Raw genomic sequence first — 57671 nt, 5'->3', positions numbered from 1 at the left:
TAAATCTCCCAACAAGCGTCGATAATTAGCATCACCTTTGACAATCATTAAATTCGACTTCCCTAACTCATCTTTGAGTGATTTGGGTATTTCCCAAAATGCTAATGGTGAAGTCCAAAAATAATCTTCAGTTAAAACCAATCTACCTGAAGCCAGATTTTCTGTTAATCTCTGTCCCAAAGATTGAACTTGAATATTGCTACTTTGGATCAAAAAATTCTTAGTATAATGCACATCCTTAATCATTGCATCAGATACAAAAGTTGGATGCGGTTTTAAATGCAGATAAACCTGACTTGCAAAACCACTACCCAATAAAAAATCAACTAAACATAAATCACAAATTAACTCAAATCCAGCATTATCAACAACCAAATCAATGCAGTTGTCTTGCGATTTTGTTAATAACTTAGTAATAGCAAATGTATCATCTACCAAGATATTACTTAATTGAGTATGAATATTAAAACGACTCCTATCATCTTCAAAAGCTGACCATAAACTTAAATCAACACGATTTCCCCACAATGCAAAATACAACAATGCAATGAGAGAAGATTTACTAGGTTTATCTTCTTGCTGTGATTCATTCAACCATTCTTGTGTTTGAGTACACAGAGAAATAATCGAATCAATTGATGTTTCTAAACCTTGAATTTTTTGTAACCCAAATGGATCAACATTTTGCCATTCTCCTGGTTGGAAGTAATTAGTTATATTGAGAATAAGACGATAAAAATAAGTTTCTGCAACAAACCAAGGGATATCTACCCAACGCTGATCTTTATATGGTTCTATATATTTATTCCAATCATTAAAATCTACACCAGTGTCATCTATTAAAGATGATAAATAACCGCTTGGTAATTCCGCTGCTAGTTTTTCTAAGCTTTGATTTATTTCCGTAGGGAATTTATTTTCTGTAATCACACGACGAGCAATATCCGGCATCCTTTGAGTAACTGTATACTCAGTAAAAGATCCAGATTCAGAACCTACGAGTGACGCTGGTAGTGGTAAATTGGGAATTTGAGGTTTATTCACTAAAAACTACTATCTCCCATTAATTTTTAGTTATTCTAACCTGATTTTATTACTTATGCTAAGTTGCTAGTTAGAGAAATTGCCTGATAGCGTAGCGTTGTGCAAGCCATATCATGATTTACAGGATTTGAGGATTTACAGGATTGTGATTTGTAAGTTGTTGGTGGGATGCTGAAATTTTAATTGTCTGAATCAGGATGTCCAGGATTTGAAGATTTACAGGATTATGATTGATGATTTTTCCGTGAATATTGAAAGATAAAAAATGATAATTACAATCACAGTATATTATCTGTAATCCAAAAATCGCCCTTTTTCCTAAACAATAAAAAATCACATCCTGTACATCTTCTAATCCTGGGTATCCTGATTCAGACAGATTATGATTGATGATTTTTCCGTGAATATTGAAAGATAAAAAATGATAATTACAATCACAGTATATTATCTGTAATCCAAAAATCGCCCTTTTTCCTAAACAATAAAAAATCACATCCTGTACATCTTCTAATCCTGGGTATCCTGATTCAGACAGATTATGATTGATGATTTTTCTGTGAATATTGAAAGATAAAAAATGATAATTACAATCACAATATATTATCTATCATCCAAAAATCGCCCTTTTTCCTAAACAATAAAAAATTACATCCTGTACATCCTATAATCCTGATTCTGACAAGATTATGGTATTTATCGCCTTGAATAAATTATAATAAAGATAAACATCATCAAAGGTATATATAATTATGAATACGTTAGAAAAATTAGAATTGCTGAGTGAAAACTGTACCGATAACACAGAATTAGAGCGAATTATTGGGCAACTTCTAAATGTAATTTTGACTCGTCATCATCAAAAACTCGCTATCTATAACTTGGATATAGATAAATTTGAGAATAAATATAATCTTTCTTCTGAACAATTTGAGCAACAATTTAATTTGGGAAATTTAGGAGATGAAATGGATTTTTTTGAGTGGTTTAGCTTGTGTGAACTACGCAAGGATATTTTACAAAAAATAAAGAAATTAGAACAAGCTTTATGAAAAATGCCGATGACTATTTGGCATGGGTAAAATCTGTGATTGCACTTTGTCCAGAAGTAGTAATTTTAAAGATTATTCGAGAAGAATCACAACTGGATAAAGGACTATGGCGTTATCGTCTGACATTAAAAGATGGCAGCTTTTTAGAAATGTTTGAATTTTTTAAAATATCATCAGGACAAATAGAAATAATTAAATATAGTTTCCATTGGCAAACTGAGAATGGACAACTAATAAAACGTTGGGATAACGCACCCCATCATCCTGAAATTTCAACCTATCCTCATCACATACATGATGGTTCTGAAGACTCAGTTTTTCCCTATTTACCTGTTGATATTGAAGAGATTTTAAAAAAAGTTTCTGAACAAATCAAATCTGAATCAAGTTAAATTTTGAAACTTATCGCTGAAAATGATCTAAAATTTGACTAACAAATGTTTCTACATGAAATAGGTGTGTATGTTCAGAAATATAAATTGATGCTGCAATTTCTTCTCGCGCTTCCTTAACCCATCAAGGTTTATAGATATTATTTTAGCTCACAACTTAAGGATTTTTGTAGCTTAACCAACAAGGATTGTCTCGCTACCTACCTCTTCAAAAACTTCTGCCGCATCTTCACCACAAAACTATTCACTTCAGGTATTCTCAACCAAGCAGCAACAACTGCAAATACCCCAATTCCCACCAAACCAGAAATAGACAACTCCACTAATAAAATAACTAAACCCTTATTCCCCAAAACCTGCTGACAAGCAACTAAAGTCCCATAACTTGCAACCCCAGCGACAAAGCCACCCGCAGTTAAACCCAGAATTGGTAAACTCCATTCCCGCAAAGGTAAACCGTTTAATTTACGATTTAATAACCACAATAACATTAATATTGAACTACAATTTACCCCAACTGTAGCTAACACTAAACCAGGCGCACCAAAAGGTTTAACCAAAACAAAATCTAAACCAGCATTGAGTAAAATGTTAAAAATGCTAATTCTAAAAGGTGTTTGTCCATCACCTAAAGCATAAAATACTCTGACTAAAACATCACGTCCTAAATAGACAAACATCCCAATTCCATAGGCAATTAATAAAGAAGATACTAACTCAGTTGCTTCTTGTTTAAATGCTCCTCGTTGATAAATTACCTGCACAATTGGCTCAGATAAAGCTATCATTAATGCGCCCAAAGGTAGCATCGTTACAGCAGTTAATAAAAGTCCTTGACGAATGCGTAATTTTAAATCTGGCCAGTTTTCTGGTTCTGCTAATTTGGCAAATATGGGTAATAAAGGCAGTAAAATAATATTAGAAATAATTCCTAACGGAGTTTGTACTAATAAATTGGCATAGTTAAAACCTGCTGCTGCTCCTTTTATCGGACTGGCAAAATATAAATCTGTGGCAACATTAATCGGCATCATTCCTGAAGAAATTGTTGCCGGAGTCATGATTTTAATTACTTCTTGAACTGCGGGAGATTTAAAATCAAATCTCAGTTTTAATGTTCCTAAACCTAACCGCCATTGCACAATTAACTGGACTAGCCATTGGAGAATCGCACCTGCTAATGTTCCCCAAGCTAAGACCATGCCACCGATTAAAGCAAATTCTGGCTTGATGATATCTTTGCCATATTGCAAAGTTAAAATACCAATGCCTGCAATTACGGTAATACTCGATAATAAAGGACTTATGGAAAGTAACCAATATTGATTTGCGGCGTTGAGAGTACCAAACCCAATCCCTATTAACCCGGAAAATAAGGCCATGGGAGCCATTATTTGCAGTTGACGAATTGCGATCGCTCTCGTGGTAGGCTCTAACCCATAACCAACTATATCTATGATTGGTTCTGCCAAGAAAATCTGAGCAACTGTCACCACCAACAACAACCCACCAACTATGGTTGTGACTGTTTCTACTAGAGGTGCAGCTTCTTCTCGTTTGCGCTTGGCTAAAACGCTCACAATGGCACTATGTAGAGGCCCATTGACACCACCTAGTAAAATTAATAAAAAACCGGGGATAATGTAGGCATAACTGTAAGCAGTAGCAGCAGCACCAACACCAAAAGCAGCCGCTATGGCTTGTTGTCTGACTAAACCAAAGATTTTACTAATTAACGTCGCTGCGGCAACAATACCAGCAATGCCAGCGAAAGAACGAGCAGGTTTTTGTTCTGATTGTGTCACAAATATTAATTATCAGTTAATCTAAAATGCAGCTAATTTACATATTTAGGCGGGCAGGGATACCCACCCCACAAGAGTTAGACTTATTTAGGTTATGCAGTTTAAATATGGAGAAGATCATCAGTTATTACAGTCTCCTGTCTCCTATCCCCTATTCCCTACACCCTAAACTATCGCGTGTTGAAACACCTGTTACAGAGTTAACACCATCTGCCCGTTCACACAATAGCGACACCTGATATCGGTCAATCAAAGCATCTGTAAAATCAGCACCAGTAATATCTGCATCATAAAAACGGCTACGGGTTAAAGTTGCTTCTGTGAAAATGGCGTTTTTTAGATTAGCACCATCTAAGGTCACTCTATCAACTAAAGCGGCTGTTAAATTTGCATCTTCCAAATTTGCTTTTAACAAAACACCTTTAGTTAAAATGGCATTGCTTAAATTTGCCCCTTGAAAATTTGCCCCCCGCATTTCTGCTGCTACAAAAGTCCCACCTACTAAATCAGTGTGAGAAAAGTCACGATTTTCTAAAGAGGCATTGTTATAGTTAATTGTGTTGACTTGAGCAAAAGCTGGTTTAGGATTGATAATTACCCAGAAAAAAGCCGAAATTAAAATCAATATTAAAGTAAAAAATCTCAACAAAATATTTTTCATAAACTTAATTAGTTATCAATTTTTATTAATCAATGGTCAATAGTCAGTTGTTTTTTTTCACTAATGACCAATGACCAATGACTAATTACTATTTCCAATCTTTCCCAATCCGAATGGTGAGATCAGATTCTAAATCTCCATTTGCAGAAACCTCGATTTGACCCAAGCCTAAAACTTCTTGTAGGTCAACTCCTGGTTGTGGATTTCCTTTCTGGACGATTATCTGTGTTTGGCGTTGGGTATCAGGCCAATCAGGAACTGTGTAAATATTTGTAAAACCTTTTGATTTGAGATAGGTAATAACTTTTTCAGTTAATTGAGGTTGATTGGAAGCATTTTGAATAGCAATTTTGCGGCGAGAAACTGGACGATCATCAGATTTCAAACCAGGTACATTCACCCCAACATAATCATTCAATAAGCTTTGTTGTCCAGTCATATTCAACCAATAACTATTGGGGTCTTTGCTGAATTTACTGAACGTACCAGGCAACATGGCCATTTGGAAATTATCCCGTTCTACATTCACGGAAAAATTCGCCAATGCCATCATTTCTTCCATTTTTAGGTTGGTGTCAAAATACTTTCGCATTATGCGAGTTAGTTGGGGCAACCTGGGTAAAACTGTAGGACTATTGAGGCGTTGCAGCAAAGCTGTGATTAGTGCTTGTTGCCGCTGTACTCTTGGTATATCCCCGGCATTTGAGTCACGGAAACGAGCAAAATGTTCTGCTTGTTCACCATTGAGACTTTGCCAACCACTGGCTAAATTCACGGATAAACCACCAGATTTATCTTGATAATTCATCGCTTCGGGTACGAATACATCTACTCCGCCCAGCTGTTCAACTAATTGCCGCAAGCCACTGGTAGAAATGCGAATATAGCGATCTATGGGGGCATTGCTTAAAGTCCGGCTTACCACCCTTGCCGCTAGTACTGGCCCACCTTTGGCATTAGCTTCAGATACTTTAGTTAATCCCTGTTCTGGGATTGAGATCATTGTTCCTCTCGGAATCGAAAGTACTCGAATAGATTTATCGCTAGGATTGAGACGAATCAGCAACATGGTATCGCTGCTACCAGCAAAACTTTCTGGCGAACCATCAACAGTACCCTTAACTGGTTCAATTCCCATCACTAAAATATTCATGGGTTTTGATAGCTGGTACTGGGAAAGTTTTCTCCATAAATCCCCAGGTACTTTTACCTGATCTTTATTCGTAGTAGATCCAAAATCATCATCTTTGGCTTGATCTAAATTGCTCCACAGAGGAGTCCACAGTGCCAGAGTTGATACTAGTAACCCAGATAAAATGATGCCAACAACAAAAGTGAGTATCCACAATAGCCAGCGTGGCATTGTCAACCCTAAGCGATCATAGAGTTCATGGGGGATAGCGCCCACTGAATCGACGACGTTAACGGGATTGACTGGCTGTTTTGGTCTGACCTCTTGCCCTGCGCTGCCGGGTATTGGGTCAGGTATCTGAGGTTCAGTTCTTTGAAATTGTTGATGTCTTACCTCTTGACCTGAAGCTGGTACTTGCTGAGGTATGACCTGATTGTCTGACCATTGAACTTGTTTAATCACAATTCTCTCCCCACTCAACCACTCCCTAAAGGTATGTTAATGCAAGTTGCAAATCTTGCCAGAGTAGAAGCTCACTGTACACTTGTATTGTTCTGCAATAAGTGTATATAACCACATGAATAATTCACTGATTCCTGTAATCCTTGCTGGCGGTAAAGGTGAGCGTTTTTGGCCTCTCAGTCGCCAAGACAGACCCAAGCAATTTTTAAGTCTCGATGGTAGTTCTAGAAGTCTACTGCAAGCAACTGCTGATAGATTGCTAACACTCGCAGGTGGTTGGAATAACCTGTGGGTGATAACTTCTGGTCAAATAGCTGAAGGAGTACGACAACAATTACCCGATCTGCCTGAGCAAAATTTGCTGATCGAATTAGAAGGAAGAGACACCGCCGCCGCAGTTGCTTGGACAAGTTTGGAAATTAAAAAGCGTTACGGTGAAGACGCTGTAATTGGCTTTTTCCCGGCAGACCACTGGATTGCTGATCAAGAAGTGTTTGCACACACCTTAAATGCTGCGACCCAACTGGCGACTAGCACAGCAGCGATTGTCACTTTGGGGATCAAGCCTACTTTCCCGTCAACTGGTTACGGCTACATTGAACAAGGTGAAAAGATTGGTAGCTTTAATGATTTGCCAGCTTATCACGTCAACCGCTTTACTGAAAAGCCCAACCGGGAAACGGCGGAGACTTTTTTATCTACGGGACGCTTTAGCTGGAATAGCGGTATGTTCGTGTTTCGGGCTGGGGTGGTTCTAGAAGAACTGCGTACCCATGCTCCAGAAATTCTCGAACCTTTAGAACAACAAGGACCTGATATTTATCCCCAGTTGCCTAAAAAAAGTATAGATTATGCGCTGATGGAAAAAACAAGTCTAGCATATGTTTTACCGGTGGACTTTGGTTGGGATGATTTGGGCGACTGGAATGCGATCGCTCGCTTACATCAAAAAGCAGATAATCCTAATGTGGAACTAGCTACCCATGTTGGGCTAGATACCCAAGGGGCAATTATTTATGCCTCCAATCCAGATGATGTAGTTGTTACTATTGGCCTAGAGGATGTGGTGATTGTGCGCGATCGCAATGTTACCCTGATAGTTAAGAAGGAACGCACTCAAGATATCAAGCAGATTCTCAAAACCCTACAAAGCGATCCCCGATTTACTGACCTACTATGATGTAAAAGTTAGAACCCTTGGTAGAGGCTCAAAAGTTTTATTTTCAATTATAACTAGACTGTCCATTGTATTCTGTGGCATTTAAGTTAATCAACCCTTTTGAGCCTTTATTCCAGGGGATCATCATGAAATTTTTGTTTTATTTAACAAAAAAATATATATGGCAGGAGTTCGGAGTTCGGAGTTCGGAGTTCGGAGTCAGGAGTTCGGAGTTCGGAGTTCGGAGTTCGGAGTTCGGAGTTCGGAGTTTAGGAGTTCGGAGTCAGGAGTTCGGAGTTCAGGAGTCAGGAGTCAGGAGTCAGGAGTTCGGAGTTCGGAGTTCGGAGTTCGGAGTTCAGGAGTCAGGAGTCGGGAGTTCAGGAGAAGAAAGAATTAATCACCCATTACCAATTACCAATTACCAATTACCAATTACCAATTACCAATTACCAATTACCAATCACCCATTACCAATCCCTAAAAAATGTTTTTAACCCAAACTGTACCCCGACAACGAGAAATTATTGAAGTAGTCCTCCGCAACGGCTGGGACTATATGCGAAGTTTGCTAACTGGTGGCAAAACGGATGAACCCCAACTACCTACACCTGCGGTATTAAAAAATATTTTGGTGGATTTGGGGCCAGTTTATGTCAAACTCGGTCAGCTGCTTTCTACCCGTCCAGATTTACTCAGCGCTGCCTACATCGAAGAACTGTCAACTCTACAAGATGAAGTACCACCAGTTCCTTGGTCAGAAGTAGAAATAGTTATCCGCAAACAACTCAAACGTCCACTAGAAGAAACTTTCCGCATAATTAATCATTTTCCTGTAGCTGCGGGATCAATTGCCCAAACCCATCGCGCCACTTTAGCAGATGGTAAAGAGGTAGCTCTGAAGGTGCAAAGACCGGGGATAGATATCACAATTGCCCAAGATATTGCCTTAATTCAAGGTATCGCGGATTTGGTAGCTCGAACTGATTTTGGGCAAAATTACGATATCAAATCTATTGCGGAAGAATTTACTAAAGCTCTAGAAGCCGAGTTAGATTTTAAACGAGAAGCAGGTTTTACAGATCAACTGCGGCGTAACTTATCCGCAAGTCGTTGGTATGATCCCACACAAATAGTAGTTGCGGAAATTAACTGGCATTTAACCACAGAAAAGTTACTGGTGATGGAATGGCTAGATGGTGTTCCCATACTATCGGCTGATTTAAGCATCAATCACAAAGAGGAAGACTTAATTCCTGCCAGGAAAGCGATCACTACTTTACTGTTTCGGGTATTTTTTCAACAAATATATATTGATGGTTTCTTTCATGCTGATCCCCATCCAGGTAACTTGTTTTATCTCATGGATGGACGTGTTGCACTCTTAGACTGTGGCATGGTGGGCAGACTTGATCCCCGCACTCAGCAGATTTTAACAGAAATGTTGTTAGCGATTGTAGATTTAGATGCTCAGAGGTGCGCTCAGTTAACTTTGCAACTATCAGATTCTGCTCAACCGGTAATTTTGGCGAAGTTAGAAAATGACTATGACCGAATGTTGCGGAAGTATTACAATGCCAGCTTGACTGATATAAATTTCAGTCGGGTGATTTATGAAATTTTGCAAATTGCTCGCAATAATAAAATTCGCTTACCCAGCAATATGGGTTTATATGCAAAAACCTTAGCTAATTTAGAAGGGGTAGCGCGTACCTTCAACCCAGAAGTGAACTTGTTTGATGAAATCAAGCCATTAATCACAGATTTGTTTAGTCGTCAGTTATTAGGAGAGAGTCCAGTGCGATCGCTTTTACGCACCGCTTTAGACATCAAAAGTCTCTCCCTGCAATCTCCCAGACAAATTGAACTCTTATTAGATCGTGTCACATCAGAAACCCTACAGTGGAACTTATCACTACAAGGGCTAGATGGTGTACGTCGGACAATGGACGACGCGGCTAACCGTCTTTCTTTTAGCATTTTAGTCGGTTCCCTGATCATGGGTGCAGCTATGATTTCCAGCCGAGCCACAACATCTCAGTTATCTTACGTCAGTAGTGTCCTATTTGCTGCCGCCAGTCTATTAGGACTGTGGTTAATAATCAGTATTTTACGCTCAGGCCGTTTAAGGTAACTTAATTAACTTCAGTACCGTGAACAGTACAGATGGCAAATGTTAACTTTTATATATAATTTCCACAAGGGGCTTATGTAAGCTCAGATTACTTACATAATTATACTTAAAGCATTATTTCGAGTTAATATACATAACATCATATTAGTTTCAATTGAGAAATAGAAATTCATGTTAAATCAAAAAGGTATGTTCTAGATGGAAGAAAATATCCTTTTACCTGGTGATCCTCTACCATTCAATTCCCGATTTTATATTGAACGTCCGCCAATTGAAAAAGATGCTTATACAGAATTGACCAAACCAGGAGGATTACTACGCATTAGAGCATCTTACAATATGGGCAAAAGTTCCTTGATGTTGCGATTAATTCACCAAGCTATGAATCAAGGATACATAATAGTAAGCATAGATTTTCAACAGGCAGATAGCCAAATTTTTACTAGTCTTAACAAATTTTTACGCTGGTTTTGTATGAATGTTGCTCGTCAGTTGTCCCTAACACCAAATCTCAATGATTATTGGGATGAGGATATCGGCAGTAAAGTTAGTGCGTCAATTTATTTTGAGAGCTATTTATTAAAACAAATACAGAGTCCATTAGTTTTAGTTCTGAATGAAGTCAATTATATTTTTGAACATCTACACATTGCTAAGGATTTTTTGCCTTTGTTAAGAAGTTGGCATGAAAAAGCTAAACAAACTAAAATTTGGCAAAAATTGCGTCTGGTAGTAATTCACGCTACAGAAGTTTATATTCCATTAAATGTAAATCAATCTCCATTTAATGTGGGGTTATGTTTAAAAATACCAGAATTTAATCCAGAGCAAGTAACAGAATTCGCTAGACGACATGAACTAAATTGGTTTGATACTAGTGCAGTAAAACAATTAATGGATCTTGTTGGTGGACATCCTTATTTAATTCATCTAGCTTTCTATCATATCCAGCAACAAAAAATTTCTTTTCCAGAACTACTAGCAACGGCTATCAGCCACAACGGTATTTATAGCAATCATTTAAGATATTTATTGACTATCTTACAAAGTAATAAAGAATTATCTGAAGCTTTTGATAAAATCATAAATTCTCAAAAACCTACCCATATATCTGCAAATTTAATTTATAAATTAGATAGTTTGGGACTGATTAAACAATTAGGAAGTGATAATTTTCAACCTGCTTGTGAAATGTACCATTTATTTTTTCAAAAAGAAACATTAATAGCAGAGAATAATACCTCTATTCGTTTAGAACAACTAGAAGAAGAAAATGAAAAATTAAAATTTTTATTGAATACTGACAAACTGACTCAAATTGCCAACCGGAGGTATTTTGATAATCGCTTCCAATTAGAATGGGAAAAAATGAAACGGAACCAAGAACCCATAGCTTTAATATTAGCAGATATAGATAAATTTAAACTTTTTAATGATACCTATGGACATCAGGCGGGAGATGATTGTTTAAGTCAAGTTGCTCAAGCAATTAATTCAGTAATCAAACGAGCAGATGATTTAGTCGCTCGTTATGGTGGTGAAGAATTTGTTGTAATTTTACCACAGACTGACTCTAAAGGAGCGATAATAATTGCAGAAGAAATTAGAAAAAAAGTCAAATTATGGGAAATTAAAATTCCTAACTTCACTAAATATAGCCAAGAAACAAATGTAGCTCAGGTAACAATTAGTTTAGGAATTGCCTGTATTATCCCACAATCCTCTCTTGGTTTAAAGGAATTATTTGAAGCAGCTGATCAAGCACTATATCAAGCCAAGCAAGTGGGACGCGATCGCACTATTTTGAGTTCACAATTTTGTTATTGCAATTTAGGTTATAAATGATTCTTTTATAGCCGTTTCCATGCTCGTAAGGTACAAAGTTTTTTCGTTTTAGGGAACTCTTAACAGGGAATAAATTGGTGTGTACTTCATTAAACTGGTAAACGCCATATAGCTTTGCCCACTCTAATTAGATACAAAATTACCCCTCCCCAACCCTCCTCTTACCAAGGGGAGGGTGCGCGACAGCGCGGGTGGGATGTATTTCATGAGCATGGGAATTGCTATATATCACAAAAAAGGTAACAGGGGACTTTTAACAGATAAGAAACTTTAGTTTCAGAGTTTAAAGCTCAGTCAAAAAAAAGATGTTTTTTGAAGGAGAGTGGCACGAAAAAACCAGTGTCATTATTTCAATCTCATGTTTTTAAACATGAATTTTTTCTGTTAAGAGTTACCCGTTAAGAGTTCCCTCTGAATTTATTTTATTAATGGCAATACCCCACATCCTTCTTAAGTCATTAATTAGATTATGCTTATTAGGTGAGGAATTATTTACAGTATAATCAAGAATTAGTAAAAAACGATTCCTCTAGAGTGAAGCTTACTGAACACCATCTGTGCAATCCTTAGTAGGAGGCAGAAAATAAAAAGCAGAAGGCACAAGGTCAAAGGAAATAATTTTTTATGTCAATTATCATAGCAAAAAATCTAAGTAAATACTACCCAGTAGCCATTAAAGAGCCTGGTATTCGTGGAACCCTTACCCACTTTTTTCGGCGGACTTATCGTTCAATCAAAGCCGTTCAGGATGTTTCTTTTGAAATCGCTCCCGGTGAAGTAGTTGGTTTTTTAGGACCCAACGGTGCCGGTAAAACTACCACATTGAAAATGCTCACTGGCTTAATTCATCCTTCTAGCGGTACAGTCAGAGTTGCCGGACATATCCCTTTTCGTCGTCAAGAAGCATTTTTGCAAAAAATCACCCTAGTAATGGGGCAGAAACAACAATTAATTTGGGACTTACCAGCATTAGATTCCTTCAGAATTAACGCCGCAGTTTATAACATTTCTGACAGAGAATTTCAGCATCGAGTTGGTGAATTAACAGAAATGCTTTCTTTAGAAGGTAAACTGAACCAACCAGTTCGCAAGCTATCACTCGGTGAACGCATGAAAGCCGAACTGTTAGCAGCACTTTTACACCGTCCTCAAGTTTTATTTTTAGATGAACCAACTTTAGGACTAGATGTCAATGCTCAAGTGAGTGTACGCGACTTTTTAAGAGATTACAATCAGCTTTATCAAGCAACAGTATTATTGACAAGTCATTACATGGCAGATATCACAGCTTTATGCAAACGTGTACTCTTAATTCACCAAGGAAAGCTGATGTATGACGGTAGCTTAGATGGATTATTAGAAAACTTTGCACCTTACCGAGAAATTTATGTTGAATTAGCCCAACCTCTACCAGCCGAAAAACTTATGTCTTATGGAGATATTCAACTTTTAGAAGGAAGAGCCGTGCGTTTTATAGTCCAGAGAGCCGCACTTACCAGCACCGTATCACAGATTTTAGCTGATTTGGAAGTTATTGATTTAACAGTAACAGAACCACCTGTAGAAGAAGTAATTGGACGAGTTTTTCAAAATGGTTTTGTCTAGTTTTGATTAAAAAATTTAGTAGAGGCGTAGCTGTAAATAACAAATTATGAAAAATCTTCTTAAAAAAGCCCTGACTTTACTTTCAGTCTACTATGCCTATATGCTTGAGTATCGGTCAGAATTAGTATTATGGATTTTATCTGGTTCTTTACCAATTATTCTCATGGGTGTATGGATAAAAGCTGCTCAAGGAGGGCAGTTTAGTCTCACATCTATAGATTTTGCGCGTTACTTTTTTGCTGTCTTTTTAATCAGACAAATAACAGTTGTTTGGGTAATTTTTGACTTTGACAAAGAGGTGATAGAAGGTAAACTTTCACCACGATTATTACAACCTATAGATCCAGGATTTCATCATCTTGCTAACCATGTTGCTGAAAGATTTGCTAGAATGCCTTTTGTATTTCTATTAATAGGATTCTTTTTTTTACTATATCCCCAGGCTTTTTGGTTGCCGAGTTTACCTAATTTATTTCTGTTTACTCTAGCTGCGCTACTAGCTTTTGCCCTACGATTTTTAATTCAGTACACTTTTGCGATGTTCTCTTTTTGGACAGAAAGAGCCACAGCTTTAGAAAGTTTCTGGTTTTTATTTTTTCTGTTTTTATCAGGTATGATTGCACCTTTAGAAGTTTTTCCTGAAGCTGTACGAAACGTAGTCATGTTTACACCTTTTCCCTATTTGATTCATTTTCCTGCAAGTATTCTTGTAGGTTTACCTGTTGACTTAACAAGAGGATTTTTGTCAATTTTGGGTTGGTTGCTAGTATTTATGGGTGCAAATCGCTTGTTATGGCGTGCAGGATTAAAGAGGTATTCAGGAATGGGAGCGTGAATAATTCCTAAATTAAGAATTTTTAGGTTAAATCATTTCATTTAGTGGTATCTGAATACTTTGAAGAATTTCGTGTAACTCATCTAGAGTATTTGCCTTCAGAACACCTTTTTGAATATTTCTTAATAGTTCTAAATCATAGATTTGTGATATCTCTGGCATTAGTTCTAAACCTTCAGCACCGAATTTAACATCTAAAGCTAACTCAATACCTGACAGCCTCTCTTTTAGCTGTCCTTCTTCTCTACCTTTATGCAAAATTTCTTGATAGAAGAAAGATTTTTCTAACACCGTTATCCTCCACTTCAATAATTTATCTAAATCTAACTTGAGTAAATTTGACTTTTTGCCATAAGTTCCTGCATTTCATTGAGAGCATCTATAGTGAGGATGCTCCTCTAAAAGACCTACATTTTGATAAAAATAAAATTCTTTGACTGCCTTTAATGAATTTTATTTGCTATAGACTAGTATAATATCAGATTTGTTCGTTTCCACGCTATTTCCTTGCTATTTCCTTCTTTTGCTGTCCCATGACTCAGATAACTGTCGTCAACTTATCGACCAATGACAATTTTATCCAGTTCTCAGGGGCTGCTAATATCTGCTTTTTTGACCATAAGGGATAAGGGGGATAAGATTTATTTCACGCGGAGACGCAGAGAGCGCAGATGAGGAGAGATATTATAAGTTACTTGGTATTGTTTGAAATTTATCAGCTGAACCTAATGAATAATCTTCTAGTTTAAAATCAGCAAATGGTTTTTTCTCTAATCTGTTTCTTAAGGCTTCATCTAAAATTACTCCTTCGGCTTGTTTTTTAACACCAATGATGATTATACTTCGTTGGTAAGCTGTTGAATCTTGATTTGCTTGACAATCTTTTCTTTGAAATTGTCCCAAGTTTAATAAGCGATAACCTTTAACGCTAGGTGTATTACTAAATAACTTTTTTCCTAATAGTTGGATTTGTTTAGCACGTTCTAATGCCCGACTTTGTTCAACTGCAATATCACCCTCACAAGAAGCTGTACCTACGGAGATAATTTCGCTAGGATTTTCCATTATTTTTTGTATACCTTCTTGTTCTAAATTCATTTTTAGAAGTTCAAGGCTAATAACTTGATCATTATATTTTATTTGAAAATTGCTGCCTAATAGCCATTTATATTCAACCGATAGAACTGCAATATTAAATTCAGCTATTCTGCCTTGACTATCTTTTCCTTCTTCGTAGGGGAAATAATCTACTTTGCCTTTTTTTTCGGGGGCTTGTCCATAATTAGCTGTTAGAACCAATTTGGATGAACGTGTTGCTAAAGCTACTATGCCAAGTAAGCCTAATGATAATAGCATGGCTAATAATAGTGCTAATAAAGGTAATTTTTCTGGCTGATTTGGTTGGGAAATTACATTTTTATGAGGAGTAGTTTTGGGTAGTTGGGCAGTTTTTAGACCACCTACGACATTAACAGTTGCAAGATTACTTCCTGTGAGTTGATTTTCGTGTTCTACTAAACGCTGCAAAATTTCTTGAGCATTTCTAGGACGTTTATCTACTTCTGGGGACATTAACCAATCAATAAAATTTAATAATAGAGGTGAAACGTGAGTGGCATGATTTTGCCATTGCCAAGTATTAAGGTGAGGATCATAAAAATCTAAAGGGTGAGATCCAGTCAGTAAAAATACAAATGTGCGTCCTAATGCAAAAAAATCTGATTGTGGTATGGCTTGACCATTCATTTGTTCTGGAGGGCTATAACCAGATGATGTAATTGCTGTGATTCCTCCACCATTAGTCAAATAGGTTTTGGTAAGTTCTCTGGCTGTACCAAAGTCAATTAATACTAATTGTCCATCTGGACGAATCATGATATTAGCTGGTTTAATATCTCGATGCAGATATTGTTTGTCATGAACTAAAGCTAAAATTTCGGCTAACTGTTTTAACCAAGCTATTGCTTGTGCTTCAGAAATAGGGCGGTTTTGTTGTTGCTTTAGCCATTGTTCTAAATTGAGACTATCAATTTTTTCCATGACCATGCAATGCAACATTAAACCAACTCTAGTCTGATATTGAAAGTAACCTTCGGCTTTGGGAATACCAGGATGATTTAACTGTGCTAGAACATTTACTTCTTGTTGAAATAGTGATGTTGCTTTGGTATCGTTGGCTAATTCTTCTTTGAGGATTTTGAGGATTTTTGGTGTGTCTTGTTGGTATGCTTCATAGACTTTGCTAAACCCAGTTTTATCACTTATTAAACGCATAACTCGATAACGTTCTAATAGTTCTAATTGAGAACCACAGGTTTGACAAAAGCGGTTTTTGTCGTTGTCGGGGTGGTTGGGTTGAGGGCAAACTGGGTTGATACAAAGGCTCATAATTTGGGGAGGTTTATAACGCAGAGGGACGCTGAGGTTAACGCGGAGTAACGCGGAGTTTTAGTTTTGTTGGGCTAAGAAGGTGGCTACTGTTTGGTTAAATTTTTCTGGTTGGGTTAAAAATGGCCAATGATTGCCAGGAACTTTTTTTAGGGTGAGGTTTTTGAGGTTGGTTTTGTAAGGTTGAATTTGCCAATTCTGGCGGTTTACACCTTTTTCTGGTTGTATAAAGAGGGCAGGAGTATCTACTGGGTTGATAAAACCTGGTACTTCCATGACCGCTGCAAAAATTCCGTCACGGGCAGCGATTGTAAATTTGCTACCCCAAGTTCCATCAGGTTTTTGTTCTATTCCAGCTTGGAAGATTTGCTGTTGTCTGGAAGTCCAGTTTTGATATTGGCTGAGTTGTTTGATTTTTTGTTCGGCTTCTTCATAACTGCTAAAGGGTCCCATGCTTTTCAGGAATGGTAAAACGCTGTACAAGAGAGGAAAAGTTAATTTGAGGAAACTGGGCATTTTCCAAATGAAAATTGGATCTACTAGGGTGATACTCCGTAGGCGTTCTGGGTTTTGTCTAGCCCAAATAGCGGCTAATTTACCTGTCCAGGAGTGACTGACGATATGAGCAGCAGACCATCCCAGTTTATCCATTAATGTTTCCAAATCAGCGATCGCACTTTCAAAACTATAATCCTTCTCTGGCTTGCTACTCTCACCATGACCACGCATATCTGGTGCAATTATATGGTAATCAGCCGCTAAATAATCTCCTAAGCTAGACCACACCAAGGCGTTATCAGCCATACCATGTAATAACAGTAATGGTTTTTCACCCTGGTTCCATTCCAGGTAAGACAGTTGAATATCGGTCTTTGACAAAGTTTGACGTACAGGTATCATTTGATAATTCGTAATTGGTCATCGGGTTATTAACCTCCCCATTTCTCCAGTCCCTCAATCTTCAAAAGATTGTACTCATTAACACGAAATAATGAGGCTGATGAATGTCAAGATCAAGAAACAGAACTCCCCCTCTAGGGTATTAAAATTACTATGCCAGAAATACACCAATCAATTGCCCAGCACTACCACGAGCGAACTAAATACGACCCGGAAACGCTTGCTTCTAAAGGTCAGACCTTAGACTGGTCTAAGCAGCCAGTACCGTTTAAAGAGTACAAAATTGGCTCTGATTTTGACCTTAAACCCTATTTGCAAGAACAATCAGAGACTTTTGCCCATAACCCAGATGCTAAATGGTGGCGGCGACTTTCGCAACTGCTATTTCACAGCTACGGACTAACGGCAAAAATGCCTTCTATGGGTAGTGCGGTATATTTACGCTCTGCTCCTAGTGCAGGGGGTTTATACCCAGCAGAAGTATATTTGGTGTCTCGTGGTACGCCGTTGCTACCACCTGGACTGTACAACTATCAATGCCGGACTCATTCTTTGATGCAATATTGGGAAAATGATGTTTGGCAATCATTACAAACAGCTTGTTTATGGCATCCCACATTAGAACATACTCAACTAGCTATTATCACGACTGCGGTTTTTTATCGTTCAGCTTGGCGTTATGAAGATAGGGCTTACCGTCGGATTTTTCTGGATACAGGACATCTTTTAAGCAATATTGAGTTGGCTTGTGGAATTACTGATTATCGTCCCCATTTAATCGGCGGTTTTGTAGATGAGGCTGTTAATGATCTACTTTATATTGATCCTCAACAAGAAGGTGCAACTGCTGTCATTGCGTTGGCAGATTTGTTAGATGTCCAACAAAATTTACCTTTGGGAAAAACGGCTTTACCTTCAAGTACTGACATCAATTACCCTGTAATTCCTGATGGTGAACTGTTGAAATATTTTCATCTCAGTACCCAAATTCAATCTAGTACAACTGGCAAGATGAATTTACCAACAGTACAATCAGAAAGGTCATTAGAGGATAAATATAATTTTCCTTTTTGTGAAAAAGTTTCTACTGTCACCACTCCAATTAACTGGGGAGAAAATCTTTCAGAATTAGAAAATACTATCTATAAGCGGCGTTCTACTCGTGCTTATAGTGGAGATAATTTAAATTTTGATGAACTCAAAGCTTTACTCGATTTTACCTACCAAGCGCAAAATTATCTTGACCAAGGTTTAGATACTACTCCCGATTACTTTGATTTGAATTTAATTGAAACATTTATTGCAGTTTCAGGCGTAACGGGATTAGATTCTGGCTGTTATTATTATGCACCCAAAGCGCAGGAATTAAGACAAATTCGCTTTAAAAATTTCCGGCGTGAGTTACATTTTCTGTGTTTAGGGCAAGAATTAGGGCGGGATGCGGCTGCGGTGTTATTTCATACTGCGGATTTGAAATCAGCGATCGCTCAATATGGCGATCGTGTTTACCGTTATTTACATATGGATGCCGGGCATTTGGGACAAAAGCTCAATTTAGCAGCAATTCGCCTCAATCTAGGTGTCAGCGGTATTGGTGGCTTTTTTGATGAACAAGTCAATGATGTTTTAGGTATTCCTAGTGATGAAGCCGTTTTATATATCACAACCCTGGGAAAACCAAGATAAAAAAACCTCCAGGTGCAGATACTTTCTGCGCTTGGAGTACAAGTGAATATTTTTTTATTCTTTAATCTCTGGTGGTAAATCTAAACTATAAATTTTTTGACCTTCCAAATTATGCAAACTAACAGTTAAAATTTCAGTTTTGCCATCAATTTTTACAGTTCCAAAAAATTGCAAACCTGAACTTGGTGGTTGATTAATTTTAATATCTGAAGATGCAGTTTGAAATTTTACTTTTGGTCCAAATGTATTATCTAATTGGTTTGGTCCAAAATTCCCTGCATTGAGCGGGCCAGCCACAAATTCCCAGAAGGGTTTAAAGTCAGTAAATTGAGCTTGATTAGGATCATAATAGTGGGCAGCGGCATAATGCACATCAGCAGTTAACCAAATAATATTTTGGATATTGTTGTTTTTTATGAAACTTAATAAATCCGCTACTTCTAACTCTCTTCCTAATGCTTTTCCATCTCCATTTGCAGCATTTTCAAAGTCAGTTTTACCATCACGAACTATTAACCCAATAGGCATATCGCTGGCAATTACTTTCCAAGTTGCTTTTGAGTTCTTTAATTGATTCTTTAACCAGCGTATTTGAGGATTACCCAAAAATGCTGTTTCCGCATTTGCTACTTTTTGATTATTAGGAGAATTCTTACCTCTATAACTACGCTCATCTAGCATGAAAATATCTAGTAATTGCCCATAATTAAAAGAGCGATAAATGCGTTTTGGATCTTGAGGATTCAACCGGATAGGAGTATATTCTAAAAATGCTTGTTTTGCCCTTGATGCTAATAGAGAAACATCCTTAACTTTATATCTCTCATCATCTAATATTTGCCCAGGATACCAGTTATTTCTCACTTCGTGATCGTCCCATTGCACCAATTGCGGAACTTGAGCATTAAAGCGGCGCACATTTTCATCTAACAAGTTATAAATATAGTTACCACGAAATTCTTTTAATGTTTCGGCAACTTTTGATTTTTCTTCAGTAGTGACATTTTTCCAAATGCTGCCGTCGTCCAAGCTTACTTCCGATTTAATGGGATTATCAGCGTAAATATAATCACCAGAATGGATAAAAAAGTCAGGGTTGAGTTTCCGAATAGATTCATAAATTTTCATTCCACCCCACTCGGAATTAATCCCCCAACCTTGACCGGCTGTATCTCCAGACCAAGCAAAAAATATATCTTTTCCTCGTCCTTGAGGAGCAGTTTTCAAATGTCCAATTACTGGGGCGCTGTAAATGTTAGTATCTTTTAAATCTTGAAAAGTGACGCGGTAAAATATATCTTGTCCTGGTGGTAGGTTCCCCAAATAAGTCCGGGTGGTAAAGTCAGTATTAGCAGCAGCGACTTGTCCCAATATCCAACGACTATTACGGAAATTCTCATCGGTAGCATACTCTATGATCATTTTTGCAGTGCGATCGCACCGACTCCAAATGACAGCACTATTGCCGTTAATATCCCCACTAGCAACACCATAGGGTATGGAAGGGCGATTTTTATCTAATGTGATGAATGCAGGTGTCTGTGCTAAACCTGATTTTGACCCCAGGTTGGTCGCTACAATGCTACCGCTAGTCATTGCAGCTTGTAATAAAAATTGCCGACGTTTCAGTTTTTGCGAAATGTTGAGGTTCATAGATTTACTGATTATACTAAAAACGGGTAGGAAGGGAACTTTACGTTTAAACGCAGAGGTTCGCTGAGGTAAACGCAAAGTGACGCAGAGTTTTTATTGAAGTTTTCGCTGTGAATTTTGTCATTTTATAAAGTCGAGATATTTAGCCGTTTGTAGTATAGTTACTCCCTTCTCAGTATAAGATTACCTATCTTCTTCCTTCTTCCTTCGCGTTCTATGCCTACGGCACACTGCGTGAACGCGTCTTTCCTTACGGAACGCTTCGCGAACGCGGTTCATTTAATCTATATTCTTCTGTTGGGAAGGGATTATAAAAATTTCTACTCCACTCTTTGCAATTTTGCGACTCTGGGGTCAATAATTTTTTGTCCTAAACTAGCGAATTTAATCGCTACAGTCACTTTATTTCCTTCTCCAAAAATGTGGGTTATTTCCCCAATTCCAAAGGATTTATGTAGTACTTTTTCCCCTACCTGCCAGCTTTCGATGGTTTCTTGCTGACCAGTTTTTGCAGGTGCAGTTTTAGTAAAAGAGCGACTAACTTTGTTTCTAGTAGTTAATAATTCTGTGGGTAATTCATCTAGAAATTGCGATCGCATTGCGGGTTCTCTGGAACCATACAAACGGCGTTCTCTAGCATGGGATAAAAACAAACGTTCCTGAGCGCGAGTAATCCCCACATAACACAGACGGCGTTCTTCTTCCAAGGCTGAGGGGTCATTTAACGAACGATACCCAGGAAATAATCCCTGTTCTAACCCTACTAAAAATACTATCGGAAATTCTAACCCTTTAGAAGCGTGTAATGTCATTAAAGAAACTGCTGTTTGTCCTTCTTTTGAGTTATCTACATCTGGATTTGGACTCAGTGCAGCATTTTGCAAAAATGCTTGTAAAGAAATATCTTCACCTTCATTTTCTTCTTGAAATTGCAAAATGGCGTTATACAATTCATTAACGTTGCTAATTCTATTATCAGCTTCATCTGTACCTTGATTTTGCAAATCTTCAATATAACCAGAGTCTTCTAAAATTCCTTGCAAAATTTCTGAACCGGGAACTTTTGTGATTTGTTCTTGACCTTTTTTAATCATCGCTGCAAAATTATTCACAGCTTTTGCCGAACGTCCAGCTAAGGTATGAACTGATGTTTCATCACTTAATATTTCCCACAAAGTTGTACTTAATTGCTGGGAAGCATTGACTAAAGCGTCAATAGTAGCTTTACCAATTCCCCGACGGGGTGTGTTAATAACTCTTAGCAAACTGACTGTATCGGCTGGGTTACTAATTGCTCTTAAATAAGCGAGAGCATCTTTAATTTCTTTACGGTCATAAAATTTCATTCCTCCTACGACTGTATAAGGAATTTGATATTTAAATAACAATTCTTCAAAAGGTCGAGATTGAGCATTAGTCCGATAAAGAATGGCAAAATTACCCCAGTTTAATTCCGGGTTTTGATGTTCTAAGGTACGAATTTGATTGATCACAAAAGCAGCTTCTGCTATTTCATCATCAGCTTGATGACAATAAATTTTTTCACCTGGATCTCGTGTAGCTTTGAGAATTTTATCAATGCGTTGGGTGTTATTTTCAATCAGTTCATTAGCAGCTTGGAGAATATTTTCACAAGAACGATAGTTTTCTTCTAACTTCACCATTGAGCGGGTATCATCATCGGGTAAACCATCGCCAAAGTTTTCTTGAAATTCTAACAAAATGGTGAAATCTGCCATTCTAAAGCTGTAAATTGACTGATCAGCATCACCCACAACAAAGACTGAGCGATTTTCCCAGTTCCATTCATGTTTACGCTCTTCACCATTTGTCACCAAAAGCTGAATTAAATCATATTGGGTGCGGTTTGTATCTTGATATTCATCAACAAGAACATGACAGAATTTGCGATGCCAATAAGCTAATACTTGCTCATTTTGCTGAAATAATCTAGTGGGAACGAGGATTAAATCATCAAAATCGAGGGCGTTATTTTGTGATAATTTATCTTGATAACGATTGTAAACATCAGCTATGACCCGTCCACGATAATTAGGTTGTTCACGCTCAAATTCTTGGGGTGAAAGACCTTGGTTTTTGGCATTACTAATGGCGTAGCGAACTGATTTAGGTTCAAATTTTTTGTTATCTAGATTTAAATCTTTAGTAACTATTTCTTTGATTAAACTCTGTACATCAGATTCATCAAAAATGGAAAAGTTTTTATTCCAAGTTCGTCTTTTTTCATCTTGATATTTTTCAATATCCCAGCGCAGAATCCGAGAAAATAAACTGTGAAAAGTGCCACACCACATATCTTTAATATAAGTGCGGTAGACTTTTGAATTTAATTGGGTTTGTTCGTATTCTGGTAATAAATCCAACTTTTTACCGTGCTGATTAATTGCCAAATTTTCGGCAAATATCCTTTGAATTCTATCTTTCATCTCCCGTGCGGCTTTATTAGTAAACGTCACTGCCAGGATGTTTTCAGGATTGACACGGTGTTTAAGAATCAAGTTTGCAATCCGGTAGGTAAGCGCACGGGTTTTACCGGAACCAGCACCAGCAACGACTAGCAACGGGCCGCAGTAATGTTCTACGGCTTGACGTTGGCTAGGGTTAAGGTGGCTAAGGAAATCAATGTTTGTCGTCATGGATATGGAAGGAAGATGCGGTAACATCTATAAATTGTAGCTATTGGTCAGAGTACAATAGGTAGGTTTCAATGTTGCACTGTCAATGGTAAACTTACCTTAAAAGTAGAGCCAACACCAAGCTGACTACTGACAATAATCTCTCCTCCCATCATCTGGCAAAAATGACGGCTAATGGCTAATCCCAAGCCAGTACCACCATATTTCTTGGTAGTTGAAGCATCCCCTTGTGTAAAGGGTTTAAATAACTGCTGCTGTTGACTGGGTGACATTCCAATACCTGTATCAATCACAGTAAAAGTAATCACACCTAAAGGAGCTTCTTTTAATACGTTTATGTTCTCATTCTTGACAACTAGCGTTACTTTGCCGTTTGTGGTAAATTTGGCTGCATTACTGAGTATATTTAATAATACCTGTCGCATTCTGGTTTGGTCTGCATACATTGTTCCCAGTGGAACATCACAATCTAAAACTAATATATTGCCATTTTTTTCAATTGCTGGTTTAACAGTGAGAACTACATTATTAATCAAATTTATAATTTCAAATGTCTCTGGGTAGAGAGTCATTTTCCCAGCTTCAATTTTTGACAAATCGAGGATGTCGTTAATCAGTTCTAATAAATGTCTACCGGCAGAATTGATGGTTTCTAAATCAGCAATAAAATCTGGGGACACACCGACATCAACCGCATCATCTTGTAATAGTTGACTTAAACCAATTACTGCATTTAAGGGTGTGCGTAACTCGTGGCTAACATTTGCCAAAAATTGGCTTTTAGCTTTACTGGCTGCTTCTGCTAATTCTTTAGCTTGTTGTAGCTGTTTTGTTCGCTCAGATACTCGCTCAATTAAGCGATTTAAAGACTTAGCAAGTAAGCCGATTTCATCATCGGTGGTGACAGGAGCGCGTAAATCAAAGTTAGATTTTCTGGCTACCTGTTCAGCTACTTGAGTTACGGTAATGACTGGTTCTGCGATCGCTCGACTAGTACGCCATGCCATAGTAGCAGCGATCGCTACAGATAAGAGCATACTGGCTATGACAATAAATCTCTCAACAAATCTAGCTTGCTCTACATCTCCCCGTCTCTCCCGCTCTTGTGATTGAGCAGTTTGCAAAATCTTCGTTAATTGATCCGATAAACTATTTAAATTATTGACTGTTTGACTATCCATAACAGCCAGCAACTCCTTTTGAGCTATGTCCAATTGTTGTGGCTGTATGTTTTGAGTATCAAGTCGTAGCAAAATATCCTCTATTTGCCGAATATAGTCTTCTAAGTTAGTTGAATAATTGAATAATAAAGTCTGTAAAGTACTTCTGTTTGCCGCTAATATCTGAGGATTACTATCTATATACAGAGAGATGTTTTTCTCTATCTTCTGTGCTTGAGCAACAGACTCAATAAATTCACCTTTTTTATTGTTGAGCTTGCCTGTATCTCCCAACACAGCCACTAAGTTAGAACTATGTAATTGCGCCTCAATTACTGCATCTTTATAATTGTTTAATAATTGTTCTTGTTGATAAGCCTGGTTAAATTGCCTAACCTCTCTTCCCCGGTAATAGTTAGCCAGCACCAATCCAGTCAGGGAACCAAAAAAGCCAATTGCAATAGCCAAAAAGTAACCATAACCAATTTTCTGATGGATGCGCCAAGAACTGGCCTTAAGCTTCCTGCGGGAGGGAAATTCTATAGTTGGGAGTTCTTCTATTTTTGGCTCTTCAGTTGACACTTTTTTGATTTGTAAATTTTTGCCAACAAGGGTTGGTTTTTTATCTGGCATCCCTGCAATTTTTTTACCCTCTCACAAATATTACCAACCCAGTCTAGCTTTTATAATCAGTTGGAAAGTGATTAACATTAACATTATCTTCTTTGATAACAGGAATAAATCATTTTTCTCAAAAAAATAGTTTAGACTTATGACCAGACAAATTATTCATGCCTATGTTCTCATCAGAATGAATCCATATCATAAAATCTCTTTAATGTCTAGTCTATCTGAACAGACAAAGGAATTGTTACATATTAATATCAATCTGAATAAGTTAATTGACGAATGCGGCTGAAGATAGCTTTAATATCAGATAAAATCAGCGTTTAAACTTGTATGCCTCAGAGGTAGACTAATTTTTGCATGATTTGTGCTTCGATGAGTACGATGATGAGTAAGTGACATGGCATGGGATGATCACAACCTGAGAATTCCAGTTAATTTACAAGACAGAACTCAGAAAGCTGATTTTAATATATCCTATGGCCTTTTGACTTCTATCCCCCTACTGATTTTCTACCTTGTAGTTGATGCAGTACCTGTAAAAGGAACATTATGGTTATTTAGGATACTAAAAATCCTTTGTCACCTCAATCCCATCTTGCTGATCCAGGAGTCCCTTGCCTACTCAACATCCTTGTGGTTGAAATTGTGCGGATTAAGAAAACTCGACTATCAAAATTATAGGAGTGAAAATGCAAGAACCAGAATATACAACAGAAACCAAGTCAAAAGAGACAACAATCCCAGATATTAACAACCAAACAGGAAGCATTACCAAACTCCAGCCTCCTGTACAGTCTCAAGAACAATGGATGAAATATGGGCAACAAATTTCTGGCTTTTTAGGCACATTGCCTGACTATTTAGGCAACTTCTTTAATCAATACAAGCAGCCTATAGTTAGCCTGGGATTAGTAATTACAACAATTGTTGCCGTTAAGGTATTATTGGCTGTACTAGATTCTCTCAATGATATTCCTTTGGTAGCACCTACCTTTGAGTTAATTGGGATTGGTTATTCTGCCTGGTTTGTTTATCGTTATTTACTCAAAGCTTCAACTCGGCAAGAGTTAACTGGTGAAATTACCACCCTCAAGTCGCAAGTTATTGGCAAAGACACTTCAGAATCTTAAGTATTAAGGAGTTCGGAGTTCGGAGTTCGGAGTCAGGAGTTCAGAAGAAGAAGGCAAGAGCAAGATAAAACTTCTCTTCTGCACCCTGCCTCCTTAAAGCACTCGTAAGATGCTAGGAATACTGTCTATTGCTTCTAGGGTTTGAATTTCGGCTAAAGCTTGTCTAAAGTCTCCTTCTCGGACATCGTGGGTGACAACTACAATTTCTGCGAGTTGTTCCTGAAAGCCTGTTTGTACTACTGACTCTAAGCTCACACCATATTTACCAAAGCAAGTACCCAATTTGCCAATTACACCTGGTTGGTCTTTTGTTAAAAACCGGGCATAAAATCGGGTTATAAGTTGGGAAATTGGGTAAATTTGACAGTAGTCTTGATGACTACAAGCGAGTAAGGGATTGGGTTTGGGCGTATTAGTTTTAAGAGTGGCGACAAGATTCAAGATATCAGAACAGACAGCGCTAGCAGTCGCACCCGCACCCGCACCAGGCCCAAAAAACATGACCTGGCCAATGGGTTCTCCTTCAACAAGAATGGCGTTATAAACACCGTTAATACTAGCCAAAGGATGAGTTTGCGGAACTAGGGTAGGATGAACTCTGACTGATAGTTGAGAGTTATCATTAGTTTGAACTTTAGCTATGGCTAATAATTTAATCACAAATCCTAATTTGGCAGCATAGGCAATATCTGTCTTTGTAACCTGCCGAATGCCTTCACAATAGACATCTGGTAAGTGGATTCTGCCACCAAAGCCTAATGAAGCTAAGATCGCAATTTTGTCTGCTGCATCTAAGCCATCGACATCAGCAGTTGGGTCAGCTTCAGCATAGCCTAGTTGTTGGGCATCAGCTAAGACATCATTGAAATCGCTACCTTCTGTTTGCATCCTTGTCAGGATGTAGTTAGTCGTACCATTCACAATGCCAGTAATGGCATGAATTCGGTTGACACTTAAAGACTGTTTGAGGGGTTGAATTACAGGGATACCACCACCAACGGTAGCTTCTAACATCACATATACCCCAGATTCATTGGCAGCAGTGAATATTTCTGCTCCAAATCGGGAGATTGCGGCTTTATTTGCGGTGACTACGTGTTTACCATTTTTAATAGCAGTAAGGATGAGTGTTCTGGCTGGTTCTAATCCTCCCATCACTTCAACAAGTATATCTATCTCTGGATCATTGACGATCGCTTCTAAATCTGTAGTCACTACCTGTGTAGATAATTCTACTTGACGGGGTTTGGAGAGCGATCGCACTCCCACCCGATATATTTCTAACTCTTTTAACAGTGGATGACGACCAATACTATCTTGTAACAGTTGTACAGTACCTGTTCCCACAGTCCCTAATCCGAGTATTCCTAGTTTCACACCCACAGATTTTGCACCCAATTCATTTTTAAGTGCTGAGTATTGAGTACTGAGTGCTGAGTATCAATAAGTATTTAATACTTTATCCCCAGAACTGAGAACTCTTTCCTCAGTCATTTATATAAAACAATTGTAGGGTAGGCACTGCCCACCCTACCCATTTATAACTTAGAACTTAGAACTCAAAACTCAGCAATCAACTCAGCACTCAGTACTTAGTATGTTTCTACGTGCCAGCGGTGTGCTTTTTTGAGATCCTTCTGGTAACTACTCCAAGTCACACCTTCCTTAGCAGCAGCAGCAGTCAAAGCTGCATCAATACCATCTTCCATCCCGCGTAAACCGCAAATGTAAGTGTGGGTTTTTTCTTTTTTAATCAATTGCCACAGTTCATCAGCGTGTTCTGCCACACGATCTTGGATGTACATTCTGCCACCTTCGGGGTTTTTCTGTTCCCGGCTGATAGCATAGGTGAGGCGGAAGTTATCTGGATACTTTTGTTGCATTTCTTCCAGTTCTTCCTTGTAAAGAACATTGGGAGTTGTAGGTACTCCAAACAACAACCAAGAGAATCCCTTAAACTTGTATTCAGGGTTAGCTGCTCTTTCATTATCCTTAAACATCCGCCACAGATAAGCCCGCATAGGAGCAATACCTGTTCCTGTTGCTAACATGATGACATTAGCTTCAGGATCTTCAGGTAACAGCATTTCTTTACCTACCGGCCCTGTGATTTTTACATCATCACCTGGTTTTAGCTGAGTCAGATAAGTAGAGCAAACACCGTAGATTGTTTCGCCACTTTCAGGGTGTTTGTACTCTAATTGGCGAACACATAGTGAGATTGTCTTATCATCTACATCATCGCCATGACGAGTTGAAGCAATCGAGTAAAGTCTGAGCTTTTCAGGCTTACCGTTTTTGTCAACACCTGGAGGAATAATACCGATACTTTGACCTTCGATATACTTCAAATTGCCAGTAGAAAGGTCAAACTTTAAGTGCTGAACAATACCGATACCGCCTTCTTTAACTAACGGTTCATTCGAGATACACTTACCAATAAACGGAGCGTTAGGACGGTAAGTGTTTACAGGAACATCAGCGTGTTTGGCTTTCCCTTGAGTCATGGTGTTGCCTTTTTTATCCTTAGCAGGTGATTTAGCGAAGCCTTTGACTTCACTATTAGCATTCGCAGGTGTGGCTTTACCATTTTCCTCACTGTCAGCATTCACTGGTGTGACTAACTTGCTTACTTCACTGTTAGCGCTCACTGGTGTGACTAACTCGCTTACTTCGCTGTTAGTAGTTTCCACAGCAGCTTTACCATTGACTGGTTCTAGAACTGTTATAGGGTGAATACTAACAATTTTGCCGCCTAGCCGAGTGATCCGTCGCATTTCTTGATTCATGCGGTTGTAAGGCACTCTGATGAACACACTGCCACTTTTACGAATTGGGTAGTCCGTTTGATCAGTTTCCTCGCTCTGACGCAAACCAACCACTTCGTAAACGAAGACGCGGCTACCTGATTCTATATTGGCAGCACCCTCAACAGCACCTTGATTGTACATTCTTTCTACCACTCCGATATTTACTTAACCGTTTATCAAAAAAACATTCCCATCCTATGCCAGCTTTAGTTTACCGGATTTTAGTTGCACAAAACTGGCCGTCTGGGAAAACGGCATCATTAAATGATGCCTTGCTAAGTACACTCGGCCAAGACATATGGGTATGGTAAAAAACACACCTGTTCACCTTCTAAAGTAGAGGATAAGTCTTGGACAGAATGTTAATAGCGAATCAATTTAATCTTTTTTTCGTGAACTATCTTTTCTAGATAAATATCCAGTCAACGAGTTTTATATGCTTCTATACTAAAAACGGTTTAAAAGTGTCATTTTGATAACGTAGCGTGGCGTTAGCCATACAAAGTGTATCCCTTACGGGAGCCGTAGGCTCTAGAATCTCCGAGATACTTCTCTACGAGACGCTCCGCGTTCACAAAGTGTCCCGAAGGGATACACTGCACTACGTTACATTCAGTATGACATAAGTCCAGATTTCACCCGTTTGCAGTATAGCCATAATCTATTGGGAAGTTATGTTACCCCAATCATAGATTTTACACCTTACTAATATAGCAATCCTAAATCATTCATGAGAAAACACCATACTCATAAAGTTTTGGAAAGTCAAAAATTTGACAATGAATGGATAACTCAAATAACGCCTTGACTACAGTAAAAGAATGACAGAAAAAATAAAACTCTCTAATTAATCGTTTTGCTTGTAGCCAAATATCTTCTACAGGATTCTGTTGTGGTGCATTCGGGGCAAATCTCAAGCAGGTAATCCACCATTGTTCTTTTTCAAGTTCACGATTTAATGAATCTAGATAATCTTGAATTTCTTGTGAACGATGATAACTTGCACCATCCCAAATTATTAAAAGTTTGGCTCCAGGTCGCTGTTTTTGAAGATATTCTAAAAAATTAATTGTGTTTTTAGAGTCACCTTTTTCAGCTTTATACGTGAGAAATTCTTTGGTTTTATAATCCAATGCACCGAAATATGTTTGTTTATCACGAGCATTTACTACTGGTATTGTTACTCGTTCACTAGTTTTCCCCCAAACATACCCTATTATATCCCCCCAAAGTAAATGACATTCATCTACCATGAACACAACTAGGTCTCCTGTCTCTATTTGAGGCCGTCGCGTCTCCAACAACTCACAAATCTCTTTTTTTTTTGAATCTACTAATTCTTGGTTATATTTTGGATTATTTGCTTGAGTTTTCTTCCAACTAATACTGGCAGCATCAAATAAATCGTAGTAACTTTGTTTTGAGGAGAATGTTACTCCATATTCTGAGGCAATATAGTACTCTAATTCATTTAAAGTCCATCTGTCTTTGGTTTGCAACCATTCCATTACCTCGGCACGTTGAAGCTCATCTAGAAAACCTTTACTTCCTTTATGCCCTAGTTTTAACCCTTCCAGCCCCAGTTTAAAAAATGCTTTTTTATAGGTACTAATGAAGCCAGATGAGACACCTAATATTGGCATTATCTCTTCATGCTTGTATCCACATAACAGCATTTTTACTGCTGTAGCTCGCTTGATTTCACGTGGCTCTTTATTATTTTTGATAAAATCTTCTAATAATTGTATCCACATCACCACACCTGCACCTTGGTTTCAAACGTTACTTTTAAGCTCTCTCCGTATTTTCTCATGAATGATTCCGGATTGCTATATAGTAGGTTTTACCACAAAATTATGCCCTGTCAGACCCATATCTGTGTCCAAAAAGATACCTAATATTTATCTCCCTACAAACTTGTTTTTCTACGCGCTTTATATAATATTTTACAGTATTATTACTTATTGACAAAATTTGCATAATCTTAACCAGTTAAAAATAGAACCAGAAAAAATTATTCATTCTGAATTGGTACACCAATAGATTATTTTTAACAGCAAATCTTGTTACAAAATGCATCTTTCTGTTAAAATCTAATATATCACTAGGATTAAATACTTACCAGCCAAGAGTCAGGATAGTTCCAATAAGTAACAAATATAACTTTATTGCCAACTAGCCTAATATACTAATTTCGTGCTGGATAGCAAGAACACAGGAAATTATCATTGAGGTAAACACCTGACTTCAAAAATCTGCCGTGTGAAAAAAAATATTGATTGACATTTAGTATTTAGAGGAGATTTATGACTAAGCCGGAACGCGTGGTACTAATTGGAGTAGCTGGAGACTCTGGATGCGGTAAATCTACGTTTTTGCGTCGGTTGATAGATTTGTTTGGTGAAGACCTGATGACAGTCATCTGCTTGGATGATTATCATTGCTTAGACCGCAAACAACGCAAAGAAACGGGGATAACTGCACTTGACCCCAGGGCTAACAATTTTGACCTCATGTATGAGCAAATTAAAGCACTAAAAGAAGGTCAAGCAATTGATAAGCCGATTTACAACCACGAAACCGGCCTACTCGATCCAGCAGAACGGATTGAGCCTAACCACATTATAGTAGTTGAGGGGCTGCATCCTTTATATGATGAACGAGTTAGAGCCTTAATTGATTTCAGTGTTTACTTTGACATCAGCGATGAAGTTAAAATTGCCTGGAAAATTCAGCGAGATATGGCAGAACGAGGACATCGTTATGAAGATGTCTTAGCACAAATCAATTCTCGTAAACCCGACTTTGAAAAGTTTATCGAACCACAAAGAGAATTTGCAGATGTAGTTCTACAAGTATTACCTACAAACTTAATCAAAAACGACACAGAGCGCAAAGTTTTACGGGTACGTATGCTGCAACGGGAAGGGAAAGAAGGCTTTGAGCCAACCTACCTCTTTGATGAAGGTTCAACTATTCAATGGACTCCCTGCGGACGTAAGCTCACCTGTTCCTACCCTGGAATGCAACTATACTACGGTTCCGATGTTTACTACGGTCGTTACGTCACCGTGCTAGAAGTAGACGGTCAATTTGACAACTTGGAAGAAGTAATTTACATCGAAACTCATTTGAGCAATACATCTACCACGTATCAAGGTGAGATGACACACTTATTGCTTCAACACCGTGAGTATCCAGGGTCCAACAACGGTACTGGTTTATTCCAAGTGCTGACAGGGTTGAAGATGCGTGCTGCTTATGAGCGATTGACAGCTAAAGAAGCAAAGTTAGCAGTTCAAGTCTAAAGCAAGCAATGTTTGTGAACAAAAAAGGGGGACATCTATGGGTGTACCCCCTTTTTTTTGTATACATAAAATCAATCTTATGCCTGGGAGCTTTTTAGTAACCCATTTTTCTTGTAAATGTGTAAATCTTGTTATGATTTCATAAATTAGTATTTAGTAGCTGAACTAAATACACTTTTTTTAGTCAGTGATCAAAATTCTTCAAGGAGGAATTTCCATTGTCTCGACGCTATTTATTTACCTCTGAGTCCGTTACTGAAGGTCATCCAGATAAAATCTGTGATCAAATTTCAGATACCATTCTGGATGCTCTACTGACACAAGATCCAACTAGCCGAGTTGCGGCTGAAGTAGTAGTTAATACGGGCTTAGTATTAATTACTGGTGAAATTACCACCAAAGCCAATGTGAATTTTGTCAATTTGGCACGGAAGAAAATTGCTGAAATTGGCTATACTGATTCAATTAACGGCTTTTCTGCTGACAGTGCCAGCGTCTTGGTAGCTTTGGATGAACAATCACCTGATATTGCTCAAGGTGTAAATACTGCCCAAGAAACTCGCGCTGAGGATAGTGAAGAACTATTCGATCAAATTGGTGCTGGTGATCAAGGTATCATGTTCGGTTTTGCTTGCAACGAAACACCAGAATTCATGCCTTTGCCTATTAGTTTAGCTCATCGCATTGCCCGGAGACTGGCAGCAGTGAGAAAAACAGGCGATTTAGCTTACCTGCGTCCAGACGGGAAAACTCAAGTCACCGTCGTCTATGAAAATGGCAAACCCGTAGGTATTGACACAATCTTGATTTCCACCCAGCATACACCTAATATTGGGGATATTACTGATGATGCTGCGGTGCAAGCTAAGATTAAAGAAGACCTGTGGGATGCAGTGGTAGTACCTGTTTTTGGTGATATTGAGATTAAGCCAAATCAGGATACACGCTTTTTAGTGAATCCTACTGGTAAGTTCGTTATTGGTGGACCTCAAGGTGATTCTGGTTTAACTGGAAGGAAAATCATTGTCGATACCTATGGTGGTTATTCACGACATGGTGGTGGTGCTTTTTCCGGTAAAGATCCCACTAAAGTAGACCGTTCTGCTGCTTATGCTGCCCGTTATGCAGCAAAGAATATTGTGGCAGCTGGGTTAGCGGAAAAATGTGAAGTCCAGTTAAGTTATGCCATTGGTGTAGCCAGACCGGTCAGCATTTTTGTGGATACCTTTGGGACTGGTAAAGTGGATGATGAAATTTTACTGGAATTAGTCAAAGACAACTTTGAACTGCGTCCAGCAGGAATTATCCACGCTTTCAATTTACGCAACCTACCAAGTGAACGAGGCGGACGTTTTTATCAGGACATCGCGGCTTATGGTCACTTGGGACGTAGTGATTTAGATTTACCTTGGGAACGTACCGACAAGGTAGATGTGTTGAAAAAAGCTGCTAATAAGTCTCTTTCAGAAGTTGTTGCTCAGGTATTAAGTTAAAATCTGGTGATTTTAGATTGTAACTAAAACCAAAAAACCTCTGCTTTTATAACTATCAAGCAGAGGTTTTCTAATGTGATTATTGATTTTTTAAGTACTAGTTAGTCACCCCTAAAATATCAAGGAGTTCAAGCTAAACTTAATCCCAATCAGGCATTTCTGCGTCTTCACCACCAATACCGATACCAGTGTTATATATTTCCGCATCAGTAATAGTTAAGTCATTCATTGATGCTTGATACACGTTGGAATCGTTAATAGTTGCACTGGTGAGGTTTGCACCGTTGAGATTGGCTTGCTTCAAATTCACGTTGGTGACAAAAGCTGATGTTAAATTAGCACCTGCTAAATTTGCTCCAGTTAGGTCAGCACCTTCAAGGTTAGCATCTTTGAGGTTAGCTCCTTGGAGATTTGCTCCTCGTAAGTCTGCACCAATTAAATGAGCGCCACTGAGGTTAGCTCCTGATAGCTGACAATTTCTACATTCCCCAGTTGACAATAGCTTTTGTAGGTCTTGTGTATTCCCAGCTTGAACTGAGTTAGCTAAAAATAGGGGAGTGACTAAGGCTATAACTGCTAATAGCTGACGTTTCATAAATTTTCCCCCTTAATAATGGAGTAGCGTCCGTTCTTTCCCTCACGATTCCATTATCTCACTAAATGGCTAGAAGATGTTGATTTATCTCACAAGCTAGATGTGATGTTTTAGCAATTGGCTAATCAGGCTATAACTATTACTAGCATTAGGTTTTAACTATGTCTGAGTACTGAAATTAGGTAAATTACTTTTGTTAAATTTTAGTGTTAAATATCTTTAAGTTTCATCCCTTAGCATAGTTGCGCTTAAATAGTAAATGAGTATTTTATCCTATTAAAAAGCTTTTTAATTTAAGACTTGGTACTATTTTTTTGCAGCAGAAATTCTTGCATATACTCTGTAACTAATTCTGGCTGTTCTTGCTGTACCCAATGACCAGAATTGGGAATATATTTGATTTGTAAATTTCTGACATATTCTTGTGTCCCATAGGTGAGTTCTTTACCTAGTGCGGTGTCTTTTTCTCCCCAAATCATGAGGGTGGGGACTTCGAGAATACTCCAATTTTTGTTGAGGAGGCGCTGTTGAAAAATATTACGATAATAGTTCAACATGGCTGTGATTGCGCCCCGTTTAGCAGCAGCATTTTTATAAGCTTCAATATCTGCTGTGGTAAAGGCGTTTTTATTGAAAGCTGTACCTTGAATAACTTTGGCTATGGCTTCGTAGTCGGAGGCTTGGAGGAGTAGTTCGGGAATAAAAGGGAATTGAAATAAGAAAATGTAGTAACTGCGTAGGAGTTGCTGGGGAGTGGTTAAGCCTTGGGAAAATTTGGCGGGATGGGGGAGGTTGAGTATAATTAGTTTTTCTACCATATCTGGGTGAGCATAGGCAAAATTCCAAGCGATTCCTACGGAGCGCTTCGCTATCGCACCACCCCAATCATGACCAACTAAAACACAACTCTCGTATCCTAATCCCCGCACTACTCCCTCAACATCTTTGACAAATTCATCCATAACATAAGCCGATTGTACTTGGGGTTTATCGCTATCGTTATAGCCACGTAAATCAACAGCAACAACCTTAAAATCTTGAGCAAATTCAGGAATTTGATATCGCCAAGAATACCAAAATTCAGGAAAACCATGCAGCATTAACATTAAAGGGCCTTCCCGTTCGGTGACATAATGCAGTTTGATATCGTTGGTAGTTATATAAGCGTGTGTCCAAGAATCTTCGATAATAGACATAGAATTAAATTGGGTTAAAATTACTGAAATTGTTACCAAAAGCGATTATACAAAGTATTCTTCAGGAAAACATCTATTAAAAGTCAGGGTGTAAATGAGTAAAGTAGAAATACGGGGTGTCTGGTTAACCACGACTGATAGCCAGGTTCTTCAGTCCAGACAAAACATTGCTGAAGCGATGGAATTCTTGGCTGAAACGGGATTCAATGTGGTGTTTCCCGTTGTTTGGAATAAAGGTGTCACCCTTTATCCTAGTTCCACAATGTGGAAGATGTTTGGTATAGAAATTGACTCGAATTTCCTTGGTCGTGATCCTTTAGCAGAATTAATATCAGAAGCACAACGAGTGGGTTTAAAAGTTATACCCTGGTTTGAATATGGTTTTGCTAGTTCTTACAATTCAAATGGCGGGATGTTATTAAAGCAAAAACCAGAATGGGGAGCATACAATTACAAAGGTAATTTATTGCAAAAGAATGGCTTTGAATGGTTGAATGCCTTTGATTTTCAGGTGCAAGAATTTTTGTTAAATTTAGTATTAGAAGTGGTAAAAAATTATGATGTTGATGGTGTCCAAGGAGATGATCGTTTTCCAGCGCTACCATCTGAAGGTGGTTATGATCAAGGAACTGTGAACCGATACCACCAAGAGTTTCAAAAATATCCACCACAGAACTACAAGGATAAACATTGGCTACAGTGGCGTGCAAATATTTTAACTGATGTTTTGGCACTGCTTTATCAAGAAGTGAAAGCGATAAATCCTAATTTATTAGTGTCAATGGCTCCTAATATTTATGATTGGGGATTGCAGGAATATTTGCAAGATTCACCAACTTGGTTAAAGCGAGGAATTGTCGATATCATTCATCCTCAAATTTATCGTCGTGACTTTCTCAGTTATAAATGTATTATTAATAGGTTGGTTAATGAGCAGTTTCCAGATGCTATGTTACCAAAACTAGCACCAGGAATTTTAATCAAATTAGGAAAATATCGGATTAGTCCAGATTACTTGTTACAGGTAATTGAATATCATCGTCAATTAGGAATTTATGGGGAGATCTGCTTTTTTTACGAAGGTTTACGGGAAAATAATGATCAGTTGGCGAAGGTTTTGAAAAAAGGGCCCTATGCTCAGTCGGCTTCGTTTCCCAAATTGGCAGATTTACAGGATTTTGGCATGAGTTATCGCAGGTCTACTTCTATTTTGCAGCGATTAGAAAAACGGTTGAAAAAAATTTTTAAGGGATAAAATCAATGAAATTGCAAATGGAACAAATTATTGAAATTCTTAAACAGGATTTACCGACATTGTTTGAGACAGATATTTCTTATGATATCTATACACAGGATATCTTTTTTCGTGACCCGGTGAATAAATTTAAGGGTAAATTTAATTATCGGATTATTTTTTGGACTTTGCGATTTCATGGTCAGTTGTTTTTTACGGATATCGCTTTTGATTTACATGATGTATCTGAGTCGGGGGAGAGAACGATTTTAGCGAAGTGGACTGTGCGCGGGGTTTTGCGTGTTCCCTGGAAAGCACGGTTATTTTTTAATGGTTATTCGACTTATCAGTTGAATAGTGAGGGTTTGATTTATGAGCATATTGATACTTGGGATAGGGAACCTGGGGAGATTTTAAAGCAGTTTTGGCAGAGGGGGGAGTGATTTCGCGCATAGACGAGAAGGTGCAAATATCGCAATATTGATGAATAATGATGAGGCTAAAACCTATTTGGTGTTTTTTGTTATTGATAAATTTTGCGTTGGTGTTGGGAGGTGATTGAACCACTTTCGTGCAGCATCTCGAAGAGGAGACACGAAGAACACGACAGAAGAAGTCAATTTAGGGTTGGTTTTGGGGATGGGTAAGGTTTGAACTGCCTTCTCTACAAGAGGCTCCGTCAAGGATGTGCGTTGCAGATTCGTGGAGAGTAGAAGTTTGAATTATTTAATTTTTGAAATTCATACTTAAATTCAGCAATACCAGATATTTAATCTACAATATACTTGATAGATAATATGTTGTGATTGAAAATATAGGTTTTATTTCCGATGTTAGCTTTTAACATACAGATTTGTAAGTATCTAAGTTCTCTGGCTGTGTTAGGACTATTCATCACTGGTTGTAATATAAATTCTGCTAGTGCAACTAATAAACCTTCCTCTTTAGGTGGTATTACAGCTACTACCAAAACAATAGAACCTATTTCTAAAAACCCTGTTACTCAGCAAGATAATAATGCAGCAGAAATTAGGGCTGTTTTTGACGACAACTTCAGAGGGTTGAACACAGAAGATGTAGACTTGGCTATGTCTGCAATTGATGAAAATTCTCCAGACTACGAACAAACCAGACAGTTGACACAAAAACTTTTTGATACATATGATTTGAAATACGAAATCAACAAATTTGAAATCCTGGAAATTTCTGATAATAAAGCAACAGTTAGAGTTACTCAGACTACTAAAAAAATTCAAGGCCCCGCATTTAGAGATAATGTGTTGGTAGCTAAAAATACTCTCACGAAATCTAATGGTCGCTGGAAGGTTGTATCAACAGAAATAGAAAGCATTAATTATCTAAATTAGATTGAGCGATGTCTACAACGATCGGTGTCAACGCAATTTTTGCTTAGTTCTCAATTTACTCGTTCCCATGCTCTGCGTGGGAATGCATATCTAGTGGCTCTGCCTCTAAAATACAGGAGGTAGAACCTCCAAGACGGTATTCCCAGTCTGGAGACTGGGAACGAGATCAAATTCTGAAAATTTTGATTTAGACAACAACCGGATATTGCTTCAACACCTGCTGTAAATACTGCCCAGTATAAGACCTCTTATTCTTAGCTACATCTTCTGGCGTTCCGGCGGCAATAATTTCTCCGCCTTTGTCTCCTCCTTCTGGTCCCAAATCTATTACCCAATCAGAACAACGAATCACATCTAAATTATGCTCAATTACTAAAATTGAATTTCCCTTATCCACCAATCTTTGTAAAACATCTAACAATTTGTGGACATCATAAAAAGATAAACCTGTGGTTGGTTCATCTATTAAATAAAGTGTCTTCCCTGTCGCACGTCGAGATAATTCTGTGGCTAACTTCACTCGTTGCGCTTCCCCACCGGATAAAGTTGTGGCTGGTTGTCCTAATTGTACATAACCCAGACCGACATCTACTAAAGTTTGTAATCTTGTCACAGCTTTGGGAATATTTTGACAGAAATCTAATGCTTCCTCAACCGTCATGTTGAGAACATCAGAAATTGATTTATCCTTATATTTAACTTGTAATGTTTCTCGGTTATATCTCGCACCTTTGCAAATTTCACATTGAACATAAACGTCAGGGAGAAAATTCATTTCAATGACGTTTACACCCTGTCCGCTACAAGCTTCACAACGTCCACCTTTAACGTTGAAAGAAAATTGTCCGGGTTTATAACCTCTGGTTTTGGCTTCGATGGTTTGGGAAAAGACATCACGAATGATATCGAAGACTCCTGTGTAGGTTGCGGGGTTAGAACGGGGAGTTCTCCCAATGGGTGATTGGTCGATAACGATCGCTTTATCAACGGAATTTAAACCCTTGATTTCATCTATATCCTTTGGTGCAGGAGCTTTTTTGAGTAAATGGTGTTGTAATGCTGGATAAAGTAATTCGTTAATTAGGGTAGATTTTCCAGAACCTGACACACCGGTGACTGAGACAAGTTTTCCTAAGGGAATTTCGACATCAATATTTTGTAAGTTGTTACGACTAGCATTTTTAATGGTTAAACTGCGTCCATTACCTTCTCTTCTTTTTGCTGGGGTGTTAATTACCCTTCTACCTGATAAATAAGCACCGGTTAAAGAATCTTCTGCTGTTAACAATGCCTCTAAATCACCTTGGGCAACTATATGACCACCGTGAATTCCGGCACCGGGGCCAATATCAACTATATAGTTAGCGGCTCGAATGGTTTCTTCGTCATGTTCAACGACAATTAAGGTGTTTCCTAAATCGCGTAATTTGGTTAAGGTTTTGAGTAATCTGCCGTTATCTCTTTGATGTAAACCAATGCTGGGTTCGTCTAGAACATAAAGAACTCCTGTTAGTCCTGAACCGATTTGTGTGGCTAAACGAATGCGTTGGGCTTCACCACCTGATAAGGTCATGGCGGGACGATCTAAGGTGAGATAATCTAAACCAACATCTAATAAAAATTGCAATCTGGCTTTAATTTCTCTGAGAACTAAATCACCAATTTGGGTTTGTCTGTCGCTCAATTTTAAATTTTCTATTCTTTCCCGACAATCCCGAATTGATACGCTGGTTAAATCTAAAATTCCAAATTGTCCCAACTTCACTGCTAAGGCTTCTGGTTTTAATCGCTTGCCACCGCAAACTTCACAAGGTTGATCAATTAAATATTCTTCCAATTTTTGCTTAACTAGTTCGGAACCGCCTTCATATTGGCGTTGCAAAATCGGAATTACGCCTTTAAAATTTGGTGCTTTTTGCTTCTCTGCGGTAGCATCGGGTGAACTGTTGGCACGTTTAGGTTTTTCTTCCCCATACAAAACTATCTGTTGTTGTTCTGGGGTTAACTTACTCCACTGGGTCTGCAATTCAAATCCATAGGTCTGTCCCAGACTATAAAGTAACTCTAAATAATAGGAATTTTCTTTTTCTGACCAAGGGGCAATTGCCGCATACATGGGCGAATCTGGGTTCGGTATCACTAAGTCGGAGGAAAATCTTTTTAAGGTTCCGATACCGTGACAATGGGGACAAGCACCATAAGGTGAGTTAAAAGAAAACAAACGTGGTGATAATTCTTCCATTACTGCACCATGTTCTGGACAAGCAAAGTTTTCTGAAAACACCATTTCTAGTGATGATTCTTGTGCGGAAATATCTTGATTTTCTCCTGGGGTTGATATATACTTACTATCAGGTCGCTCTAGCGATACCTTATCAGAAGTATCATTTAATACTTCAATTATAGCGATTCCGTTAGATTGCTTAAGGCAAGTAGAAAGAGAATCTACTAAACGCTCTTGAATGCCGTCTTTTTTAACTAAGCGGTCAATAACCAGTTCTATAGTGTGTGTAATATTTTTATCTAATTCAATGGAATCAGACAGTTCTCGCACCTCTCCATTTACCCTCACGCGTACAAATCCTTGCGCGGCTAAACCAGATAAAAGTTTGCGGTGAGTTCCCTTTTTACCCCGGACGACAGGTGCAAGAATTTGGAAGCGGGTACGATCGCTCAATTCCATAATCCGATCGCACATCTGGTCAATGGTTTGGGGAGCAATACAGCGATCGCAGATGGGACAATGGGGTTCACCAGCGCGACCATATAACAAGCGCAGATAATCGTAAATTTCCGTCACCGTCCCCACCGTCGAACGGGGGTTATGGGAAGTTGATTTTTGGTCAATAGAAATCGCCGGACTTAAACCTTCAATTGCTTCCACATCCGGTTTATCCAACTGACCCAAAAATTGCCGTGCATAGGCGCTGAGAGATTCCACATAACGCCGCTGCCCTTCGGCGAAAATGGTATCAAAAGCCAAAGAAGATTTACCCGAACCAGAAACGCCAGTAAAGACAATCAAGCGATCGCGCGGCAATACCAAATCAATATTTTTCAGATTATGCTGCCTAGCACCGCGAATGCGAATAGTATTCTGGCTGTTGTGGTGGTACGGAAGACTACCGTTTAAAGATGCTGCTAGGTTTTCTGACATATTGACAGCCTGAAGGAATGTTGCACAGTGAAACAGTTCTTCATAATACTATCTTTACTCAGGATATGCTAGAACTACAAGTCGCACATATTTTCCGAATTTGCTACATAACATCAGTAAAAAGACTTGAGAAAACCGAAATATGTAACGAAAAGCAAGTTTCTTACATAGGTGATTGCAAACTGTAACTATACAGGTAAAGCCCACAGGGGTAGGCTGAATTAGACCCGTATTATACCAGATCCGAAAATTCAATGTGCATTTCCTATAACCCCTGTATGGCGGTTACATGATTAGAGATTCTTGGTTCCAAATCCTTTTTTGGAGATGTTTATTATCCGGCAGAAGTTAGAGATATTTTTGTGCAATTATCGACATTACTTTTTATATACATTTAACCAACCCAGAGGAAGACGTTATTTAAATGATAATTTTTTAAACTTTAGGCATTTGTAAAATAGTCACAAGGATAATTGCCTAAATGATGGAAATCAAGAGATTATTTAATCAAATGCATCGTCAACTTACTCTATTCATGTTAGCCATTTTCATCTGGTTAATTAGTTTACCGATGCTTTCAGCCCAAGCGGCTGGTTATTTTTCTGAAAAAACCCACAAAGTAGAAATAACTCATCCATATTATTCCACACAAGAACGTAGAGTAGCTGTAAATGAGCCTTTTAGACCTTTTTATTCAAATCAAAATCGAAGGAAAGAAAAAGTTTATACAACACCAGAGATTGGTGATGATTATATCGAAAGTGGGAAGCGAGCAGGTGAAGTAATTCCCAAAGATTTGGGAACAGGAAGTAGACAAAAAAATCCTCTAAATATGCTCAAACGCGCTGGAGAAGAATTGGGTAATGAACCCCAAAAACGGACTTTTGGTGCTAGGGATTATGAACGTAGTGAAATTGAAAAAGAACTGATGCGGAATAAATCAGAAAGAGGTGATTTTGATTGATGATAACCCAGTGTCAATAGATACTAAAACTCCACCAGCTAGAGGTACGCCAAAATGTGCTTCTAGCATTTATTGATCAACTTTGTGATGACGAAAATCTCAAAAGGCAAATCGTGGATGGGATTCTGGGATATCCTTAGATAGGATAGAGATTTGTCGAATAAAGTAGAATGAAGCTGGCAGCAAGAGTAAGTCAGGTGACACCCTCCATAACCTTAGCGATCGCAGCTAAAGCTAAGGCTATGAAAACAGAGGGTATAGATGTTTGTAGTTTTAGTGCCGGAGAACCGGATTTTGACACCCCAGTGCATATCAAAGCCGCAGCAGCGAAAGCTTTGGATGAAGGGAAAACCAAATATGGCCCCGCAGCTGGAGAACCAAAATTAAGGGAAGCGATCGCCCAAAATCTCAAAAATCATCACGGTTTTGATTATAAATCGGAAAATGTCATCGTCACTAATGGCGGGAAACATTCTCTGTATAACTTGATGATGGCGCTAATTGAAGCTGGTGATGAGGTGATTATCCCTGCACCTTATTGGCTGAGTTATCCCGAAATGGTGATTTTGGCAGGTGGGAAACCTGTAATTGTACATACAGATGCTTCCACAGGTTACAAAATTACCCCAGAACAACTCAAAAACGCCATTACCCCAAAAACTAAGTTATTCATCCTCAACTCCCCATCTAACCCCACAGGGATGGTTTACACGCCGTCAGAAATTAAAGCTTTGGCGCAAGTAATAGTTGATGCAGATATCTTAGTTGTTTCTGATGAGATTTACGAAAAAATTCTCTACGACGGTGCAGAACATATCAGCATCGGTTCTCTAGGAAAAGAAATTTTTGCACGCACCTTAATTAGTAACGGGTTTGCGAAAGCTTACTCAATGACTGGGTGGAGACTAGGATATTTAGCAGGGCCTGTAGAAATTATTAAAGCTGCCAGTAGCATTCAAGGGCATAGTACATCAAATGTGTGTACCTTTGCTCAATATGGTGCGATCGCAGCTTTGGAAGGTTCCCAAGACTGTGTAGAAGAAATGCGTCAAGCTTTCGCTAAACGTCGTCAGGTAATGCTAGATAGACTTAACGCTATTCCCGGCTTGAGTACCGCTAAACCAGATGGTGCTTTTTACCTATTCCCAGATATCAGTAAAACCGGCTTAAAGTCCCTGGAATTTTGCAACGCTTTATTAGAAGCACATCAAGTTGCAGTTATTCCCGGTGTAGCTTTCGGTGCTGATGACAACATTCGTCTTTCCTACGCTACTGATATGGCGACCATAGAAAAGGGAATGGATAGATTAGAGAAATTCGTGCGTTCTCGAATTTAATCATCAATTTGTCTCATCATGGACAAATAAGATCCCCCTAACACATCTGATTACAGAGAGTTAGGAGGATCAACGATTTGCAAGGAACTACCTGAGTTCGGAGTTCGGAGTTTCTCCTCCGGAGACGCTACGCGAACGGAATTATGATTTTTCAACGAGAGAATAAGGGTTTGAAACTCCTACTGGGGGCGAGTTTTCCACAAATTATCTTATGTCGAACTCAGGTGAACTGGGTGTATACTTAAGACTCAGCATGGTCTAAATGCACCGACCTTCTGGCTATGATTATCTCCACACATAGCGACCAGGAACCCGAACTCTCCGTCCACGTTGTTGTGTCCAATAAGGAGCAACCCAGACTCTACGTCTTGTTTGAACTTGTACAGGTCTACGATTGACAACTCGACGTTGAACAACCTGTACTTGTCTATATTGTGCTGATGCTGATTCTGGTAAAATAGTCATGCCTAAAGGTATAGCAAGCATGATACCAGTGATAGCAGTAATAACTTTTTTCATCAAAATTTTCCTGTCAACAACTTATTTCAGTTTGTAAATCAAACCTTGTTATTGTTTGACTTGTCACACCAGCTATCCTATAAGTTTAATTTTGAATTTACTAGTTACTAAAGTCACTAATGCAACCATGACTTTAGTCTGTATTAAAATATGACAGAAGTCATGGGGAAAAGAGGAGATAATTAGGACTTGCGGAAAAAGTCTTTCCGTTAGGGTTCGGAGTTCGGAGTTCGGAGTTCGGAGTTCGGAGTTCGGAGTTCGGAGTTCGGAGTCAGGAGTCAGGAAGAAGAATTAGAAGGAGATCAGAATATTCTCAAATCTGGGTAAATGAACGGTTTTTGATGCTTTCATCGCTTATTTCTTGCACCTTCTCCAACTTTTTCAGCCTGAGACTGTTGATATATCTATGTTTTTGGTTTATTAAGCAAACCCTAATTACGAATTACGAATTAATCCCATTTGCTGTAATCCTTGGGACAGACGTTGTGCTTCTTGGGGGTTGTGTTGCTCATGGAGAGCGATCGCATATTCAAAAGCTGCTAAACTATTTTCAACATCGCCAACTTTCAACAGCACTACCCCTAAATTTTGATAAGCTTCTGCATAATCAGGATTTAATTGTATAGCTTGGTCATAACAATCAATAGCCTCAGCAAATAAATTCATGGCTTTACATACCATCCCCAAATTGTAATAACCAGTTATAAAATTAGGATCAATCTTGATAGCTGTTTCATAAGCAATTTTCGCTCCTTGCAAATCTCCCGTAGCTTTGAGTAAATTTCCTAAATTGTTATATCCTCCCAACTTCAACAGAGGATAAATTGGTAATTTCACAGCTGCTTGATAATGGTAAATAGCTTGAGGTACATTCTTTAAATGTGTATGAGCAATTCCTAAATGATAATTTAATTCATATAAAATATCATAATTGGTTTCATTTATATCTTGATTAATATAATTTTCAACTTTATTTACTTGAGAATCATTCAGCCAGTGCAAAGGTGTTTTTTTTGTAGAACTGCGTTTTCCCATTGCCTGATTTAAACCATGATTTAATAATTCCATTCCCTCATTAATTTTACCCATTTCCACATACAAAGCTCCCAACTTACTACAAACATAAGCATCATGGGGATTAGCTGCAAAAAAATCCTCCATAGCAGCTGCGGCTTTAGCATATTTATCTTGCTGATTAATTACAGCTTTTTGATATCCAGCATGGAGAATAGCCACCTCTGGTAAATAGCCAATTTGCCAAGAGGATTCCTTCGTTAAAATTGACGTAATACTATCATCAACTAGTGCATGATAAGGGCGTTCAAAGCGAATATCTGGATGATTGCGAAAAAGTCGAGAAACCAAAGAATAAGGTGATTGAGTTGCACCAACTTCTTGACGGACAAGATTAATTAATAAATAATCTTCTATTTTAATTACTTCTTGCAAATAAGGCGCTATTTCAGGTGTCAGACTTTCATCAGCATCTAATACCAAAATCCAGTCTCCTGTCACATATTTTAAAGCCTCATTACGAGCAGCACTAAAGTCATTACACCATTGAAAATAATGTACTTTTGCGCCAAATTGTGCAGCAATTTGGGGGGTTTTATCAGTTGAACCTGTATCGAGAACTACAATTTCGTCTGCTACATTTTTGACACTTTGCAAACATTTTGGTAGGTTGATTTCCTCATTTTTGACAATCATGCACAAGCTGAGTTTCATAAATTAATCGTTTTTTCTTTAGTGATAACTTATGTACACTTTCTTGGCAAGGCAGTCTAAAAAACGTGAACATCAAAATCTTTCGTAAAAACACCGCTGTCATTCTAAGTGCAACATAGTGAAGCGCAAAATCTCCAGCTATAATTGCAAAAGTGAGTCCTAACATCAAATCCGTTTAGAGAGTCCGAATTAAATCAGCAAAACCATAAATACTGATACCCAGTAACAGCAATGCTGTTAATTGCGTAATAAATCTTTGGGGTGAGGGTGGATTAACGTGGGCTACTGTAGATATCCATTCCCGCACTAAAATAGAAATAGATGCACCGACGACGAAACTCAAGCCCAGCACTAGATAAGCCAGATCTGGTACTATGGTTGTAATTCCCAGCATTGCGATCGCTAGAGAAAGCATCAATAATTCAATAAATCGCGGGGGATTATGTTGACTAGATAAAATAACAGTGTTGATACAGATATTTAAAAATCTCATACTAAGTAATCGTGCGGAATAAATTATATGGTTGTAGGAGGGAATAGGGAATAGGGAACGGGGAAAAGATTTTACCAATCACCAATCACCCATTACCCATTACCCATTACCTAACCCCAGCTTTCATGCCAGTGCCGTTTTTCTGTGCTGAATCTTCTGGTAATTCCACACCAAAAACGCGACAAAACACTTTTTCAACTTTATAACCAGTATCAATTGATTCTAAGGGATCTTTCCGCAAACGGTGACGCAGACATAATGTAATTACCCGTCGAATATCATCAACTGTAACTTCTGTCCGTCCTTCAAATGAGGTTAAAGCCTTAGCAGCGCGGTTAGTGACAATATCCCCCCGCAAACCATCTACATCCAATTCTGAACAAACTTCCGAAATTTTCACCCGCAGATCATAGTCAAGGTTCACTTGTGGTAACAACTCTTGAGCCTTGACAATTTGCTGTTGTAATGCTTCCTGGGGAGTTTTGTGTTGTTCTAAATATACAGCAGGATTTTGATCAAATTCTCCCCGTTCTTCCACGATTTGCACCCGCAAAGCCGGCTCTTTTACCGTGTGAATTTCTGCGTGCATTCCAAAACGGTCGAGTAGCTGAGGACGCAATTCTCCTTCTTCTGGGTTTCCCGAACCAACCAGAACAAACCGCGCTGGGTGACGGATAGAAATACCTTCCCGTTCCACAGTGTTCCAACCACTAGCAGCAGAATCGAGGAGTACATCTACCAAATGGTCATCTAATAAGTTGACTTCATCAACATAAAGAATGCCTCTGTTAGCTTTAGCCAGTAGCCCTGGTTCAAAAGCTTTCACACCTTCAGATAAAGCTTTTTCAATGTCGATAGTACCGCAAACCCGGTCTTCTGTTGCGCCTAATGGTAAATCTACCATTTGCACCTTTTTGTGATCTATGGGAATTTCTCCCCCTTCGGCTAGTAATTGACGGACTTCATCACTCATCAAATCCGGGTCATTGGGGTCACTATTGAAGGGGTCATTGGCGACTACGGGGATTTCTGGCAGCAGGTCTGCCAAAGCACGGATAGTTGTAGATTTGCCGGTGCCGCGATCGCCCATAATCATTACGCCACCAATTTTGGGATCAATCACATTTAACAACAATGCCAGTTTCATTTCTTCCTGGCCGACAATTGCTGTAAATGGAAAGACCGCGCGACGCGCACTTACTGTAGTTTGAGCAGTTGAAGTCACTAAATTACCTTAACAATACTTTTGTTATTACAATTCTTTATTTTGCCACATCTGGGCAGGCTGAGGAGCAGGGAAGCAGAGCAGGAAAATAATTAATCAGTACCTTCAACCTCAGATTCTATTTTGCTCATGTAGCTTTTATCGTAAACTCATATATTGCATATAGAGAACATTTACCCTCATGACTGGAGAGCGAAACCTTGGGCATAGAACTACGCAGTTTTGTATTTCTAGACAATCTGCAACCTCAACACGCCGCATATATGGGAACAGTAGCCCAAGGATTCTTACCATTACCAGGGGATACATCCCTATGGATTGAAATTTCACCAGGTATCGAAATCAATAAAATTACAGATGTTGCTCTCAAATCTGCTTCTGTCCGTCCAGGAGTACAGGTAGTAGAAAGATTGTATGGACTCTTAGAAATTCATTCTGGCTCTCAAGGGGAAACACGAGCCGCAGGCCAAGCTATTTTAGCAATGCTAGGAGTCAAAAAAGAAGACTGTCTCAAACCCCGTGTAGTTTCTAGCCAGATTATTCGCAACATTGATGCTTACCAAACCCAACTGATTAACCGTACACGCAGAGGACAACTGCTACTCGCAGGACAAACTCTCTATGTCTTAGAAGTTGAACCAGCGGCTTATGCTGCACTAGCTGCCAATGAAGCTGAGAAAGCAGCCGCAATTAATATTTTAGAAGTTCAAGCCGTAGGCAGCTTTGGCAGGCTTTATCTAGGTGGACATGAACGAGATATCTTAGCCGGTTCAGCAGGAGCTTTAACAGCGATCGAAAATGTACCAGGTCGCACACCCCAGAGTCAGCGTCAGGAATAAAGGAGCAAAAATGGCAAATCAAGAGCATTTAGCTTTACTTCAAGCAGGTGCAGTTACCTGGATAGAGTGGAGAAAGCAAAATCCCCAAATTGAAATAGACCTCAGCACCGCTAATCTGCACGGGGAAAACCTCCGGGGTGCAAATCTCCAAGGAGTTAATTTAACCAAGGTAGATTTGAGTCACGCTTTATTAGTACGAACAAATTTGATTGGTGCAAATTTAACCAATGCTAACCTTTCTCAAGCCAAACTAATTGAAGCTAACCTGAGTCAAGCTAACTTGAGTATTGCTAATTTCAGCGGTGCGGACTTGACACAGGCCGATTTAAGCCAGGTAAATTTAATCGGTGCTGATTTGAGTGATGCCAATCTTAGAGGTGCGGTGATTACAGATGCTAATTTGATTGGTACTAATTTTAGCAACGCTATATTAAATGATGCAGATTTAGCAGCCGCTAAACTCATCCGCAGTAACCTGAGTTTTGCTAACTTAATTGGTGCTAATTTAATTGCTGCTGACCTGAGTGAAGGGAATTTTTATGAAGCGGAAATAATGACAGCTTACCTGTACAAAGCAAATTTGTATAAAGCTAATTTAACTAGGGTGCATTTGGGAAGTTCCTACTTATTCAAGGCTAATTTGAGTGAGGCTAATCTGACAAATGCTGATTTAAGTTGGACTAATTTAAGATATGCAAATTTAGCAGGTGCAAATTTAGCAGGTGCTAACCTCAGAGGTGCAAATCTCCAAGGTGCTAACCTCAAGGGTACAAATTTACAAGATACAATTAAGCCTGATTCATTAAGGAACCATTGCTAGTTTAAATACTCGGCAAAATTAATTATACATTTTCCCGAAAAATAGAAATCCCTGGAATCTTGTTCTGTTCGCCGTTCCCCGTTCCCTATAATCCTGATTCAGACAATAAAATCTTCATTTTGTATTTTTATACTTAAAGCGGCTTCATCATTTGATTCTACAGGTAGGGGTAAAGCAAAAGCTCATTGGTGTCAACTTAACGTAAAACCGATGTCCCGCAAGGAAATGAAGTTCTCGTTCCCATACTCTGTATGGGAATGAATTCTAGAAGGCTCTGTCTTCTATGAAAACAGAGGCAGAGCCTCTATAATAGCATTCCCAGTCTCTGACTGGGAACGAGATATCATCAGGATTTAAGCTTAAGTTGACACCATTAAGCAATGCGCTTTACCCCTACAAATCTGGGCTTTTCGTAATCTTCTAAAAGTCTATTTCCCAACCGTGTTTAATAGAACGCAGTATTGTGTTGATATGCCTCAGATTTACCCAGTAAGAGTAGATATGGTAATAATTGCGTCATACTAATGCGTAAACAACAAATACAAAATCCTCATTTCCTTTAATCAAGAATAGTAGAAGAGAATTCATCACAGCTAACGCCTAACTCGTACAATAGAAGATAGATTGTTGAGAATTGTATAGTTAGGGATTATAGCTGTCATGGCTCCCGCCGTTTTAATTGAAAATCTACAAAAATGCTACGGTACTGTTGAGGCTGTCAAAGATGTCTCTTTTCAGGTACAACCTGGGGAAATCTTTGGTTTACTCGGGCCCAATGGTGCAGGGAAAACTACTACTCTGAGGGCTTTGTGTACGCTGACAACTCCTGATGCTGGCAAAATCGAGGTTTCGGGAATTTCGGCGTTAGAATACCCCAAATTAGCCAGGCAAAAGCTGGGTTATGTGGCTCAGGAAGTGGCTTTAGATAAGGTGCTGACGGGTAAGGAGTTGCTGCAATTGCAAGCGGCACTTTATCATCTTCCTCGTGCGGTGATCAAACAGCGGATTAACAATGTATTGGATTTACTGGGTTTACAAGAATACGCAGATAAAAAAACCGGAACCTATTCTGGTGGTTTACGCAAACGTCTAGATTTAGCTGCTGGTTTACTTCATTCTCCAGATGTGTTGGTGTTGGATGAACCAACGGTTGGGCTTGATATTGAGAGCCGTTTTGTGGTTTGGGAATTTCTGCGGAAGTTACGCGCTGCGGGGACAACGGTTGTGATTACCAGCCATTATTTAGAAGAAGTTGATGCTTTAGCTGATAGGGTCGCAATCATAGATCGCGGTCTAGTTATTGCTAATGGTACACCTTCGCAGTTAAAAGACCAAGTTGGGGGCGATCGCATTACTCTCCGTATCCGCGAATTTTCACCCAGGGAAGAAGCAGACAAAGCTAAAAATCTGCTGGCTGCTTTACCCTTTGTCCAAGAAATCATCATCAATAACGCCCAAGGTAACTCCCTTAATTTGGTAGTTACTCCCCAAAATGACGCTTTAATTACTATTCAGCAAGCCTTAAATAATGTCGGTTTACCGATTTTTGGTATTGCTCAATCTCGTCCTAGTTTAGATGATGTTTACTTGGCTGCAACTGGCAAAACTTTGATGGATGCGGAATTAGCTGCTGTGGCTAATCGTGATCCTAAAGCGGAGAAAAAGCAAAATATGAGATAGGGCGATTGGGGATTAGGAATTGAGAGATGGAAAGAAGATTTTTTTCTCCTAATTCCTAAATCCTCGCAATTTTAGTGCAATCAATGTAAGGATTCAGAATACAGAATGTTTGATATAGCAGGGAACAGAAGAGAAAAATATTCTTCTTTCTCCTAACTCCTAACTCCTAACTCCTAACTCCTAACTCCTGACTCCTGACTCCTAAATTCTTACCAATCAACTTCCAAACCTAGCCAATAATTCCTCACGAGAAATATTAGACAAATGAAGTAGTAAGTCAGTTCTTTCTGTTAAAGAAAGTTCCATAATCGGAGTAACAATAGCAGATAATTCTTCATCTAAAGCGCCAAAACAACCTGTTAGTAAACTCACTACTATTAAACGTTGTCCGTCTAAACTACCTTCCTGTCTACCTTCTTGCAGTCCTTCTTGTCGCCATTCTTCCCGTTGTTTAAGATACGCTGGTGATAAGTTCATAATTAATTCTCTCTCTTCATCATTTACATTATCTTTCACCTCTATATTTTTGCGCCAAGAGGCTAAAATCTCTAGTAGGTGATCCCATTTTTCAGTATCTTCTGATAGTTTAACCAATTCTTCTACAGCTTGTTTTTGGGTTTTTCCTTTTCCCAACACTCTTAACCATAGAGTATCTTGACTAATCGGTAACTGATTGATAGCGACAATGGCTGTTTTTAAGAATTCTGGCAGAAAATACACCCCTTCACACCAATTCAGTGACTGTTGTAGTTGTGCGCTAAATCCGTTCAGCATTCTTACAGAACAAGAAGGTGCTAAGATCCATAAATATGGTAATTTTTCTTCAGGTATAGACCGTTTTTCCCGTTTAGCTTGTCGCCATAAATCGCTATGAACGGTATATAATTTTAACAAACAACTCCTAATCTCTACTTCACTGGGAGCATTGCGAAAGGGTTCAAATAGACAGCTTGTGGCTGCCATTTTTGCTAATAATCCTAATTCTAACTCATCAGACGGATTTGAATTATTGGGAACAAACCAAACATCTATTTCCCGAACTTCGCTTTTAACATCTTTGCTGGTTTCTTCATTGCCTAAAGAAGTTAATAACTCCTGTAAATATTCTTTTGCAAATTGATCATGTGGCTGTCGAGTCATAAAACTTTAACTGTTGATTACTCTATCAGAGAGTTTATAGAAACACAAAAAACACTAATTGACTTCGGTGATTGATTTGTGAACAGTCTATCAATGATTTTTTGTTATAATAAGGTGTTAAGAATTATAAATATTCTTTGCTTATTAAAAATTGCAGAAATATTTATAATTTTTACTGATTCATTTTATCACTGTGTATTTGCACATTGGACAAAATTGCTATGAAGACTGATATGAATTGGCAGCAATTAGCTGCACCTACGGTAGTTACAGAGACTACTCCCAGTTTTTTTGGTGAATTAGTCCAAGAAACACTGGCTTTAACTCGTCGTCTATTTATCCAATTACAACGCCGTCCTTCTAGTCTGGTAGCGGGAATTATTCAGCCGGTGATGTGGTTGGTGTTATTTGGTGCATTATTCCAAAATGCCCCTAAAGGTTTATTTGGAAGTACGACAAATTACGGTCAATTTCTGGCAGCAGGTGTAATTGTTTTTACAGCTTTTGCAGGGGCTTTAAATGCCGGTTTACCTGTGATGTTTGATAGGGAATTTGGTTTTTTAAATCGGTTGCTGGTTGCACCGTTAGCTTCTCGGTTCTCGATTGTCTTTGCTTCTGCTATCTTTATTATTAGCCAAAGTTTACTGCAAGCGGCTGTAATTGTAGCAGCAGCGGCGTTTTTAGGGGCTGGTTTACCGGATGCGGCTGGGTTAAGTGCGATCGCTCTTATTGTCTTACTTCTGGCTTTGGGTGTCACCGCTATCTCTCTCGGTTTGGCTTTTGCTTTACCCGGTCACATTGAACTAATCGCAGTAATTTTTATTACTAACCTGCCTTTACTCTTCGCCAGCACAGCTTTAGCACCTTTATCCTTTATGCCTGGTTGGTTGCAGGTCATCGCTACCCTCAATCCTCTTAGCTATGCAATTGAACCAATTCGCTATTTATACCTTCATAGCACTTGGAGATTAAATGATATCGTCATGCACGCTTTTTGGGGTGATGTTACCTTTGGGGGAGCATTGTTAGTCTTGGTAGGTTTTGCGTTGGTGGCTTTACTCAGCATTCAACCTCAATTACGCAAAACTCTTGCTTAAGATAGAAGCATCATTAACTCAGTCAAATGTGAGGGGAAATTTCATGAAAAGACCATTTTTACCAGTTCACAAAATCTTAGTTGCGACTTTTGCAGGAATTAGCTTTGCTTCCCTGTTAGTAGCACAACCTAGTTTAGCTGATCTTAATCAACCCCTTGGTGGTTTGGAGAGCGAACGCAATACCAATTTCTCTGGTAATGGTTCAGATTTCAATATGTTTAACCTGATTCATCAGGCAAATTTTGGGACTCTTAACTGGAATTCTGATCAACAAAATCAAAAGTTGGATGACGCAGCAGCCGCATTTAAAGCTAGACAAGAAAAACTAATTCAAGGTCAGCAAAAGCAAAATCCATCTTCAACCTTGACGACATCCGGAGAAAATACACCATCGCAGCTATTATTACCGTCAGATAAATGAAAATTCAAAACCTCAACTCCTAACCTTGATTTGGCTGGGAGTTGAGGTCAAACAATTTTGGATTTTGGATTTGTTAAAATTGAAAACCTAAAATTCGGTCAGTTAGCTGAGTGCTGTTATGAAAAACTACAAGCCCAGTACTGCTAAAACATCACTAGCGTGGGTACTAGTGTTAACAGCACCGTCAACATGAATAATTTTACCGTTAGGATCAATTACAAAAGTGACGCGCTTTGCATAACCACCACCATCAACATCAAAAGCATTGATGAGGGCTTTATCCGTGTCAACTAATAGGGGGAAATTCAGGTTATATTTAGCGGTGAATGCTTGATGGGCAGCTTGATCATCAGCACTTACTCCCAACACTACAACATTTTTACCTTGATATTCAGGTTGGGCATCCCGGAAACTACAAGCTTGTTTGGTGCAGCCTGGCGTGTCATCTTTGGGGTAGAAATACACAACTACCGTTTTACCAGCAAAATCAGATAATGAAACTGTGTTGCCGTTTGTATCTTTAGCGGTAAATGCAGGCGCATCTGTACCAACTGCTAGTGGCATAATTAACCTTTCCTGTTTCAGATTGTTGATGCACTTGAAATTTTACAGTAATTTACAATATTTATAGAAATTGTTAGAAACAAAATATTAACCTTCTAGCTGCTTAATGTCTAAAATCATGACTACTATTGATTTTCCCAACCCTAAACCCTTTGTTTATACCCCAAAGACGCTCTTAAGAGCAGAGCGATCGCTCATTTGTTCACCCTTCGATCTCAGTTTATTTACAGCCATGCGGACTCAGAGTGTTTCCGTGAGTGCGATCGCTATGGAAAAAGGTGTCAAACAAGGTTACACCAAACGCCCTTTATCAGAATTGAACTGTGATAACGCTTTCGATTGGCTGATCGAAGTTGGAGTATTACGGCGAGAAGTCGATGGACAGGGCATTACAGACGGTTTTCGCCTCACTCCCCTTGGTCATCAGTTGCTAGAAAAAATTACCGAAAATAATTGGCGTACACCCTCATGGCGCGATCGCTTAGATGATGCCCTAACTCGTTGGTTTCGACTACCATTTTAGATGAAAAATTAACAGGTTAAGATAAGCAAAGCAAAGTAAAATTTGGGTTAAAGAAGTAGCAAAATTAACCCTATTGATTGATCTGCTCTTTTTCAAGTTTGATCAGCAAATTGCTATAACAACCTGAGTTCGACATAAGATAATTTGTGGAAAAATCCCCCCACCAAGAGTCTCAAACCCTTATTCTCTAGTTGAAAAATCATAATTCCGAACACCGAACACCGAACACCGAACTCAGGTTATAACAGGGTTTAATCCTCCAATTGCCGCACCACCACAAAAAATACTAGTCAAATTATGAAAGCAATTATGGTAGTGGGGACAACATCCCACGCAGGGAAATCACTGTTAACTACAGCTATTTGCCGCATATTATCCCGTCGTGGCTGGCGGGTGGCTCCCTTTAAAGGTCAAAATATGGCTTTAAATGCTTATGTTACTCCCACCGGAGGAGAAATAGGCTACGCTCAAGCGGTGCAAGCTTGGGCTGCGGGAGTCATTCCTTCAGTAGAAATGAACCCAATTTTACTCAAACCCCAAGGGGATATGACATCTCAAGTCATCCTCAAAGGCAGACCTATAGGTAAAGTTAGTGCTACAGATTATTACGAGCAATATTTTGACCTGGGTTGGCGGACAATTGAAGAATGTCTACAACACCTAGCTACAGAATTTGATATGTTAGTTTGTGAAGGTGCCGGTAGTCCAGCCGAAATTAACCTCAAGCACCGCGACTTAACTAATATGCGGGTAGCAAAACATTTAAATGCCCCCACACTTTTAGTAGTTGATATTGACAGAGGAGGCGCTTTTGCTCATGTAGTCGGAACTCTAGAATTACTTGACCCTGACGAACGCGCTTTAATTAAAGGCGTAGTTATTAACAAATTCCGAGGACAGCGTTCAATTCTCGAACCAGGAATCAAATGGTTAGAAGAACGCACTGGTATTCCTGTAGTTGGCGTTATCCCCTACTTAGAAGAAGTTTTTCCTGCTGAAGATTCCCTAGATTTACTGGAACGCAAACCCCAGAAAACCCAAGCTGAACTGAATATAGCTATTATCCGCTTACCAAGAATAGCCAATTTTACCGACTTTGATCCACTTGAATCAGAATCTTCAGTTTCAGTAAAATATTTGAGTCCCAAGCAAGATTTAGGACATCCCGACGCAGTAATTTTACCAGGAACAAAAACCACAATTGCCGACTTGATAATATTGCAAAAAAGCGGCATGGCTGAAGCAATTCAAAACTATGCTGCTTCTGGGGGAACAGTTTTAGGTATTTGTGGCGGCTACCAAATGCTAGGTCAAATGATAGCAGATCCAGAGGGAGTAGAAGGACAAGCTGGTAGATTTCAAGGGTTAAATTTATTACCCATTAAAACAATAATGACAGGACAAAAAATTGCTCGTCAGCGCCAAGTTACTTCCAATTTTCCGCAAATGGGCTTACCTGTAAATGGATTTGAAATTCATCAAGGGCGATCGCGCATAGAACAGCAAGAAATAGATTCTAAAGCCTACCAACCCCTATTTGATGACATTAATTTAGGACTAGTGGATAGTTGTCAATCTGTTTGGGGCAGTTATTTACACGGTTTGTTTGATAATGGCCCTTGGCGACGTGCTTGGCTTAACCGTCTCCGTCAACAGCGTGGACTGAAATCTTTACCCACCGGTGTTGCTAATTACCGAGAACAGCGAGAGCAAATTTTGGACTCTTTAGCCACTCAAATTGAAAGCCATTTAAACTTAACTCCATTTTTGTCTTAGATAAACACTTTGTGTCGTTAGACCAGGGAGTGTCAACTCATGAGTATTAGCATCCACTTCTTACCAGATGATGTCACCGTTAACGCTGAAGTAGGAGAATCCCTGTTAGATGTAGCAGATCGGGCAGGGGTCTCCATTCCCACTGGTTGTCTAATGGGGACTTGTCATGCTTGCACCGTCGAACTAGATGATGGGGAAGTCATTCGTGCTTGCATTACTCCAGTTCCACCAGGAAAGGAGGAATTGACCATTAATTTGTATAGTGATCCAACATGGTAATTAGAGGGTGTTTGAAAAGCTACATAGACAAAACCCACCTCCGTGGGTTGTAAAACCTTTATTTGACCTTAGTCCGCGCAGGCGGACTTTGTTTGTGTAGTAGCGATTTATAATCGCCGGAAACTTTTCAAACATCCTCTTAGGGCTGGCTGATAGAGAACTTCCAACTAGACATCTCCGAAAATGAATGTAGAGACGTTCCGGTGGAACGTCTCCACTTGAATCTTAAATATTGATACTTTGCGGAATTCTGGAAGGCAATAAATACTTGTAAGCTATCATCCTTTCACTATTTAGCTGATTAATTCTTTGCTCAATTTCTTGTAAATCTTGATGAAAATCCTGCAAAGCAACTTTCAATTTTTGGTTGCCTTGAGAAATTGATGTGGGATACTCACCCAATTTAGTGTAGTATAACGAGCCGAGCAAATAGAGGATATTTATCTGTTCTTGCGCTTTTTCTAGGGATGGTAGACCATTGATAAAATCTTCCGATTCTTGGGAATTTGTTGGTGCTGGAGTATAACGAGCGAAAGGAAATGCTGGCGTATATATCATCATTCCACGTTGCGGAAAATTCACAGCAGCGTGTTGAGCGCTGGCTGTAAAAATAATCGTTGAGATTGTTTTAACTAAATAATCTAGCGTCTTAATTTTTCCTTCCGCATCCTCACCAAAATTCTGCAAACGTCCCCCTTTGGGACTAGCTAATTTACCAGACCAACGCTGTAAATTTTTATCAGCCAAAACTAAACCATCATTCGTATAAAAATGACTTAAAT

The 57671-nt window shown here is 38.8% G+C and carries 48 protein-coding genes (2 of these 48 only partly in view); 25 read left to right on the top strand and 23 right to left on the bottom strand.

Annotated features, from left to right (window positions below; genetic code table 11):
* Positions 1 to 1044, bottom strand: partial view of a damage-control phosphatase ARMT1 family protein gene (locus tag AC012T_RS13820; protein ID WP_487059145.1) — the 5' portion only. The gene continues 186 nt to the left of window position 1, outside the view; only the first 1044 of its 1230 coding nucleotides appear in the window; its start codon is at positions 1042 to 1044; its stop codon lies off the left edge, out of view.
* Between the two features lie 749 nt (positions 1045 to 1793).
* Here AC012T_RS13820 and AC012T_RS13815 point away from each other — a divergent pair.
* Positions 1794 to 2093 carry a hypothetical protein gene (locus AC012T_RS13815; RefSeq protein ID WP_487059143.1) on the top strand — a complete coding sequence of 100 codons (300 nt, stop codon included), beginning with the start codon at positions 1794 to 1796 and terminating at the stop codon, positions 2091 to 2093.
* Complete coding sequence (locus AC012T_RS13810; RefSeq protein WP_487059142.1) at positions 2090 to 2485, top strand: toxin-antitoxin system TumE family protein; 396 nt, start codon at positions 2090 to 2092, stop codon at positions 2483 to 2485. Before AC012T_RS13815 ends, AC012T_RS13810 begins: the two co-directional genes overlap by 4 nt.
* 200 nt (positions 2486 to 2685) lie before the next feature.
* On the opposite strand, the gene murJ is transcribed toward AC012T_RS13810, so the two are convergent.
* The 3 genes from murJ to AC012T_RS13795 form a co-directional block, all read right to left on the bottom strand.
* Complete coding sequence (gene murJ / locus AC012T_RS13805) at positions 2686 to 4290, bottom strand: murein biosynthesis integral membrane protein MurJ (protein WP_487059140.1); 1605 nt, start codon at positions 4288 to 4290, stop codon at positions 2686 to 2688.
* A gap of 151 nt (positions 4291 to 4441) precedes the next feature.
* On the bottom strand, positions 4442 to 4951 hold the full coding sequence (locus AC012T_RS13800; protein ID WP_487059138.1) for a pentapeptide repeat-containing protein: 510 nt from the start codon (positions 4949 to 4951) through the stop codon (positions 4442 to 4444).
* Between the two features lie 88 nt (positions 4952 to 5039).
* Positions 5040 to 6545, bottom strand: a complete 1506-nt coding sequence (locus AC012T_RS13795; protein ID WP_487059137.1) for an LCP family protein — start codon at positions 6543 to 6545, stop codon at positions 5040 to 5042.
* Between the two features lie 115 nt (positions 6546 to 6660).
* Between AC012T_RS13795 and AC012T_RS13790 the strand changes: the two genes are divergently transcribed.
* The 6 genes from AC012T_RS13790 to AC012T_RS13765 all read left to right on the top strand — a co-directional run bounded on the left by AC012T_RS13790 (position 6661) and on the right by AC012T_RS13765 (position 14120).
* Entirely contained in the window at positions 6661 to 7725 is a 1065-nt protein-coding gene (locus AC012T_RS13790; RefSeq protein WP_487059136.1) for a mannose-1-phosphate guanylyltransferase, read from the top strand.
* A 125-nt stretch (positions 7726 to 7850) separates the two neighbouring features.
* The gene (locus AC012T_RS13785) at positions 7851 to 8198 is read left to right on the top strand and encodes a hypothetical protein (RefSeq protein ID WP_487059134.1); all 348 of its coding nucleotides are present in this window, start codon (positions 7851 to 7853) and stop codon (positions 8196 to 8198) included.
* Positions 8189 to 9835: an ABC1 kinase family protein gene (locus AC012T_RS13780; RefSeq protein ID WP_487059132.1), complete on the top strand. Its 1647-nt coding sequence runs from the start codon at positions 8189 to 8191 to the stop codon at positions 9833 to 9835. The genes AC012T_RS13785 and AC012T_RS13780 overlap by 10 nt, the downstream gene beginning before the upstream one ends.
* A 198-nt stretch (positions 9836 to 10033) precedes the next feature.
* Positions 10034 to 11680, top strand: coding sequence for an AAA-like domain-containing protein (locus AC012T_RS13775; protein WP_487059130.1), 1647 nt, complete (start codon positions 10034 to 10036; stop codon positions 11678 to 11680).
* A 624-nt stretch (positions 11681 to 12304) separates the two neighbouring features.
* Positions 12305 to 13285, top strand: a complete 981-nt coding sequence (locus AC012T_RS13770) for an ABC transporter ATP-binding protein (protein ID WP_487059129.1) — start codon at positions 12305 to 12307, stop codon at positions 13283 to 13285.
* A 46-nt stretch (positions 13286 to 13331) separates the two neighbouring features.
* A complete protein-coding gene (locus AC012T_RS13765; protein ID WP_487059127.1) occupies positions 13332 to 14120 on the top strand; it encodes an ABC transporter permease in 789 nt (262 codons plus the stop codon).
* A gap of 27 nt (positions 14121 to 14147) precedes the next feature.
* Here the strand turns inward: AC012T_RS13765 and AC012T_RS13760 are convergent, their stop codons facing one another.
* The 3 genes from AC012T_RS13760 to AC012T_RS13750 all read right to left on the bottom strand — a co-directional run bounded on the left by AC012T_RS13760 (position 14148) and on the right by AC012T_RS13750 (position 17408).
* On the bottom strand, positions 14148 to 14411 hold the full coding sequence (locus tag AC012T_RS13760; RefSeq protein ID WP_487059126.1) for a hypothetical protein: 264 nt from the start codon (positions 14409 to 14411) through the stop codon (positions 14148 to 14150).
* Between the two features lie 393 nt (positions 14412 to 14804).
* A complete protein-coding gene (locus tag AC012T_RS13755) occupies positions 14805 to 16508 on the bottom strand; it encodes a protein kinase domain-containing protein (RefSeq protein WP_487059124.1) in 1704 nt (567 codons plus the stop codon).
* A 60-nt stretch (positions 16509 to 16568) separates the two neighbouring features.
* Positions 16569 to 17408: an alpha/beta fold hydrolase gene (locus AC012T_RS13750; RefSeq protein WP_487059123.1), complete on the bottom strand. Its 840-nt coding sequence runs from the start codon at positions 17406 to 17408 to the stop codon at positions 16569 to 16571.
* Positions 17409 to 17561: 153 nt separating this feature from the next.
* On the opposite strand from AC012T_RS13750, the gene AC012T_RS13745 reads away from it, so the two are divergent.
* Positions 17562 to 19094: a SagB/ThcOx family dehydrogenase gene (locus tag AC012T_RS13745; protein WP_487059121.1), complete on the top strand. Its 1533-nt coding sequence runs from the start codon at positions 17562 to 17564 to the stop codon at positions 19092 to 19094.
* 54 nt (positions 19095 to 19148) lie between these two features.
* Here the strand turns inward: AC012T_RS13745 and AC012T_RS13740 are convergent, their stop codons facing one another.
* The 3 genes from AC012T_RS13740 to AC012T_RS13730 all read right to left on the bottom strand — a co-directional run bounded on the left by AC012T_RS13740 (position 19149) and on the right by AC012T_RS13730 (position 25197).
* A complete protein-coding gene (locus AC012T_RS13740; protein ID WP_487059119.1) occupies positions 19149 to 20747 on the bottom strand; it encodes an alkaline phosphatase D family protein in 1599 nt (532 codons plus the stop codon).
* 320 nt (positions 20748 to 21067) lie between these two features.
* Positions 21068 to 23404: a DNA helicase PcrA gene (pcrA, locus tag AC012T_RS13735; protein WP_487059117.1), complete on the bottom strand. Its 2337-nt coding sequence runs from the start codon at positions 23402 to 23404 to the stop codon at positions 21068 to 21070.
* 68 nt (positions 23405 to 23472) lie between these two features.
* Positions 23473 to 25197 (bottom strand): sensor histidine kinase, encoded by a 1725-nt coding sequence (locus AC012T_RS13730; protein ID WP_487059115.1) that lies wholly within the window; start codon positions 25195 to 25197, stop codon positions 23473 to 23475.
* Positions 25198 to 25883: 686 nt separating this feature from the next.
* Between AC012T_RS13730 and AC012T_RS13725 the strand changes: the two genes are divergently transcribed.
* Positions 25884 to 26324, top strand: coding sequence for a CAAD domain-containing protein (locus AC012T_RS13725; RefSeq protein ID WP_438889101.1), 441 nt, complete (start codon positions 25884 to 25886; stop codon positions 26322 to 26324).
* Positions 26325 to 26417: 93 nt separating this feature from the next.
* Here AC012T_RS13725 and AC012T_RS13720 read toward each other — a convergent pair whose 3' ends face one another.
* The 3 genes from AC012T_RS13720 to AC012T_RS13710 all read right to left on the bottom strand — a co-directional run bounded on the left by AC012T_RS13720 (position 26418) and on the right by AC012T_RS13710 (position 30888).
* Entirely contained in the window at positions 26418 to 27707 is a 1290-nt protein-coding gene (locus AC012T_RS13720) for a homoserine dehydrogenase (protein WP_487066581.1), read from the bottom strand.
* A 209-nt stretch (positions 27708 to 27916) separates the two neighbouring features.
* Positions 27917 to 29275 carry a bifunctional rod-capping linker CpcD/ferredoxin--NADP reductase PetH gene (gene cpcD/petH, locus AC012T_RS13715; protein ID WP_487059113.1) on the bottom strand — a complete coding sequence of 453 codons (1359 nt, stop codon included), beginning with the start codon at positions 29273 to 29275 and terminating at the stop codon, positions 27917 to 27919.
* Positions 29276 to 29862: 587 nt separating this feature from the next.
* On the bottom strand, positions 29863 to 30888 hold the full coding sequence (locus AC012T_RS13710; protein WP_487059111.1) for an IS630 family transposase: 1026 nt from the start codon (positions 30886 to 30888) through the stop codon (positions 29863 to 29865).
* Positions 30889 to 31440: 552 nt separating this feature from the next.
* Between AC012T_RS13710 and AC012T_RS13705 the strand changes: the two genes are divergently transcribed.
* On the top strand, positions 31441 to 32442 hold the full coding sequence (locus tag AC012T_RS13705; protein WP_438889104.1) for a phosphoribulokinase: 1002 nt from the start codon (positions 31441 to 31443) through the stop codon (positions 32440 to 32442).
* Between the two features lie 218 nt (positions 32443 to 32660).
* Positions 32661 to 33935 (top strand): methionine adenosyltransferase, encoded by a 1275-nt coding sequence (gene metK / locus AC012T_RS13700; protein WP_487059110.1) that lies wholly within the window; start codon positions 32661 to 32663, stop codon positions 33933 to 33935.
* A gap of 139 nt (positions 33936 to 34074) precedes the next feature.
* On the opposite strand, the gene AC012T_RS13695 is transcribed toward metK, so the two are convergent.
* Complete coding sequence (locus AC012T_RS13695; protein ID WP_487059108.1) at positions 34075 to 34530, bottom strand: pentapeptide repeat-containing protein; 456 nt, start codon at positions 34528 to 34530, stop codon at positions 34075 to 34077.
* A gap of 293 nt (positions 34531 to 34823) precedes the next feature.
* Entirely contained in the window at positions 34824 to 35726 is a 903-nt protein-coding gene (locus AC012T_RS13690; protein ID WP_487059106.1) for an alpha/beta fold hydrolase, read from the bottom strand.
* Between the two features lie 94 nt (positions 35727 to 35820).
* On the opposite strand from AC012T_RS13690, the gene AC012T_RS13685 reads away from it, so the two are divergent.
* The 3 genes from AC012T_RS13685 to AC012T_RS13675 all read left to right on the top strand — a co-directional run bounded on the left by AC012T_RS13685 (position 35821) and on the right by AC012T_RS13675 (position 38327).
* Positions 35821 to 36981: a glycoside hydrolase family 10-like protein gene (locus tag AC012T_RS13685; protein WP_487059105.1), complete on the top strand. Its 1161-nt coding sequence runs from the start codon at positions 35821 to 35823 to the stop codon at positions 36979 to 36981.
* Between the two features lie 5 nt (positions 36982 to 36986).
* A complete protein-coding gene (locus AC012T_RS13680; protein ID WP_487059103.1) occupies positions 36987 to 37403 on the top strand; it encodes a C6orf136 family protein in 417 nt (138 codons plus the stop codon).
* Between the two features lie 387 nt (positions 37404 to 37790).
* Positions 37791 to 38327 (top strand): TcaA NTF2-like domain-containing protein, encoded by a 537-nt coding sequence (locus tag AC012T_RS13675; protein ID WP_487059102.1) that lies wholly within the window; start codon positions 37791 to 37793, stop codon positions 38325 to 38327.
* A 187-nt stretch (positions 38328 to 38514) separates the two neighbouring features.
* Here AC012T_RS13675 and uvrA read toward each other — a convergent pair whose 3' ends face one another.
* Positions 38515 to 41484, bottom strand: a complete 2970-nt coding sequence (gene uvrA, locus AC012T_RS13670) for an excinuclease ABC subunit UvrA (protein WP_487059100.1) — start codon at positions 41482 to 41484, stop codon at positions 38515 to 38517.
* Between the two features lie 481 nt (positions 41485 to 41965).
* Between uvrA and AC012T_RS13665 the strand changes: the two genes are divergently transcribed.
* Together AC012T_RS13665 and AC012T_RS13660 are read left to right on the top strand one after the other, a co-directional pair.
* Complete coding sequence (locus AC012T_RS13665; RefSeq protein WP_487059099.1) at positions 41966 to 42448, top strand: hypothetical protein; 483 nt, start codon at positions 41966 to 41968, stop codon at positions 42446 to 42448.
* A gap of 170 nt (positions 42449 to 42618) precedes the next feature.
* Entirely contained in the window at positions 42619 to 43785 is a 1167-nt protein-coding gene (locus AC012T_RS13660; RefSeq protein ID WP_487059098.1) for a pyridoxal phosphate-dependent aminotransferase, read from the top strand.
* Positions 43786 to 44070: 285 nt separating this feature from the next.
* On the opposite strand, the gene AC012T_RS13655 is transcribed toward AC012T_RS13660, so the two are convergent.
* From AC012T_RS13655 to bchI, 4 genes are all read right to left on the bottom strand, one after another.
* Positions 44071 to 44304 carry a hypothetical protein gene (locus tag AC012T_RS13655; RefSeq protein ID WP_487059096.1) on the bottom strand — a complete coding sequence of 78 codons (234 nt, stop codon included), beginning with the start codon at positions 44302 to 44304 and terminating at the stop codon, positions 44071 to 44073.
* Positions 44305 to 44739: 435 nt separating this feature from the next.
* Positions 44740 to 46032 carry a glycosyltransferase family 2 protein gene (locus tag AC012T_RS13650; RefSeq protein ID WP_487059094.1) on the bottom strand — a complete coding sequence of 431 codons (1293 nt, stop codon included), beginning with the start codon at positions 46030 to 46032 and terminating at the stop codon, positions 44740 to 44742.
* A gap of 175 nt (positions 46033 to 46207) precedes the next feature.
* Positions 46208 to 46525, bottom strand: coding sequence for a hypothetical protein (locus tag AC012T_RS13645; RefSeq protein ID WP_487059092.1), 318 nt, complete (start codon positions 46523 to 46525; stop codon positions 46208 to 46210).
* A 106-nt stretch (positions 46526 to 46631) separates the two neighbouring features.
* Positions 46632 to 47750 (bottom strand): magnesium chelatase ATPase subunit I, encoded by a 1119-nt coding sequence (bchI, locus tag AC012T_RS13640; protein WP_487059090.1) that lies wholly within the window; start codon positions 47748 to 47750, stop codon positions 46632 to 46634.
* A gap of 200 nt (positions 47751 to 47950) precedes the next feature.
* On the opposite strand from bchI, the gene ccmP reads away from it, so the two are divergent.
* The 3 genes from ccmP to AC012T_RS13625 all read left to right on the top strand — a co-directional run bounded on the left by ccmP (position 47951) and on the right by AC012T_RS13625 (position 51089).
* On the top strand, positions 47951 to 48589 hold the full coding sequence (gene ccmP, locus AC012T_RS13635) for a beta-carboxysome protein CcmP (protein ID WP_487059089.1): 639 nt from the start codon (positions 47951 to 47953) through the stop codon (positions 48587 to 48589).
* Positions 48590 to 48599: 10 nt separating this feature from the next.
* Complete coding sequence (locus AC012T_RS13630; RefSeq protein WP_487059087.1) at positions 48600 to 49409, top strand: pentapeptide repeat-containing protein; 810 nt, start codon at positions 48600 to 48602, stop codon at positions 49407 to 49409.
* A 660-nt stretch (positions 49410 to 50069) separates the two neighbouring features.
* The gene (locus AC012T_RS13625; RefSeq protein WP_487059086.1) at positions 50070 to 51089 is read left to right on the top strand and encodes an ABC transporter ATP-binding protein; all 1020 of its coding nucleotides are present in this window, start codon (positions 50070 to 50072) and stop codon (positions 51087 to 51089) included.
* Positions 51090 to 51305: 216 nt separating this feature from the next.
* Here the strand turns inward: AC012T_RS13625 and AC012T_RS13620 are convergent, their stop codons facing one another.
* Complete coding sequence (locus tag AC012T_RS13620) at positions 51306 to 52229, bottom strand: RpnC/YadD family protein (RefSeq protein WP_487059084.1); 924 nt, start codon at positions 52227 to 52229, stop codon at positions 51306 to 51308.
* Between the two features lie 221 nt (positions 52230 to 52450).
* Here AC012T_RS13620 and AC012T_RS13615 point away from each other — a divergent pair, with 221 nt between their 5' ends.
* Positions 52451 to 53326 (top strand): ABC transporter permease, encoded by an 876-nt coding sequence (locus tag AC012T_RS13615; protein ID WP_487059082.1) that lies wholly within the window; start codon positions 52451 to 52453, stop codon positions 53324 to 53326.
* 43 nt (positions 53327 to 53369) lie between these two features.
* A complete protein-coding gene (locus AC012T_RS13610; RefSeq protein ID WP_487059081.1) occupies positions 53370 to 53747 on the top strand; it encodes a hypothetical protein in 378 nt (125 codons plus the stop codon).
* Positions 53748 to 53873: 126 nt separating this feature from the next.
* Here AC012T_RS13610 and AC012T_RS13605 read toward each other — a convergent pair whose 3' ends face one another.
* On the bottom strand, positions 53874 to 54311 hold the full coding sequence (locus tag AC012T_RS13605; protein WP_487059079.1) for a peroxiredoxin: 438 nt from the start codon (positions 54309 to 54311) through the stop codon (positions 53874 to 53876).
* 118 nt (positions 54312 to 54429) lie between these two features.
* Between AC012T_RS13605 and AC012T_RS13600 the strand changes: the two genes are divergently transcribed.
* The 3 genes from AC012T_RS13600 (at position 54430) to AC012T_RS13590 (ending at position 56889) form a co-directional block, all read left to right on the top strand.
* On the top strand, positions 54430 to 54834 hold the full coding sequence (locus tag AC012T_RS13600) for an Npun_F0494 family protein (protein WP_487059077.1): 405 nt from the start codon (positions 54430 to 54432) through the stop codon (positions 54832 to 54834).
* Positions 54835 to 55131: 297 nt separating this feature from the next.
* Positions 55132 to 56610: a cobyric acid synthase CobQ gene (gene cobQ, locus AC012T_RS13595; RefSeq protein ID WP_487059075.1), complete on the top strand. Its 1479-nt coding sequence runs from the start codon at positions 55132 to 55134 to the stop codon at positions 56608 to 56610.
* A gap of 39 nt (positions 56611 to 56649) precedes the next feature.
* Positions 56650 to 56889 carry a 2Fe-2S iron-sulfur cluster-binding protein gene (locus AC012T_RS13590; RefSeq protein ID WP_487059074.1) on the top strand — a complete coding sequence of 80 codons (240 nt, stop codon included), beginning with the start codon at positions 56650 to 56652 and terminating at the stop codon, positions 56887 to 56889.
* 225 nt (positions 56890 to 57114) lie between these two features.
* Here AC012T_RS13590 and AC012T_RS13585 read toward each other — a convergent pair whose 3' ends face one another.
* Positions 57115 to 57671: the 3' portion of a lipoxygenase family protein gene (locus AC012T_RS13585; protein ID WP_487059072.1), read on the bottom strand. 1552 nt of this gene lie beyond the right edge of the window; the window shows 557 of its 2109 coding nt (coding positions 1553–2109); its start codon lies off the right edge, out of view; its stop codon occupies positions 57115 to 57117.

The sequence above is a fragment of the Anabaena sp. EIM26 genome (assembly GCF_057568715.1).
Note: the sequence above shows the minus strand (reverse complement) of the source record. Positions and strands in the feature narration are given on the sequence as shown.

Excerpts from the sequence above, each read along its gene's own strand:
- AC012T_RS13785 (WP_487059134.1), top strand. The coding sequence starts at position 7,851 with ATGAAATTTTTGTTTTATTTAACAAAAAAATATATATGGCAGGAGTTC.
- cpcD/petH (WP_487059113.1), bottom strand. The coding sequence starts at position 29,275 with ATGTACAATCAAGGTGCTGTTGAGGGTGCTGCCAATATAGAATCAGGT.
- AC012T_RS13605 (WP_487059079.1), bottom strand. The coding sequence starts at position 54,311 with ATGCCACTAGCAGTTGGTACAGATGCGCCTGCATTTACCGCTAAAGAT.
- AC012T_RS13600 (WP_487059077.1), top strand. The coding sequence starts at position 54,430 with ATGACTACTATTGATTTTCCCAACCCTAAACCCTTTGTTTATACCCCA.
- AC012T_RS13675 (WP_487059102.1), top strand. The coding sequence starts at position 37,791 with ATGTTAGCTTTTAACATACAGATTTGTAAGTATCTAAGTTCTCTGGCT.
- AC012T_RS13615 (WP_487059082.1), top strand. The coding sequence starts at position 52,451 with ATGAAGACTGATATGAATTGGCAGCAATTAGCTGCACCTACGGTAGTT.
- AC012T_RS13750 (WP_487059123.1), bottom strand. The coding sequence starts at position 17,408 with ATGATACCTGTACGTCAAACTTTGTCAAAGACCGATATTCAACTGTCT.
- AC012T_RS13755 (WP_487059124.1), bottom strand. The coding sequence starts at position 16,508 with ATGAGCCTTTGTATCAACCCAGTTTGCCCTCAACCCAACCACCCCGAC.
- AC012T_RS13695 (WP_487059108.1), bottom strand. The coding sequence starts at position 34,530 with ATGAAACGTCAGCTATTAGCAGTTATAGCCTTAGTCACTCCCCTATTT.
- AC012T_RS13590 (WP_487059074.1), top strand. The coding sequence starts at position 56,650 with ATGAGTATTAGCATCCACTTCTTACCAGATGATGTCACCGTTAACGCT.
- AC012T_RS13745 (WP_487059121.1), top strand. The coding sequence starts at position 17,562 with ATGCCAGAAATACACCAATCAATTGCCCAGCACTACCACGAGCGAACT.
- AC012T_RS13810 (WP_487059142.1), top strand. The coding sequence starts at position 2,090 with ATGAAAAATGCCGATGACTATTTGGCATGGGTAAAATCTGTGATTGCA.
- AC012T_RS13710 (WP_487059111.1), bottom strand. The coding sequence starts at position 30,888 with ATGTGGATACAATTATTAGAAGATTTTATCAAAAATAATAAAGAGCCA.
- AC012T_RS13650 (WP_487059094.1), bottom strand. The coding sequence starts at position 46,032 with ATGAAACTCAGCTTGTGCATGATTGTCAAAAATGAGGAAATCAACCTA.
- pcrA (WP_487059117.1), bottom strand. The coding sequence starts at position 23,404 with ATGACGACAAACATTGATTTCCTTAGCCACCTTAACCCTAGCCAACGT.
- cobQ (WP_487059075.1), top strand. The coding sequence starts at position 55,132 with ATGAAAGCAATTATGGTAGTGGGGACAACATCCCACGCAGGGAAATCA.
- AC012T_RS13610 (WP_487059081.1), top strand. The coding sequence starts at position 53,370 with ATGAAAAGACCATTTTTACCAGTTCACAAAATCTTAGTTGCGACTTTT.
- AC012T_RS13655 (WP_487059096.1), bottom strand. The coding sequence starts at position 44,304 with ATGAAAAAAGTTATTACTGCTATCACTGGTATCATGCTTGCTATACCT.
- AC012T_RS13630 (WP_487059087.1), top strand. The coding sequence starts at position 48,600 with ATGGCAAATCAAGAGCATTTAGCTTTACTTCAAGCAGGTGCAGTTACC.
- AC012T_RS13770 (WP_487059129.1), top strand. The coding sequence starts at position 12,305 with ATGTCAATTATCATAGCAAAAAATCTAAGTAAATACTACCCAGTAGCC.
- AC012T_RS13705 (WP_438889104.1), top strand. The coding sequence starts at position 31,441 with ATGACTAAGCCGGAACGCGTGGTACTAATTGGAGTAGCTGGAGACTCT.
- AC012T_RS13620 (WP_487059084.1), bottom strand. The coding sequence starts at position 52,229 with ATGACTCGACAGCCACATGATCAATTTGCAAAAGAATATTTACAGGAG.
- AC012T_RS13740 (WP_487059119.1), bottom strand. The coding sequence starts at position 20,747 with ATGAACCTCAACATTTCGCAAAAACTGAAACGTCGGCAATTTTTATTA.
- AC012T_RS13780 (WP_487059132.1), top strand. The coding sequence starts at position 8,189 with ATGTTTTTAACCCAAACTGTACCCCGACAACGAGAAATTATTGAAGTA.
- AC012T_RS13725 (WP_438889101.1), top strand. The coding sequence starts at position 25,884 with ATGCAAGAACCAGAATATACAACAGAAACCAAGTCAAAAGAGACAACA.
- AC012T_RS13775 (WP_487059130.1), top strand. The coding sequence starts at position 10,034 with ATGGAAGAAAATATCCTTTTACCTGGTGATCCTCTACCATTCAATTCC.
- uvrA (WP_487059100.1), bottom strand. The coding sequence starts at position 41,484 with ATGTCAGAAAACCTAGCAGCATCTTTAAACGGTAGTCTTCCGTACCAC.
- AC012T_RS13665 (WP_487059099.1), top strand. The coding sequence starts at position 41,966 with ATGATGGAAATCAAGAGATTATTTAATCAAATGCATCGTCAACTTACT.
- AC012T_RS13765 (WP_487059127.1), top strand. The coding sequence starts at position 13,332 with ATGAAAAATCTTCTTAAAAAAGCCCTGACTTTACTTTCAGTCTACTAT.
- AC012T_RS13645 (WP_487059092.1), bottom strand. The coding sequence starts at position 46,525 with ATGAGATTTTTAAATATCTGTATCAACACTGTTATTTTATCTAGTCAA.
- AC012T_RS13625 (WP_487059086.1), top strand. The coding sequence starts at position 50,070 with ATGGCTCCCGCCGTTTTAATTGAAAATCTACAAAAATGCTACGGTACT.
- AC012T_RS13790 (WP_487059136.1), top strand. The coding sequence starts at position 6,661 with ATGAATAATTCACTGATTCCTGTAATCCTTGCTGGCGGTAAAGGTGAG.
- AC012T_RS13815 (WP_487059143.1), top strand. The coding sequence starts at position 1,794 with ATGAATACGTTAGAAAAATTAGAATTGCTGAGTGAAAACTGTACCGAT.
- AC012T_RS13690 (WP_487059106.1), bottom strand. The coding sequence starts at position 35,726 with ATGTCTATTATCGAAGATTCTTGGACACACGCTTATATAACTACCAAC.
- AC012T_RS13660 (WP_487059098.1), top strand. The coding sequence starts at position 42,619 with ATGAAGCTGGCAGCAAGAGTAAGTCAGGTGACACCCTCCATAACCTTA.
- AC012T_RS13730 (WP_487059115.1), bottom strand. The coding sequence starts at position 25,197 with ATGCCAGATAAAAAACCAACCCTTGTTGGCAAAAATTTACAAATCAAA.
- AC012T_RS13800 (WP_487059138.1), bottom strand. The coding sequence starts at position 4,951 with ATGAAAAATATTTTGTTGAGATTTTTTACTTTAATATTGATTTTAATT.
- AC012T_RS13680 (WP_487059103.1), top strand. The coding sequence starts at position 36,987 with ATGAAATTGCAAATGGAACAAATTATTGAAATTCTTAAACAGGATTTA.
- AC012T_RS13685 (WP_487059105.1), top strand. The coding sequence starts at position 35,821 with ATGAGTAAAGTAGAAATACGGGGTGTCTGGTTAACCACGACTGATAGC.